This is a genomic window from Lentilactobacillus fungorum, assembly GCF_016860605.1.
GTDB lineage: Bacteria > Bacillota > Bacilli > Lactobacillales > Lactobacillaceae > Lentilactobacillus > Lentilactobacillus fungorum.
Genome location: NZ_BNJR01000014.1, coordinates 115344 through 173014 on the forward strand (window position 1 = coordinate 115344; position 57671 = coordinate 173014).

Below are 57671 nucleotides of genomic sequence, written 5' to 3' on the forward strand. Positions count from 1 at the left end.
CGGAAACTTTCATGTACGGCTTGGCAAAATCAATCACCTGTTTGCGTTGAGGGGTGACCGTAAAGTTTGCGAGAACCAAATCTACTTTATTAGAATTCAATGCGTCAACTCGATTATTGGCGTTAACTTGGACAAATTTAACCTTTACACCCAAGTCCTTAGCCACTTGATGAGCCAAGGTGACATCATATCCCACTCGTTTCCCATCCTGATTAACCCATCCATATGGTGGTAAATCGCCAAAGACGGCAATTCGAATGGTCCCTTTCTTTTTAATTTGTTGAACGGAGCTTGGATTGCTGCTTGAACTAGACTTTTTAGAACTATTACCGCAGCCGGTTAAAACCAGCAACAGAGCTGCAAATACACTAACAACTGTTAATAACTTTGTAAATGATCGCTTTTTCATGAATCATTCCTCCTCAATGTTTAAACTGCTGTGGTGAAGTCAAAAAGATAAACGTAAACTCAGGATTTTTAGTCAAGTAAATTTAGGTTCTGGCGGGTTTGAAAGGCCTAGTCTATTTGGTGAACCCTAAACGCCTGGCTCCGCTCACTTACCTTAGGACAGCTGCGCAAAGCAGGGATCTGCGCGTAAGCACCTCTAACAAAAATCCCAAGCCCGGGGATTTCCGTTAGAGGAGCCTTACACTCCGATCCCTAGGCGCTTTGTTCCGCTCACTGTTTTAGGACAGCTGCACAAAGCAGAAACTTCCGCATAAAACATCTTGACCAAAAATCCAAACCCGGGATTTCCGGCCAAGATGCCTTATGCTACAGTTTCTAAGCGCTTTGTTCCGCTCACTAAAAATCCATACTATCCAAAAACTGTTGGGCGCGATCGGTTTGCGGCTTATTGAAGAACGTCTTGGATGGTGTTTGTTCGAGGATCCGGCCGTTCTCCAAAAAAAGAACGCGATCGGCAATTTCTTGGGCAAAATTCATCTCATGAGTGACCACAATCATCGTCATATGGTCCTTATTCGCAAGATCCCCAATAATGTTTAACACCCCGCGAACCATTTCTGGATCCAGCGAAGCGGTCACCTCATCAAATAACATGAAGTCCGGGTGCAACGCCAAGGCGCGAACAATTGCAATCCGTTGCTTTTGGCCGCCTGATAATTGTCGGGGATAGGCATCCTGATAATCCTCTAATCCAACCCGCTGTAAAAGCTTAACCGCTTCTTGGCTAGCCGAATTACGATCCTTTTTCTGTACCTTCGTCGGCCCTAATAAGATATTGTCCATCACCGTTAAATTGGGAAATAGGTCGTAACTTTGAAATACCATCCCAATTTTTTGGCGAATCTGTTGCCACGTCTTTTCGTTTGGCTGAACTTTTTCCCCTTCAAACATAATTGTTCCCTGTTGATAGGCTTCCAGTCCATTCAAACAGCGAATTAGCGTGCTCTTACCCGAACCAGATGGCCCCAGCAAAGTCACAACTTCGCCTTTATCAACCGAAAAATTAATATCATGTAAGACGTGCCGTTTTTGATAATATTTTTCGAGATGTTCAACTTGTAAAATCTTATCAGCCATTTGCCCTCTCCAATCTCCTCTTTTCTAGTCGCTTAGCCCACCAAGATAGCGGGTAATCAATCAAAAAATAGAACAAAAAGATTAATCCGTACACCCAAAAAACACCCGTTGGATGGGTATGATTATTGGCTTCGATAATTTGTTGGCCAACGTTAATCACGTCCATTACCGAAATAAGCATCAATAAGGATGTTGTCTTGATAACCCGGGTAGCTAAGTTAATCGTGGCAGGAATCTCCAGAGTCATTGCTTGGGGAATCAAAACGTAGCGATACAATTGGTACCGATTCAAACCAATTGCCAAACCGGATTCTCGCTGATGCTTTGGCACTGAAATTAAAGCCCCCCTGACAATATCGCTCATCTCCGCAGCTACCCATAGCGCAAATACCAAGGTGGCCAGCTGATCTGCCGGCAAGTTGAAGTTCAATTGCCGCGGCAAAATGTAGTAAAACAAAAACAATAGCACTACCGTTGGCACAATTCGAAAGAATTCCAAGTAAAGTCGCAAAATGAGCCGGAGGAGCCGATTCTTAAATGTTCGCAATACCCCAAGAATCACTCCCAGTATTAGTCCTGTAATTAAAGCAACCGCCGCAATCTTAATCGTTACGAAAAGGCCACCAAGCAGACGGGTGAAGTTGGTACCTTCCAGTAATACACTAATTCCCGAATGAGCCATAGCGAACCCTCTTTTCTATTAACGTCAAAATAATGGACAACGGAATTAAAATAATGGCATATGCCACAACTAAAACAAAGAGATACTCATTTGACCGGTAATACATGCCAATCAAGTCAAGCGCCGTATTGGTTAGTTCCGGAATAGCAATAACGGTAAAGATTGACGTTTCCTTAATTAGGAAGATGACGTTAGCAGCCATTGCCGGCACACTGAGCGAAAAGCCTTGGGGAAAAACAACGTACCTGGCTAGCTGCCAGCGGCTTAATCCAATAGCTTTGCCAGATTCGACCTGCCCCTTGGCTACCCCATTAAAGCCGCCGGTAAACCCTTCAGCCATATAACTGCCACCCAAGAAAATCAAACCAATAATGCCACAAACTTGAGCGCTAAACTTGATTCCTAAAACTGGAAACGCGTAGTACAAGAAAAATAGCTGAATCAATAGTGGTGTGTTCCTCGAAATTTCAACATAGATCGTTGCAATTTGATGAAAGACTGGCACCTTAAAGTATTGGAGCAAGCTGCAAATTAGGCCCACAATGATTGAACCGATAATTCCAATCAGTGACAGCCACAATGTCAGCACAAACCCCTTTTCAAACATCGGTAAGCTTTGCTGGATAATCTCCCAGCTGCTCATTGAGCATCATCTCCTCTTCTTTAAGCATTTCAACTTGACAGCACAGCCAAACCAAAAAACACGTCCCCGTCAATCTAGCCAAAGCTAAACGACAGGGACGTGTTACCGTGGTTCCACCCTTATTTATATTCAAAGTCGCCTCTAAATACCTCATTAAATATTCATCTGATTATCATAAAATAAGTTCAGCTCCAAGCGCACTTTCAATCAAGCCAATCCATCCTCTCACCCCCGATGGTCGCTGATAATTAGGCGTTGATTTACTCTTCTCTTCGCTGTTGAAACGAGTTTTGACTGTCAATTGATTACTAACTAATGTAAGGTTTTCTAATGAAAATGTCAACTCCTTTTGCTAATAAAAGGATAGCTGCTTATGATTCATCAATTAGAAATCCTTGCTGCTTAATGGTTGCCAATAAATCCTGTCTCACCTCGTGGCTTCGACCCAATTCCGCCACAATGTGATGGCTAAATGATTCCTGCCGCTCATTTGAACTCCTGGTGCCGTAATACTCAGCAATCAATTGATCATAGTCAACTAATTGGCTATCAAAATCAGCTGGCAAGTGATAAGACCCATCAAAGTGCATCATCGTTTGTGGCATTCTAGGCTTTAATTCCGGCTGATCAGCTGGATAGCCGATCGCTAATCCCAACACTGGAAAGGTCAATTCTGGCAAATCAAGTAACTGAATCACTCGATCTGAATCATTTAAAATACTTCCCATGATGGTACCGCCTAAGCCCATCGCTTCTGCAGCTACCATTATATTTTGGGTTGCAATCGCTGCATCAAAGACACCGGCTAAAAACTTATCGGTCGTTTGCAAGACGTATGGATCCACCTGATGGGCCTTGGCAATTTGCAAGTTTCGATACTGATCGGCAATCATCACAAAATAATGGCCGCTGTTTGTCAGCCACGGATGGCCGGTAATGACCGCTAATTCATCTTTTACCTTTGGATCACGCACACTTATGATTGAGGATTGCTGCGAAAAGGTACTGGTTGAAGCATGTTGGGCTGCATCAATCAATGTAGTGACTTGCTTAACAGAAAGTGGCTGGTTCTTAAAATGGCGGATACTGGTATGGTTCATTAGCTGATTTAAAATTGAGTCGTTCAAGTGAAGCATCTCCTAAATTAGGTTTTCCGATTTACTTTTGCCGTTATTAGGTTTACAATAATCAGTATCAGATGATAATGATTACAAACTAGAGAGTAGGTGTTGAGATGGCTAAGAAAAGATCGCTTTCTCAAAAGATTAATGTGATGCGAGCGTCCGTCATGGGCGCCAACGATGGTATTGTGTCGGTTGCCGGCATTGTTTTGGGGGTTGCAGCGGCCACCAGTAATAACTTTGCTATTTTTATTTCAGGCATTTCTGGCATGTTAGCCGGGACCGTCTCCATGGCAATGGGTGAATTTGTATCGGTCAATACCCAAAAAGATTCTGAAAGAAACGCCATTAGCCTCCAAAAACAGGCGCTGGCTAACTCTTACGATACTGAGTTTAACACAGTTAAACAAAAATTGGTGACCGATGGTATTTCTGCTGACTTGGCTCATCAGGCTACCAAAGAGATGATGGATCGCGACCCAATTAAAACGACGGTCCGCCAAAAATACGGCTTTAACGTTGGAGAGTATACCAACCCCCTTTCGGCGGCACTGGCCTCAATGATTTCATTTCCAACCGGTTCAATCCTACCAATGCTGGCCATCACGCTATTTCCAAGACCCATTCGCATTGAAGCGACGTTTGTGGCCGTGTTAATTGCGTTGGCAATCACCGGCTACACGGCCGCTAAGCTTGGCAATTCGGACAAGTTCCACGGCGTCGTTCGGAACGTGATTTCTGGTACCTTAACGATGATTGTGACCTATGTCATTGGTACCCTAATTGGTAGTTAACAGAATTCAAAGAATCGGGGGAATGATTCATGATTAGTATTCATGCAAAAAAGAAAAAGGATACCCAGACAATGGACGAAAAGCTCAACACACTTCGAGCTGGCGTCTTGGGATCAAATGATGGCATCTTAACAGTTGTCGGCGTGCTATTTAGTGTCGCAGTTGCCACCACCAATCAATTTACAATTTTTATTGCCGGTCTTTCTGACTTACTCGCCTGTGCTTTTTCCATGGCTTCCGGCGAATACGCTTCGGTTAGTACCCAAAAAGACACTGAACAATCAGTTGTCGAAACTGAAAAAAAGCTCCTAAAGACTGATTACGAGCAGGAATTACGAGTCGTTTCCGATTACTACATTGACGAAGGGGTCACTAAGGCGACTGCCGAAAAAATTGCCAAAGACTTGATGAGCAAAAAGCCGCTTGAAACAATTGTTAACATCAAGTATGGTCTCCAACTCGGTCACTATATGAATCCTTGGAACGCTGCGTTTTCATCCCTGTTCTCTGCTGCTGCCGGTGGTATTTTTCCACTCGTCGCAATGACGCTATCACCCGTTGAATACCAGTGGCCGGCTACAATTCTGGCTGTTTGTTTGTCGGTTGCTCTTACCGGTTATTTAAGCGCCCGCCTTGGAAACGGGCTTGTTAAGACCGCCATTATTCGAAACGTGATCGTTGGGATTATCACGATGATTATTCACTACTCTGTCGGTATGTTGTTGCAAGCTTAGTCACTTTTTAGCCACACTGCGATACAATTGAGCCAAATGATCAGCGTCAACTTGCGGAATCTTCGTGTACAGAGTTGGCGCGGCCTCTTGCATAATGGAATGATTATTTTGACTATGGCCCAACCCTAAATCGTGGCCTAATTCATGCATGGCAACGCCGGCCTGCTGATTCGTGGTCGTATAATCCATCCGTTTCATCGCACTTGTGATTAAATAACTTTCATTTTGATCATCAAATATGGGCGCCCCACTGGCATTCCCAAACCGTTGAATGGTATAGCCCATGACCACTCCAGTTTCGCCTTCCCAGCTATCTGGTTGATTTTGATAATGGGCTTGCGTTCCTAAAATAATCTCGGCATTTCCTTGAACTTTAGTCGAAACCAATGTAACGACATTTACATCGTTCCAAGCTTGAACAGCTTTTCGCCACACGTTTACATAATGGCGAGAAGTTGTTTTTTTGATGTGATACGTAATCCGCTTGGTTGGCCAGTGATAATCTTTGTTGGGACTGTAGGTGGGCTTGGTATCAGCATCTGGCGTTTCGATTGGCGGTGTATTTTGACGAATGGTTGCTGGCGCTAAACGAATTTCAGCAGCCAGCATCACCAGTATTAGCGATAACAAGGTAATCAACCCCAGCCAGATTTGTTTTTTTGTGATCGTTTTACTTACTGATTTAATTAGTGTCATATTATTTTCCCTACCACTCAAGGCCCTCATAATTACCTTATTGTTTCAAGTTATCAGGTTGCTAAGGTCAAATTATCTGTTGTATAGTTATCCTATAATCAGTATATAAATTGGCACTACTTTCGGCCAGTGATTGACTAGGCCAAGTTACTAGAGAAGTGCAAAGCAGGGATCTGCGCGTAAGTACCTCGACCACAAATTTCAAGCCCGGGAATTTCTGTCTGAGGAGACTTACGATCCGCTTTCTAAGTGCTTTGCTCCGCTCACTAATATAGGACAGCTATGCAAAGCAGAAAGCTCCGTGTAAGCACCTCTGGGAAAAATTCCAAGCCCGGGAATTTCCCCCAGAGGAGCCTTACACTCCGCTTTCTAAGCGCTTTGCTCCGCTCACTGTTATTAGGACAGCTGCGCCAGGCAGAAAGCTGCGTATAAGCACCTCGGACAGAAATTCCAAGCCCGGGAATTCCTGTCCGAGGAGCCTTATACTCCGCTTTCTAAGCGCCTGGCTCCGCTCACTGAAGAAAAGGGGAATTATTCATGAAGAAAACCGTTCAATTAATAACAGCGATTCTAACGACTGTTATCCTCTCACTTAGTCTAGAGGTAATAGGGACAACGGTACATGCTGCCAAAACATTTTCAAAGGCAGAAGCCAGCAGGCCTGTTGGTTATTTTTCCAATTCAAAGATTGGGGTTGCCTTTCATTGGAAAAGCGTTCGAACTAAAAGTGGTGTGCAGTCAGCGCTGATCTTCGGCGACTTTAAGGCGCCTCGATTAACAGGTGGGTATTCGCTCGGCAATCAACTGAGTAAAAACAAGCGCACGCTGACCGTTTACTATAAAAAAATCAACACTAAAAGCCAATTATCCAAAACAACTTATCACTTCACATTATACAAACTCAGCAGCCGAAAGTATCAAGTAAAGGTTTCAAATCAACTGCCAAGTAATCACGGTCAAAAATATACCTTCTATAAAGCAAAAAAAAGCCCAGCGAAATCATTAGCTAACAAATTTTCTAAGCCAGTGATTCAAAAGAAGTATAAGAAGCTGCTCGATCAGCAACTGCAAAAAGCCTACCAACAAGCTAAAGCCGCGGGGCAATCCGTTCAAGACCCCGCTACTGACCCGCAAATCCAGCAACGAGAAAAGGCTACCATTAAAGTTGCCACCAATAGTTATTTGAAACAACTGGTTAAATCATTCGGCTAATCAGCAAAAAATGCCAGCATTTAGCACTCTTAACTTCAGAGTGCTAAATGCTGGCATTTTTTGTCTAGGTGATTAATATAGATAATGAAAGGTAAAGGAAAGGCAGTATGAAACCGCCGCTTCATTACCTAAAAAATTAACTTTGATAATCTAATAAATAAGGAGAATGATATTATGGCAAATGACTTGATGAATCGCTTTGACTTTGACCCATTCTTTGATCGCATGGCTCGCCGTCTCTTTAACTCAAGTGATTATGATAGGGATTTTGCAAATTTTGGTAATCTAAAAACTGATATCAAGGAAACCGATAAAGATTACTCACTGAAAGTTGACGTTCCAGGAATTGATAAGAACAATATTCATCTAGCTTATCAAGATGGCGTGCTTTCACTAAATATTAATCAAGAACGTTCAAACGAGCAAAAAGATGATCAGGGCAGAGTAATTGCCAGTGAACGCAGTCATGGTGTCATGTCAAGAAGTTATCAATTGCCTGGCGTTGATAAGAACAATATTTCAGCCCAAATTAATGACGGTGTTTTGAGTGTCACCTTACCAAAGCTCACTGAAAGCAACCAAGATAATGGCAACATTGAAATTCAATAATTATGACTCACTCATGATTCACATCTAAAGCGATGCCTTCATAAAATTGGGTCATCGGTTTTAAAACTTCTTCTAAAGCTTCCTTTTTGGGGGAACGGGCCGATAGCTCGTTTCACCAGTTTAGACGCTTATCAATCTTTTAATAGGGGAGATTGGTATTATGGCAAATGAATTAATGAATCGTTTCAATGTGGATCCATTCTTCGATCAATTGGCTCGTCGCTTCTTTAACCCAGAAGTTGACAATGATTACTTGACCCAAAGCGATCTGAGAACTGATATTACGGAGAACGATAAGGATTACACCATGAAAGTTGATGTCCCAGGCATTGATAAGAAGAACATTCATCTGGCATATCAAAACGGCGATTTAGCATTAAATATCGACCAAGCTCAAACAGCTGAAAAGAAAGACGAGCAAGGCCGGGTTGTTGCTAGTGAACGTAGCCACGGTGTGATGTCTCGGACTTATGAATTGCCTGGCGTTGATCGCGACCATATTTCAGCTCAGATTAACGACGGCGTCTTGACGATCACCTTGCCAAAAGCTGCGGAAAGCAACGACAATGGCAGCCAAATCGAGATTCAATAAATCTTTTACCATAATCTAATGCTACTAAAATCAGCCGCTTCGACTAGTCTCGAGGTGGCTGATTTTTTTATTGAGTCCAACGATTTGAGTACGGTTTATCTCTACTATTTGGCAACGTACATCCCCTTTAAGTTGAAGGATAAGCCCGCACTGTTATAGACAATGCCCTTGATTTTAGGATTTCTCATTTGGGGAATTGTTGCTTGGTAAAGTGGTGCCACTCCTTGGTCGGCCATAATCACCCTTGAGGCCGCCAGCATATCTTGCCAACGTTTTTGGGCATTATTGGCATCGGTTGAAGCCGATTTTTTGACTAATTGATCATAGCGATGATTGGTCCAACCCCCTTCATTAAAGGTATTGTTAGACTGCAGGATTTGTAAGAAAGTATACGGGTCGGAATAGTCAGCTCCCCAATTCGAAACAAAGAAGTCGAACTGATGATGGGTTTGCCGTTGAATTAACGTCTTCAATGGAACGGACGTAACGTCGATTGTTAAGTTGGGCAAAATTTTTTCAAGCTGGCCTTGGACATATGCAGCCGAATGTTTTGCCGCAGTACTGTCACCACAGAGCACCTCTAAATGAAGCGACTTTTTCTTCAGTTGCTTCAACGCTTGTCGATACTTGGTTCTAGCCTTTGATGGACTATACTCAAGTCCCGTTTGACCAAGCTTGGCCTCCTTGGTAAAATCCTCTCCTGTCTTTGGATTGCTGGCAAGTCCTTGCGTCACAAACCCTTGAGCCGGAACTGACCCATCGGCCAAGACATTTTTAGTAAAGGATTGGCGATCCATCGCATACGAGAATGCCTGTCTCAATGCCCGATTTTTAAATGCTGGTCGAGTCCGTTGATTGAACTCAAGGTAGAAAATGCGGGAATCCTTTAATACATGCATGTTCTGATTATTCAATTCATTTTTAACTTGTGTCCCAGACAAGGTGGCCACATCAAGTTGATTCCCCTGATACAAGTTATACATGGTTGATGGATCTTTAATCACTTGGTCATTAATCTTATCCAGATAAACGTGCTTTTTATCCCAATAAGTTTGATTAGCTACTAGCGTCCACTTTTCATTGGTTCCAATCCAACCGTTTAGTTCAAATGGCCCATTATAGACCGTTTTCGAAGCAGTTGTCCCGTAGGCTTTTCCATATTTTTCAACAGCTTTTTGATTCTGTGGGAAGAACAGTGGAAACGCCATTAAAAGTTTGAAATAAGGGATCGGCCGTTCCAGCGTCACTTGCAATTGATGGCTTCCAAGTGCCTTGATGCCCAACGTCGCCGGTTTGGCCTTATTAGCCTGAATTTTATTTGCGTTCTTAATGCCATCAAAAATGTAGCCATATTGGGAAGCCGTTTTGGGATTGATGGTCCGCTGCCAACTATACACAAAATCTTTGGCGACCACCGGATCACCATTACTCCACTTGGCATTTTTTCGGAGGTTAAATGTATAAACCTTGCCATTGGCCGATTTAGTCATCTTAGTCGCAATTCCGGGTTGAAGTTGATGATTCTTGCCGAGTCGATACAGTCCTTCGTCAGTGTTTCCAACCATCGTAATATCAATTGGCTGTGTTAATTTTGATGGGTCCAAAGTTGTTAAATCTTCCGTTTCAGACCAATTAACAACTTGTTTGGCCGCCATATTGGCTTTTAGATTACCTGTATTTTTTACAGACTGCTTCTTGCCACAACCAGCTAATAATAACGTCACGACAACTAAGCTGCCGATCGTACACCCAATTTTTCTCATTTCGAACCTCCAAGCGAACTCCCTCATTGTATAAAAATACATTTCATTTAGTGTTTCAAGTATAAAGGGCGGCTGAGGATGCGTCAACGTTAATTTTTAATAAACTAAGATAACGATGAGAATAATCCCGTGCCATTATTGATTCAAACTAATCAGCTGATTGTCGACAATTCAGGACACTAGTGAGTATCCAAACCGATCACTAGCCAATCATCAGCAAACGATGAAATTCATATCAGCCCCCAGACCACCAAGTTTTCACTGTCATCATTAAAAGCGCCTCACCAATCAATATCTTCAACCACTGATTGGTGAGGCGCTTAAACGTTGTCAAGGTTGCCCTCAAGTGACCCAATATTCGTTAGTCCAAATGTGCCGAATTTTGCAACCGAATCATATCATAGTAATAGCCCTGCTTAGCCATTAGTTCGTCATTAGTTCCCCGTTCAACAATCCGGCCAGCATCGAGGACGAGGATCAAATCGGCGTTTTGAATCGTTGACAGCCGGTGAGCAATCGCAATCGTCGTCCGTCCCTCTTGTAGCTTTGCCAGCCCGGTTTGAATCATCTGTTCGGTTTCGGTATCAATGTTTGCAGTTGCTTCATCTAAAATCAAAATCTTAGGGTCAGTGACAATCGTTCTGGCAAATGAAATCAATTGCCGTTGACCACTGGAGTAACTCGCCCCCCGTTCAATGACCCGGGCATCATACTTATCCGGCAAATTTTCAATAAACTGATCGGCTTGAACAAAGCGAGCCGCGGCCCGAACAGCGCTATCAGAGATTGACTGATTAAACATCCGAATGTTAGATGCCACTGTCCCATAGAACATGAACGGCTCTTGTAAAACGAGCCCCATTTTTTGTCGCAGTTCTTGAATTGAGTAATCACGAATATCGCGGTCATCGATCAAAATCTGACCCTGACCAAATTCATAAAATCGCATTAACACATTAATAATCGACGTCTTACCACTACCCGTTTCACCTACAAGGGCGACCGTTTGGCCCGGTTCGGCGACAAACGATACATCGTGTAAAACCGGATTCTCATTATCATAGGAGAAGGTCACGTGCCGGAATTCAACTTTACCGCGAGTAATCGTTGCGCCTTTAACAGGATGTTGTTGTGGTTCGATTGTTGTATCATCCATAATCCGAAAGACCCGTGAACCAGCAACCACGCCATCTTGAAAGTCACTTAACCGATCCATCATTTCAGACATCGGGTTGTAGAAATTATTCAGATACGTGATAAACGCGTAAATGACACCAGCGGCTACATATGCATGCAAACCGCGAACCCCAAACATTCCCAAGACCAACACTGTTCCCAATGCATAAAACAGATTAATCATTGGGTTCAGCAACAAAGAGTTGATTCTAATCATCGCCTTGCGGGTGTTGTAATACTGGTCGTTGGTATCATTAAATTCGTGATTGATCCGCTTTTCTTGACGGAACTGCTGAATCACACTAATGCCGGTAATTCCTTCGGCCAGCTTGGCGTTTAGGATACTTAAGCGTTCCCGCATCCGCCGGTACACTCGAGTACTGTAGCGTTGATAATACCAAACCATGACAAATAAAAACGGCATGAAAACCAACAGCCAAAGCGAAATCTTAACGTCAACCAAATACATGGCGACAAATGACGACACCATGGCCGAAACGGTGACCACCAAACTATTAAATAAGGCCCAAAAATTGGCGAACGCCATCGTATCATTCGTCAACCGCGATAAAATCGATCCACTCGGTGTTTGGTCAAAATAGCGCATCCCTAAAGTATGCAGCTTGGCGAATAAACGCCTACGAGTGTATTCCAGCATGTATTCAGCCCCCATTTCATACAGGTATGACTGAACGAATTGCATGACCGCTTTGGCAACCATTCCAAAAAAGTATAAGCCGGCAAAAAACCACATCATAGCAAAATCAGTCCGTCCAACCACTAAATGACTGTCCATATAGACCTGAATAATCCGTGGCAAATAAATGTTCACAACGGCAACCGCAATCGAAAACCCCACTGAGAAGTAAAAATACCACTTGTAGGGCGCAGCATAGTGGAATAGCCGACCAATAATGTGCAGCTGCTCTTTTAGCGGAATACTCTTCGACCATGCTGATTGGTGTTTTGAGTTGTCCATTAGTTTGCCCCTCCCTTAACTTTGGTTTCCAGTTCCTGGCGTTCAAACATTTCCTTGTACCAGCCACCTTTGACCATTAATTCATCATGGGTGCCCCGTTCGACAATTTGCCCATTATCAATCACCAAAATCTCATCGGCATTCATCACTGAACTCAATCGATGGGCGGCAATAATGGTTGTTTTATCTTTGCGTTCTTCATGCAAATTTTGTAAAATCTGCGTTTCCGTTTCGGCGTCTACTGCTGATAACGCGTCATCTAAGATTAATAATTCCGGGTTAATCAATAGTGCCCGCGCGATTGCCAGCCGTTGCCGCTGACCGCCAGAAAGCGAAATTCCTTCTTCGCCAACCGCTGTATCATACCCGGCTGGCAACCCCTTAATTTGATTGTATAGATCACTTTTTTGAGCTGCGACTTCGACCGCTTCTTGACTAGCTTCAGGACGAGCAAACCGGATATTCTCCCGGATTGTGTCGGAAAACAGGAACGTATCTTGTGGCACGTAACCAATCGCTGGAATCAGGGCATCTAATTTATAGTGTTTAATATCAACTCCGCCAAACTTGATTGCGCCGGTGTACTGATCGAACTGCCGCAAAATCAACCGCAAGATGGTACTCTTCCCAGAGCCGACTTTGCCAACCAACCCCACGGTATGCCCAGCTGGAACCTTAAAATTAATATTCTGTAACGCCAACCGGTTGTCATCCGGATAGGCAAACGATTGGACCTGATAATCAATCGGCCCCTTTGGTGATGCCGTCACACCATTGGGATCGTCAATGATGTCACTTTTTTGTTTGAGAAGATCCATCACCCGATCATAGCTGGCATTGCCTCGCTCCAAAATGTTAAACAACATTCCAACGGCGAACATTGGCCAAACCATCATTGCGAGATAAGAAACAAATGATACCAATGACCCAATTGTAATGGCGCCGCTGGTTACTAAATAACCACCGTAAACAATTGTGACAACATAGGATAACGCAATAATCATCGTTGTCATCGGGTCAAACAAAGAGTCCAATCGGTTAACCCGCCGATTAATGTTGATGGTGGTGGCAACTTGATCGTTAAAATCGTCAATATCTTCTTTTTGCTGGCCAAGGCCCTTGATTACTTTGATCCCAGTGATGCTTTCTTCAGCCTTGTTATTCAATCGGGAAAAAGCCGCTTGCGAATCTCGAAACGCAATGTGAATCTTAGTCCCTAAATACCGCGCCATAACGGCTAATAATGGGAATGGAATAATTGCAATCAACGTGAGCCGCCAATCAATCAAAGTAACCATGGCAATTAAAGTCGTGCCACCGGTAATCATTGAATCAGCGAACTGGAGAATTCCACCACCAGCCACTCGTTGAATCGCAGATAAATCATTAGTCGCGTGAGCCATTAAGTCGCCGGTTCGATACTTTTGGAAAAACGCCAAATCCATTTCAGTATAGTGGCGAAATAAACGATTTCTTAATACCCTTTCCAACTTAGCCGCTTCGCCCCAAATAGCTGTCCGCCACATAAACCGGGCGCCATATTGCGCAACCGCCGCTACTGTCAAGACCCCCAATAAAATTGCCAAAGATTTGCCAGAAAGCTTACCATTATGAATGGCGTCAACTAAGACACCAATAATCCGTGGTGGCACGATGCCCACCAACGCGGTTAATAGCAGACCAAATAACCCAACCAGGTAAATTTTCCATTCCTGCTTGAAATACCAGCCTAATTTGACAAAAATACTCATAAACGCCACCTCATATTAAAAACTAATGAAAATCGAAATGAATGAAATATAATAATTTTAGCACATATTTATTATGTTAACACGCTTGCCATTGCTATGGTGCCATTATAGTGTTAGTATTTTGACATCAATTATCATGAAATTCTCATAAAAAAATTAGGAGGTAATCTCTATGTTCAGCGAAATTGGACAACTTGTATTTGATAACGAAGCCGTCGCCAAAACCTCCGACTTTACCATGGGATTGGAAATCGAAATGCAGCGAGTGGATGAAACTGGTCAATTAAGCCAAGAACCCTATCCGTCGGCTGCCGGCGATGAAAAAACCAACCCGTGGATTACCAATGATTTTTTGGAAACGATGTCTGAGGTCGTCACGCCGCCAGCTGCCCATGCCTTAGATGCAATGCACTACTTATATAGTATCAACACCGCACTGCGGACGGCTTTATCACCGGGCGAACTTCTCTGGCCGCTTTCAATGCCGCCACGACTGCCAAAAGATAAAAGTCAAATTCCATTGGCTAAAATGGGGCCGAAAAAAGAAGCTTACCTAAAAGAGTGGCTAAAACGCCATGGCTTTTCAGAAGGAACTCCCTGCGGTGCCCACGTCAACTTAAGCATCGACCCGCACGTCTTTAATTTAGTGGCCGATAATATGTCCGACCGCTTCTCTTCACACATCGATTTGCAGAATTACCTTTATGCTAAAATTGCGCAAGGATTTCTCAGGTACCGTTGGGTCATCACCTACTTATTTGGCGCTAGTCCAATCGCTGAGGCCAACTACTTTGAAAAAGGCGAAGGGCCAAGCAGCCCGATTCGAAGCATTCGCCAAAGCTCCCATGGTTTTGGCAACAAATTCACCGGCGACTACACTAGCATTCAGCGCTACGTCGATCGAATCGAGAAGGGTGTTAAGGAAGGCAAGCTGATTTCTGATTATGAGTTCCATGGCGCCGTTCGCTTTAAGGGCAATACTAATCTGAGAGAATTGCCAAAAACTGGGGTTAGCTATCTCGAATTAAGAATGTTAGATCTTGATCCTAGCAGTTCAGTTGGCATCAGAACCAATACCTTACGATTCTTCCGGTTGTTAGCTAGTTACTTCATCATGTCTCCAGGCTTGCACCCTGAAGAGGTCAATCGCGTGATTGCCCGCGCTGACGAAATGAATGAAGAAGTCTCTGAAGAACACCCTAACGACGTTTCCAAGTACCAAGCCAGTGCCCGGGCATTCCTTAACAGCTTGGAAATGTACGCCAACAAGATCCAACTAGGCCCGGAATATCAAGAGGAATTAGATGACTTACTAGATAGGGTAGAAAATCCATTAACCACCCCAAGTGCCAAGTTAATCACCCATTTAAAGAACGGCTCATTGACGGACTATGCTTTACGTCGAGCTACACGATATCAAGAATCAGCGCTTCAGTCAATCAGACCGTTCAAAGGTTTTGAAAACCAGGCCCATCTATCCGCCGACGAACTCAAACACGAATTGTTTAAGGGAAGTTGGGAACCTGATCAGGACAAAAAGCAGGAATAGTTAGTGCCCAAGTAAGATGAAAGCAAAATTCACGTCATTTTCATTATATTGGCGTATACTCATGGAATAGTTTTGAGGAATTAGCTCAAATGATTAATATAAGTACTAGTGAGAATGGGCAAAGTAAGGGATTAATAAAGGCGTTTAGAGTTGGTTGGGTGCTGGTTTTTAGGCGTCTGGTTTTGCTCACATTTAGGACAGCTGCGCTAGGCAGAAATCTCCGTATAAGCACCTCGGACAGAAATTCCAAACCCGGGAATTCCTGTCCGAGGAGACTTATACTCCGATTTCTAACCGCCTAGCTCCGCTCACTTTTCTTAGGACAGCTGCGCAAAGCAGAAAGCTCCGTGTAAGCACCTCTGGGAAAAATTCCAAGCCCGGGAATTTCTCCCAGAGGAGCCTTACACTCCGCTTTCTAGGCGCTTTGCTCCGCTCACTTTTTAAATTAGGAGGGATTTATTTGCGTCCACGAATTGCACTACCTGCCGACACGCTTGCTGAGGCGACCAACGTTATTAACGAACGCAACGCCGCCTTTGCGCCTCGACCGGCAATTGAAGCTATCGTTAAATCCGGTGGCGTTCCAATTATCTTTCCGAGCGTCAACCCGGAAGACGTTCGCGATTACATGACTTTATTTGATGGTGTCTGTTTCTTAGGAGGGGCCGATGTCGACCCTACCTTTTACGGCGAAGAACCCTTTCAAAAGCTGGGGATGACCTATCTCAAGCGTGACCTGTTTGAAATTGAATTACTCAAGCAATCGGTCACTGCCGGCAAAGCGATCTTTGGCATTTGCCGCGGGATGCAGCTGATTAATGTTGGCCTTGGCGGGACCTTATATCAAGATCTATCCCAAGACCTTCACGCTACGTTGAAGCATTCCCAAGAAGCACCGGGGAATATGCCATCTCATCACATTACTGTCGACCCCGATAGCCGTTTGCATAAGATCATTGGTTCTAGGCCATACGTGAACTCACGTCATCATCAAGCCGTTAAAGATGTGGCGCCTTACCTAAAAGTCACCGCCAGGGCAGATGATCAAGTCATCGAAAGCGTCGAATCCATTAATAACGACCAAATTTTAGCCGTTCAATGGCACCCCGAAAATATCTATAAACACTACGAAGATTCCAAGAAATTATTTAGAGATTTCGTCCAAAGAAGCCAAAAAGTTGCTGATAAAACTAGAAAATAACAGCCATTTCCGTACCAATATTTTCCTAAAAGGCTAACCCGCTTATACTTGACCGGGCTAGCCTTTTAGCTTACACTAAAGCCACCTTTTAAGGTGTAGAGGAGTCTGCTACTATGAAAAAATTTTGCCTTGGCATTATTGCTGCGATTGGCTTATTGCTGACGCCAACCGTGATCAGTCATGCTGATAAAATCAATCTCAAGGCCGTTAACGCCAATGTTCATCGATATTACCGAACCAACCGAGCCGTTACCATCAAGGTTGGTGTGCGTGACAAAACCGGCAAGCACTATACAAGCCGCCGGTTAACCCTACCCAAAAACACCATTGTCAGTTCAACTAGTTCCGGGACAAATAATAAGGGCCAGCTCGACCAAATTAACATTAATGTTCAGTCCTTGAGTTATGCTGTCGAAAAACCCATTTTAAAGACCGGCAACTATCTTAGCAAACAAGATCCAACTACAAGCTATTCGGCCGCCAGATTTACTCGAGTTAAGCGGCCAGCTTATCGGCTCGCGTATAGTAGCGGCGACCTATATGCCGGCAAAGTCCCAAGCGCCCAGGATAACTTCTATCAAACTAATCAGGTGATGATTACAACCGATGGCTATCTTGAATATTATCGATACGACCCAAGCAGCCCAATTGCTGACCCAACAAGTGGCTTTAAAACCAAACCAACGGCTGCGGCTAAAATCACCGCTACTAAGCTAAAAGGCAACTCCCGCTGGCTTTACACAAAGACAAGCGTTAAGGGCGTTGGCCAGAAATACATTCATAAATCCGGCAATTATCGTTACCGCTTGCGAATCACTAACCTCCATGACCCTCAGACCAGAAACTTTGAAGATGGTCCCGGTTTTTACAGTTATTACACAATTGGTGGGAAACGATTTTATACGCTAATTGGTAATGATTCCGCCTAAATCCTTGGCAGCGCTGGTGTTCGCCCATCTATTTCCATTGTTTGTTCGGCTTGGTTTTGCTTAAAGTAGTCGGTATCAATATGATACCCAGCAAAAAAAGATTGTCTACCATTGCCCCTTATGATATATTCAACGAGTAATAATTTGATAACAATATCATATGTCATTTGACAATTTCTGGGGGTAACTATGATCAAGACAAAAGTCATCACAATCGCTTCAACCGCTTCTATGGCGTTTGCGTTATTGCCAATCACCAACACCCAAGCCAGCGCAACTGTGCCGGCTAAGATGCGCGGCGCTTGGTATCAAAATTTGTCGTCGGTTAAACGGAACGACCGCACCTACGTTAAATTTACAACTCATTCAATCAGCTACGGCTCAAACGCTTCTCATTCAGATTTTGCTGGCGCTAACTTACGAGTGGCCAAGCTAAAGAAGGGCTGGTATCGCATTGGTCCTAAAACGTTCTCGATTGGCGACTTTAAGTTAAAGAAAATTAAGATTAACGGCAAGTACCGGCAAGCACTACTGCAACGATATACGTCTAAGTCCCATTACGCGGAAGTCTTTGTTCGTGATCACGTGGCACTACCGTTGAATAGTGCGCAGTATTTTTTGAAGTAAGCTTAACCACTTGGAAAATCTAGTTTGACTTTCAATGTTATGTAAAGGTGAATTAGGCTTCAAAATAAAATGGAACTGAGAAATAATTTTTTCTTAGTTCCATTTTTTAAATTGAATTAAGTACAGTTAGCGTCTTGCAAGCTAACTGCATAGGCGAGTACCATCTCATTAACTTTGTCTAATTAATCTCCACATTCGTCCCCTGCCGCAGCTTCTCCAAAATCGCCTGCTGCTCAGTTGGCGTTAACTTCTCAAACCCAATCGTTGGATTATGAATCAAATCATCCTGATACCCCTTTGAAAAAGTCATCAGTAATTTGAAAAGCGTATCCATACTCCCATGCGACCAGCGTGCCAGCCGAGCGCTTGGCGTTAATGCCGGGTTATCAATTTGTTCTTTTAAGGCGAAGCACAGGCGCTGGGCAGAGAATGGCACGAGGATATCAGCACTAAATTGCTGCAAACGATCGATGAAATCCCATGCTTTGTCATGGTACTGCATCGTTGTCTGGGGCAACTCCAAAGCCGTCGTTTCATTCATCTTCTCCGCGGTCGCAATCGCTTTGTCTGCCGATCCCAAGTCAAAGGGCTGCTCAGCCACAAAGTATGCAAACATCAGCCGAATCAAATTAATGGCATCACTGGAAATGCCATAGGGTTCAAATGGGTTGAGGTCAAAAGTGCGGTATTCGATGTAATCAATTCCCTGACTTAACAGATCACGAATTTCCGGACTGCGTTTCAGGCGAACACTGCCATAGTATTCGCGTTCGGCAATCAATTGGCCGTTTTTTACGGCCGTGATAATTTGATCAACGTAGTCGGCAACACTTTGATAGCTCGCTAAAAAGCCATTGCCAAAGCCAAAATGGGAGTTGCGCAGTGACCTAACTGGCTGGCCAGGCGTGTCCGTGTCTTCAGCAAAGTAATGGCTAAAAGCTTGTGGCGTTGCGCCAAATAGGTAAGTTAACAGCCACCGGTATCGCATCAAACCAACTGCCGCCTGAAGGTACGCGGCGTCAATTGCTGCTTTGTCGTTAGCAATGCCCAAGTCAGCTAAGGCCGCATCGGTTAGGCCAACGTTGACGTGAACGCCAGTCTCAGCGGTCCGCGAAATTTTTCGCAGCTGGGCAACCCGTTTTCGGTACTGATAATTGTCACGGTCGGTTTTAGCGATCACAATGTCTGAATGATCAGCTAGTAACATCGGCGGCATGCTATAAGGCCAAAGGTACTCACTACTCGCTAGCGTCCCTCTTAGAGCCTGGTGGTAAGCGCCTAAGTATTTTAATGCCTGGGTTGTCGTGGTGGTTGGTGGGGTAATCAGTTCAGACTGCGTTTCCAAAAAATCATTCTTAATAAAGTGATGTTGTTTTTCATCTAAGAGGCCCTTGGGGTAATCGTTGCGGCTTAATTCGCCGTGCTCATTAATTCGATGGGTTTCGACCTCTAATCCTACCTTTGAATTAATTAAATCAGGAATTAAATGAGTTGCGTTTATTGATTTCATAAAATCACTATCCTTTGAAAGACACCAATTATGCTAACTACTCCGATTTCTTTTGATAATTATCCGGCTTGCCCATCACGCCAAATAGTCGCTGGCGTAATTCATCGGCATTCATATCCGGCTGTTCTTGAAAACCGGTAAATGGATGTGGATTTTCATGTGCCCGATTTTGATAGCGGTTTGCCATTGATAAACCATATGACATTAATGAGCCGTCAACTTCGTGATCCATCAAGGTAGCTGCTGGGGTCAACCTTGGATTATCCAAGCGATCCTGCATGGTATCCAAGATTTCTTGATATTCCGGCCCCCACTGAATAGTCGCGCCAAATAATTGCAATTGATCCAAGAAATTCTGGGCTTCATGGTGATAAATTGTCTGCTGAGTCGGATTTTCCAGCGCAACCACCTCGTTCATTGCCCGTCCCTGATCCAACTTTAAGTTGATTTTATCTGGCGTCGTCATCATTGGGGTCATCATAAAGTAGCTCAATAAGATTCTAAAGAAGCGCACTGCTGATGTTCGCACACCTAGTGCGGTGGTTGGGTCAAGATCCAGCATCCGCAGTTCAATGTAGTCAGTGCCGCCGTTAATCATGTGAGTAAGATTGCCAGTCATGGATTTTAACCGAACGCTGGTATGATACTCCGCTTCACTGAACAAGCGGCCGGCTTTAATGTTTTCTTCAACGTTATCGACGTATTCGCGCACTGATCGGTAATTATGAGGAACATCCGAAGTAAACCATAATGCGAGGATCGAATACTTCTGACCTCATGGCTAGGCTGGTCCTCATCCGGTTTAAAATAATTTCTTTCAGCAATTGGGCTGTTGCCAAAAAGGTATGTAATCAACCATCGATAGTAGGTAAAGCCCTGAGCGAGCTTAATGTAAATATCATTCACAAAATCAGCATAGGACTGATATTGCTCCCGCTGGGCTTCCCAGACCGTCCGCAACACGCCGTCATTGACACTGACATTGAGATGGACCCCAACCGGTAGTCCTTGAGTATCACTTCTGGTTTTGATCCACTTTTCATAATACGCCCGCTGCTTGGGTTCAACGTTAGCAATCGAGATGTTCGTTTTGTCTTGCGGCAAGATTGGCGGCATACTCAGCGGCCACAGCAGCTCATTGGGTTCCAAGGCATTTCGCAACGTATCATTGAGTGCCATCAAATAATGCATTGCATCAAACGATTTTCTAGCAGTCGGCGTAATAATTTCGCTTTGAACCTGATAGACGTCCGTTTTAATAAAATGATTCTTTCGCTGGTTACCAAGCGCTTTAGGGTAAGGTTGCTTAGTCAACCTCCCCGCTGAATCCACTCGAATTGTTTCTACTTCAATGCCCATATTAAAGTCACTGGCACTGGCAACAATCTCATTATCAAAAATAATTTGACCAATTTCATCAAACATTAGCATCCCTCCTCACACATTTCTGGCTGAAAAGTTATCTTACTCTAACGCATTTTGGCGCGTTATTCAAAAGTTTTAACCAACAAATGGTTATTTTGATTGTCACTTAATGGTCGCTCTGAAAATATTCAACTAACCACCCAGTTATCGGCTTTATACTAGCCTGATTTGTTATATAATTATTGCAATACCCTTTTGGAGGACATAACCGTGCACAATAATAAGATCAAGGGAATTGGCTTAGCGATTCTTGGCCCACTGCTGTGGGGGATTTCTGGAACGACTGCCCAATTCTTATTTACAAGCGAAAATGTCGGGGCCAACTGGCTGGTCTCGGTTCGAATGCTGGTTTCTGGCATTTTATTGGTGTTATTTGGCTTAGTGACTAATGCCAAAGCTAATTTGGTTATTTGGCATCACTTTAACGATGCCGTCAAGCTCATCTTCTTTAGCTTTGCTGGTATGGCCGCTTCCCAATATACATATTTTAAAGCGATTGAATATGGCAACGCCGCAACGGCGACGATTCTCCAGTTCCTATCGCCCGCCGTAATTATTCTTTATCTAGTCGTAAAGACGCATCGCCCGCCACGGCGAATCGACGTTTTTTCGCTCATCATGGCCTTAACCGGAACCATCTTGTTAGTTACTCATGGTCATTTAACCACGCTAGCGATTCCCATCCGTGGTCTTTTGTGGGGACTTGCCACGGCTATTACTGCAAGTATCTACACCTTATTGCCTGACAAACTATTGCGGACTTATGGCTCAATTCCGGTTGTTGGTTGGTCAATGCTCATTGGTGGTGCCTCGTTTAGCTGCTTTTATCGCATTTGGGATCGTATGCCGGCATTTTCTTGGCAGACCTATGGTGGCGTTAGCTTTGTCGTCATTTTTGGGACGATGTTTGCCTATTTATTCTACCTGCAAAGTTTGAGCTATATTCGACCGACCGTTGCCAGCGTTTTAGGTTCGTTTGAACCCCTTTCGGCCACCATTCTCTCCATTATTTTCTTAGGGATCAGCTTTGGCTTGCCGGAAACGATTGGTGGCGGGTTAATTCTAGGAACGGTTGGGTTGCAATCTTGGGCGGCCATGAAGCAACACTTGCCAGAACCATCACATCTTTGAACGCAAGATCATTGAATAAAAAGAGCTGACCCATCCGCTTTGAATGTTGGTCAGCCTTTTTCATTTCCCTAATCCACTTTTTTATAATGTTCAGCTTCTTTAGCGTCAAAGCCAGCCTCGCTTAGTCTAGAAGCGACTGAGAAGCCAACTTCCTTATCAACGTGAATTTCAACGACTTTCGTAGTTCCTTGATGCGTCACCATTAAGGTTTGAATATTTAGCTTATTTTCGGCCATCACCTTGCCAATATCAAAGATCACGCCCGGCCGATCATTTTTGATAAATACCTGAACGACCGTGCCCTCTTCGTTATAGTCAGTTACGTCCAAGAACGCGTCCAAGATATCATTATTGGTAATAATGCCAATAACCGCTCCTTTATTCATCACCGGCAAGACGCCAATTTGATATTTACGCATCTCATAAATTGCGTCTTCCAAGAAGTCATCGGCCTCAATCGTGTGAACCGTTGTTTCCATGACGTCTTTAACCGTCATTTTAGTTAATAAGTAGTTATATTCATATATTGATAAGCTCGTCGCCTTTGATGGTGAAGCGGCCTGAATCGTTCCTTGAGTCACCAAGCCAATTAATTGACCGTCGTCAATGACTGGCAAACGGTGAATGTGGTTTTCCCGCATCATGTTAACCGCGACGCTAACCTTAGTTTCGGGCGGGACGGTTAAGACGGTTGTGGACATGAAATCTCTTACACTCATTGATTACCCTCCCAAATATGCTTTTTGAACTTCCCGGTTTGCCAGCAATTCCTCACCAGTGCCGCTCATTTGAACACTGCCGGTTGCCAGAACATAACCGCGATCGGCAATCGATAATGCCTTTTTGGCGTTTTGTTCGATTAACAAGACAGTTGTTCCTTGTTGATTAATCTCTTTGATGATATCAAAGATTTCGTTAATAAAAATTGGTGCTAACCCCATTGACGGCTCATCCAGCAAAATCAGCTTCGGGTTGGCCATTAAGGCCCGCCCCATCGCGAGCATTTGCTGTTCACCACCAGAAAGCGTGGCGGCATCTTGATGCTTGCGTTGCTTCAGAATCGGAAACCGATCGAAAACTTCCGCAAACCGTTGCTTGATTTGGTTGCGATCACGTTCCAAGAAAGATCCCATTTGTAAGTTTTCCATGACGGATAAGCCTGAAAAAACGTGGCGGCCTTCTGGCACTTGCGAGATACCTTCAGCAACGACTTTCGGCGCTTTTTGCGATTGAATCTCCTTATTTTGATAAATAATTTTGCCACTTTGTGGTTTTAGCAAACCGGAAATGGTTTTCAAAATGGTTGTCTTGCCGGCGCCATTTGCCCCAATTAGGGAGACAATTTCACCCTGATTAATCTTAAAGCTAACGCCCTTAACGGCATTAATGACGCCATAATTGACAACCAGGTTATCGACTTGTAATAACACAATCATGCCTCCTCTCCTAGATATGCCTTAATAACAGCCGGATTAGTTTTAATCTCATCAGGCGTTCCTTGCGCTAACAGGGATCCGTGATCCAGGACATAGATCCGTTGGGCCAAGCTCATCACCAATGACATATCATGTTCAATCAAGAGAATGGTGATATGAAATTGGTGTTGAACTTTTAAAATGAGTTCGGTCAGATTAGCCGTTTCTTCAGGATTCATCCCAGCTGCTGGTTCATCTAAAAATAAGATTTGCGGCTTAGTCGCCAACGCCCGAACAATTTCCAGCCGCCGTTGCGTGCCGTATGGTAAGTTTTTGGCTAACACGTCAGTGTCTTTCTCTAATTCAAAAATGGCTAATAGCTTCTGAGCTTCTTCGACCAACTGCTGTTCAGTTTTGTAATAACTGGGAAACCGAAAAATCGTGGGGATAAAACCTTCCTTAAATTTACTCGTCATTGCAATCAAGACATTATCTAAAACGGATAAGTTCTTGAACAAGCGAATGTTTTGAAAAGTTCGTGAGAGTCCCATGTCGGCAATTTTATATGCCCGCTTACCATTTAATGGATAGGTTCCATGGTCACCGCTCAAAACAATCGACCCGGATGTTGCTGGAATCACGCCGGTTAACAGGTTGAATAAGGTCGTTTTCCCCGCACCGTTAGGACCAATTAAAGCAACTAACTCGTTATTATCCAAATGCATTGACACGTCGGCAACGGCATTCAAACCACCAAAGTTTTTAACCAAATGCGTCACCTGCAACAGTTTATTCATGATTCAACCCGCTCCTTTCGCTTTGGCCGCCGCCATAATTGCTTAATGGAGAGCTCCCACGTTCCTAATAGGCCAGATGGCTTGAAAATCATAATCAGAACCAAGGCAACCGCGTAGATGACCATTCGCAAGGTGCCGAAATTCTGCAGAACCGTATCCAAAACGCCAAGCACAACTGCGGCCACAAACGTTCCGGTAATACTGCCAACCCCACCAAGGACGACAATAATCAAAATAGAAATGGATTCCATAATGCCAAAGTCGTTGGGGGCAATGGTTTGTAAGTAAGACGCATGCAAAGAACCGGCAACCGCTGCTGTCGAAGCGCCAAGTACAAATGCGGCAAGTTTCCATTTAGTTACGTTAATGCCCATGGCTTCAGCGGCAATTTCATCTTCGCGAACCGAGGTAACTGCCCGGCCGGCGCGGCTATGAATGAAGTTCACGATGATAATCGTCGTCACACAAACCATGATGTACACCGTCGGCCAGTCTGCAAATTGAGGAATGTTAAACATCCCTGCCGCCCCGCCGGTAATTTTTAAATTATTAATGATAATCCGAATAATTTCTGCGGCTCCCATTGTCGCAATGGCCAAGTAATCCCCTCGTAGCCGCAACGTGGGAATCCCAACAATCAAGGCGGCAATAATTGCGACCACGATCCCAACTAAAATCGAGATATAAAAGCCGGCTGGCGTGCTGTTTGTCTGAGTCACAATCGCTGTCGCATAGGCACCAATTGCCATAAACCCAGCGTGGCCTAACGAAAACTGGCCCGCAAACCCAATGATCAAATTAAGGCCGGTTGCCAAAATAATATTAATCCCAATTGTGACCAACATGTTTTCAATAAAAGAATCGATAACGCCCACTAAAATCAAGGTGTTCATTAAATAAAAACCGGCAACCATTATCAAGAACCAAATCACGTTATATTTGAAATTAGCTTTCAACTTGATCACCTACACTTTCTCTTTGACGTTCTTGCCAAAGATGCCGGCTGGCAAAATCAGTAAAATAACAATCAAAACAAAGTACACCACAGCGTCTTTATATGCCGACAAGCCAATTGATTGAACGAACGTTTCCAAAATGCCGATGAGAAAGCCACCAACTGAAGCCCCTGGAACCGAACCGATCCCACCAAGGACTGCGGCCACAAATGCTTTGATTCCGGGCGTCATGCCCATAAGTGGATCAATTGAATTGTAGTAAAGCCCAATCAAGACCCCAGCAGCTCCAGCAAGTGCGGATCCCAGTGCAAAAGTAAACGAGATCGTCCAATTAATGTTAATCCCCACCAGTTCAGCGGCATCCGCGTCAACCGACACGGCTCGCATTGCCCGGCCCATTTTAGTTTTTTTGATGATCAATTGGAGTAGAACCATCAACGCACAGGCAGTGACCAAAATGAGAACTTGAATGTTAGAGATTAAGACACCGCCAATATGGTAGTTAACCTGTTTGATGATCTGGGGGAAATCGCGCGTATTGGAACTAAACAGGTAAGACATACCGTTTTCCAAGAAAAACGAGACGCCAATTGCGGTGATTAGCGCTGTAATCCGGGGAGAATGCCGCAACGGCCGGTAAGCAAAATACTCAATGATGACCCCGCTAGCTGCGCCAACAACCATTGCCGACAATAAGGCACTAATAAAATTGAAGTGCCAGGTATTGATGACGTAATATCCCCAAAAAGCCCCTAACATGTAAATATCGCCGTGAGCAAAATTAATCAGTTTGATGATGCCATAAACCATGGTGTACCCGAGAGCAAGTAACGCATAGATGCTTCCAAGTGAAAGGCCGTTGATGATTTGCTGAAATAGTGTGTCCAAAATGGTTATCCTCCTCTCGTGGTGCGAATGATACTTTAAATATAGTTAAGTTGAACTTTCTTTACTAAAGATTTAATAATTGAGAAGTTGGCTGGCGGGCCAATGGTGCCCGGATGGGCGTGAAATACCTAGTCTATTTGGCGCCAGTAAGCACCTCTACCAATAATCCCAAGCCCGAGGATTCTGGCGGCCGAACTGAATGATGCTCCGACGGCCGTGAAACGCCTAGCCTATTTGGCGCCAAGCAGAAACCTGCGTGTAAGCACCTCTACCAATAATCCCAAACCCGGGGATTTCGGCGACCGAGCTGAATGATGCTCCGCAACCCGGGGATTCTGGCGGCCGAGCCGAATGATGCTCCGCAACCCGGGGATTCTGGCGGCCGAGCCGAATGATGCTCCGCCAAGCAGAAACCTGCGTGTAAGCACCTCTACCAATAATCCCAAACCCGGGGATTATTGGTAGAGGAGACTTACACTCCGGTTTCTAACCGCTTGGCTCCGCATACTACTTAACGCATACTACTTGATATTAAACGAGTTACTTACCTTCCCATCCGTCAATTGTTCAATTGCAATTGGTTTTTCAGGGTCATGGTTCTTATTCATCGTAATCTTGCCAGTAACGCCATCGAAGTTTTTGATTTTTGCCAAACCCTTAGCGATCTTAACTGAATCCGCCGACTTTTCATTTTCGATTGCTTGTTTGATCATATAAACTGAATCGTAAGCCAGTGCTGAAAAAGTTGGGGCTTCTTGATGGTAACGGGCCTGATACTTGTTCATAAATTTAACTGCGGTTGGATTATCTTTGGCAACCCTTGTTGAAAATGGCGTTGTGTAATAAATCTTTGAAGCGTTCTGGTCACCCGCAATTTGAACCAGCTTAGGATCGGCCATCCCATCACTGCCGACGATCGGAACGTTAATACCAGCTTGACGCGCCTGTTTAATAATCAACCCAAGTTCGGTGTAATAACCCGGTGCGTAAATCGCATCAATTTTCTTAGACTTAAAGGAAGTCAAGACGGCATTGAAGTCTTTGTCGCCTGCCGTAAAGAACTGACTATCAACAATTTTACCGGTATATGCTTTCTTAAAGGCTTTAGCCAAACCCGTTCCGTAATCACTGGAATTGTCGGCATAAACTGCTACCCGCTTTGCTTTTAGCGTATTAGTCATAAATTTAGCCGCCGTGCTTCCTTGGAAATTGTTTTGGTAGCAAGCCCTAAAGACATACGGCTGAACCTTACCATTCTTCTGCAGCGTATAGTTGGGGTCAGTTGCCGATGGGCTGACGCTTGGAACCGCGGCTTTTGTGATATTTGGAATTTCAGCAGTCCCGGCATTGGTCGTTGCCGGTCCCACAATAGCGGCAACCTTATCATTGTTAACCAATTGGGCGGCAACTGAAGCCGACGTATTGGTAGAGGTTTTATTATCACGAATAATCAGCTTAATTTTTTTCTTCTTCCCATTCACATTAATGCCACCATTTTGGTTGATTTCGTCAGCGGCCATTTGAATGCCTTGCTTTTGTGAATTTCCATAGCCGGCAGCGGCTCCTGATAATTCCATGTTGACGCCAATTTTAATGGTGTTTCCGGTCGTTTGATTGCCCTTCGTTGCTGTTTTAGCAGTACTACAACCCGCAAAAATTCCGGCCGTCATTACAATTGCTGCCATGTTAAGAACTTTTTTAACCATACTTTTTTTCATAATCGTTACCCACTTTCAATTATTATGTACGCAATGCTATAACCCCAAGACTCCTCACAACACTACCCAATCAGGTTCTCATTTATCAACACCTCCAAAGGATATAAAAAAGACCCCATTCATAACGAATGAGGTCTTAGGATCCTAGTTCATCAAGCCCTCATCATTAAAGACGAAAATAAGGGCTCAACTTGTTGATGTCAGTGTCGCTTTCGCGCTACTAGACGATCAACGTCGGGTCCTTCTTCTTTAATAATAAGGCTAAATTTTGGTCAGCAGAGATTGTCACAATGATACGAACGGATGTGTTTAGACTTTTCATGATGACAACCTCCTTTACCAATAACTTAATGATTGATTAGAAGTATAGCGACCTTCTAATTATATGTCAACATTTTTAATAAAATTAGTTCAAATCAAAAGCATCAGTCGCTAACTTAATCACTAAAAACATAGCGTTCATGATCAACTAGCAAGCCGACACCCGTCATTAAAGCAACGACGACAATTAGAAAAATTATTACAATGTCCCAGCTACCTGCTACACCATGAACCCAGCCGCAAATCATCGGGCCAACGGCAGCTAACAAATAACCAAACGACTGGCCCATACCGGATACCGCAGCGGTTTCGTTAGGATTTCGCGTTTTTAAGTTAAACAATGTCATTGCTTCACTAAAGGCCATGTTGGTGGAAAGCCCCAGTAAAATGCAAGCCGCAACCGCAAACCAGAAACTCACCGGTGCCAGTAAAAGGCTGCCCAACCCGGCGAAAAAGATCACCGCAATCGTCAGGACCATTGTTGACTGGCGTTTGGCCTCACTAATAATGCGGGGAATAATAAATGAAAACGGCAACGCAGTAATTTGCAATAATCCAAGCAAATAGCCAGCCGTATTCTGTTGAATACCCGAAGCCATCAAAATGGGTGGCAGCCAAGTCAAAATTGAATAAAAGAGTAATGATTGCAATCCCATAAAACCACCCAGAGCCCAAGCCAGCGGCCGCTTCCACGGTGAGGTTTGTGCTTGGCCCTTTTGATAAGCATGCTTGGTTGACGTTGACGAAGATTGACTGATACTTAGCATCACGGCTACTATGATGGCGATAATTGGAATAATTGAAATAAATTGCATCATCACCTGCCATGAAATCCATTGACTGATCACCGAACTAAAGCCTGCCGACAAGGCGCTGGATAGCGACATTGCAAACACATACATACCAGTATAAGTCCCAATCCGCATCGGAAACAGATAAGAAACTAGGGTGGGCGCCAAAACATTTAACATTGCAATACCACAACCAATACAGATTGTGCCGATTAATAATCCGGTAAATGAATACACCCGCACGAAATTGCCGACAGCTAGTAACACTAAGTCGGCCATTGTCACCATTAAAATACCGAAATGGCGAATAAAAAAGGTGACAGTCGGTGATAAAAGGCCAAAACAAATTAATGGAATCGTCGTTAAGCTACCCAAAAACCACTCTGGTAGACTAAACGAATTTTGAATGTTCGCTAAAATTGGCGGTACGACGGTAATGGCGGTCCGCATGTTCGCCCCAACCAGAAAGATCAATAGTGCCCCCAGAAGAACCCGGTAGGACTTTGGCATTGTTTCTTCCTTCATCTAATTAATTCTCCTTTATAAAGTGAGCGGAGCCAGGCGCTTAGAAAGCGGAGCGTAAGTCTCCTCTAACAGAAATTCCCGGTTCTGGAATTTTTGTTAGAGGTGCTTACGGGTAGCTTTCTGCCTGGCGCAGCTGTCCTAAAATCAGTGATCGAAGCAAGGCGGTTAGCAAGCGCCAAGTAGGCTAGGCGTTTCACGGCCGTCGGAGTGTAAGTTGACTTGGCCGGAAATCCCAGGCTTGGATTTTTGAACCAAAATGCTTAGGAATCCACACGCTTGCCTTAACAATCCAGCCCAACTCTAATCAAGCTTTTTCTCCAATAGGCGCATTTTTCGCCCCATTTGGTCAATTGTCGTGGCAATTTGTCGATAGCCAACTTTTTCGTACAACCCAATGTGCCTGGTCACAATGTAAGCTTTATGAAAACCAATTTGGATTAACAACGTTTCGGCAGTTTTAACCAATTGCTGGCTCAGGTGGTGGCCACGATAGTCTTCACTCACAAATACATAACCAATAAATGGCGAATACCCCGATGCTTTGACGATGTCCTCTTTAACAATCGCACAAAAGCCGACTAGTTGATCGCCATCCATTAAAACGACCACCCGCTCCCACTCCAAAAAGCGATGAGCAAGCATCTCATTTGCTAAATATTTGCCAGCTGGCCACGAAACCGCGCCAATTTGTTTAGCAAAGTCGTCCCACTTTGGATCATGATCGGCCAAGATATATTTTTTCAATTTCGATCTCCTTTCCCCATATTGTCAGCTAAGTAATTCAAGTATAGACTTAATGGAACCAGAAATGTAAGTGGCAAATTAATTTTCATAATGGCACCATCGCAGATTACGACTTCCATGATATGATACAACTAACTGGTTTTTAAGTTGGCTACGCAAAACAAAAGCCTACCCTTATTTCCACGTTGTTTCGCGTATTTTTTATCGGAGGTCTTAAAATGAAAAGAATTGCAGTTTATTGCGGTGCTTCAACTGGCAATCACCCCATCTATACTCAAGCGGCGATTCAACTAGCCGATTGGTTTATTGAAAATCATTACGAACTCATTTACGGTGGCGGTGGTGTCGGCTTGATGGGGGTTATCTCGAATCGCATTCTAGCAAAGGGTGGCCAGGTTCACGGTGTCATGCCAAAGCAGTTGGTCGACCGCGGTGCCGAGTCTGCCCAACTCGCTGCCCTTTCGGCGTTAACTGTGGTGGCTGACATGTCTGAAAGAAAAGCTAAAATGATGCAATTATCAACGGGTTGTATTGCCATGCCCGGTGGTGTCGGGACTTTAGAAGAAATCATTCAGTCATTTTCATGGGCCAGGTTAGGTGATAACCCCAATCCCTGCGCCTTTTATAACGTTAATAACTACTACCAGCCCCTTATCACCATGTTTGATCAAATGGTGACTGCTGGTTTCTTATCGGCCGAAGATCGCCAAAAGATTATTTTTTCTGACTCACTTTCGACCATTCAACAATTTATGGCCACCTACGTGCCACCACGGGTGCGAACGTATCCTGAGAGCCAACCCAACAAATCAGCCAGCCGTTAGTCAGGCAAATGTGTTGCGCCAAATTGCCGCTGTTAAATAGGGCAGTTGCCGGAGTCGTTGCTGCACCTCTTTTAACCGATACGTTAGCATCCGGTTGAAGGAGCGCCGGAAGTCCTTGCCGTTGGTTGCATAATCGGTCCCATCAAAACGGGGAATCCCACTATTATCCCGATAATCAATTGACACATCTCTCATCAACCACTCGTGATTTTTCATGTACCGCATCACGGCAGTTGGCGTTGAAACCTTTAGCTCAATTCGTGTCAAAAAGCGCAGTTGATCCGTGTGATCGTGACTATATTCAGCTTCCCTCGCAGAAATATCGTTCGTGTCGGCAACCACTAATTGGTTATCCAGCAATGACTGGAACTTATCATAAACCGTCAACTGGCGCGTACTTTCTGGGTTGGTGTATTCAATTCGACTCAGTTCATAAGCCTGGCGGTCATTTAATTCTTGGCTGATCCTCTGTTTAGTACCGGGTGCACCACCCATTTGGACGCGAAAGTTATTCATAATTAAGGGCATGTCCAGCGTCAAATCAACTTCTGAAAGCTGTGGGGCAACCAGCATTGGTAAAATCCTTTCTATTAGCAGGCTTACCATTGGCTCATCAACCGAGTTTAAAAATCGGCTGGGGTTGATGTCAATCGAGACCTGAACGTCGTGGTTGGGTTGACCAATCGTTGGCATGCTGGTAATCGCAAGGTATTTACTAACTGTATAGCCAAAACCAAGTGGGCTGCGGACCACGTACTGCGTACTATCAAACAGTTTGTAATCGTGATAAAGAATGATACTTTGATAAGCGTCCTTGCCAACCACCGGTGAAGGACCGCTTTTTTGGGTTGTGGGGAACGCTTCGACAAAGCTTTGTAAGTCGAGATACTGTTGCTGGCTCAGCACACTTGTCAATTGAATCGTTTCAACTTCAAATCGCAATTGTTTCATCGGATAATTGATCTGCCGTCGATTAAAGTGATCGGTCATTTTTGCCTGATAAGCCTGGCTCAGGCTTCGATAATTTTCCGATTGATAGCCATTTGAATTAAACACGTCATCATACCTTGGCAACGGTTAAACCTCCTCGTCTTATCTTGATTTATTTAGTCTAATTCTAAGGCGAATCTGCCACTCAGTCAAACTGGAGTCTAATTTGCTGGCAACGTTGACAAACCAATATACTTGCAGTATAATAAAGATATATTAACAATTCGAGTTGAATAACGTTCTAAAGCCACTAGTTTTTAAATACTGGTGGTTATTTTTTATCCTTGATTCATGACTTCCAACTAAACTATCGAACAGCGCGTTTTCAAACAACAAATTAGGCCTCCAGTCACAATTTCAGTATTAAAAACGCCATTAGGCCTCAAAAAATCGAGCCCTCTCAATTTTCAGGATATCAAATTGGAGCGATTGTCTTCACGAATGGCGTGCCGTCTAGTGTGGGGAATGCTGAAATGATCATCCTTAGAAAATAGTCAGCACCAAAAAAGCCTGTAAGATCAGCAACTATACGAGCAATCATCTGAAAGCTAGAATTGAAATTCTAAATTTCAAATGATTCGCAAGTGCTGATTTTACAGGCTTTTTCTTTTAGCTCATCCTAAGCGTTGAGATGATCGTTCTGAACTGGTTACTTTGGTTTGTCATAACAACCAGTCAATCTAATCACGCCAGCCATTCAACCGCATCCAGCGTATAAGTCCCGCCAATAACCGTGAGCTCCACTTGGTGTTCACCGTTCGTCAATCCAGAAATCACCACGTTCTCGGTTCGATCAGCCGCCGTTTGCGGTTGGCGGTTCCAATCAAGCACTCGACCATCGACAGCGATTTGCAATTGGCTGGCTGCTTCTTGTTTGCCAATTAACGAGAACCCAACCCCGGCGAATTTAAATGCTAGCTTCGTTGTTTTGTCATCGCTCGCTGTCCCATACGAAAGGGTCCGATTCCATTTAGTATTACCCAAACCGCAAACATGGTTCCATTGACCACTATACGAAATCGCATCGTCTAAGTCATCAAGTCGTTTCGATACAACCGGACTCTTTTCTTCAGCCTTTTTGATCGTCAAATGTTCAATTTGAGTATGATAATAGCCGCATCCAAGTTTGACCCGACCACTGAATTTCGGATTATTCGTATCTACAAAATCAAAGACAGTTTGACTATCAACCACTGCCCGCAAGGTATTACCAACCGCCTTAAACACAATTTGATGCGGCTTGTTCAGATCCAAGTTATCAACATGAGTTAGTGAAACTACCTGATCATCCTTGATTAACTGGCAGAGACCGTCACTAAACAATTTAAACACATACGGTGCGCTTTCAAGGTGGCCCTTGACATCCGTCAATTCCCGCAAACCAATTCCAAAATAGTTTCCGGCTGGCGAATTTTGTTGGGTCTGGTTATCAAATTTTATCGTGGTCATCACCGAATAATCCGTCCACTTATCATCACCAATCGTCAAATTAGGCGCAAATGAATATTCCCAATCCAGCGCTCGCTCGTCTTCTGTAATCATCTGTTGCAAGACCTGATAACCCTCTTGGCTGACCACCTCAAAGGCACCCCCTTGATCAGTAGTGTAGCGGGGCGTATTACCGCGAGACGCTAAGTAATTGTTCGGATACTTTCCATACGAAAAGTCATCGTCATATAAAACGCCTGAGTGGTTATTAATTCCCAGCGTGTAATCATCATGGCGACTAACCAGCCGACGATAAGCGACTTCATCATCATTTTGCAGATCCAGCGTGGTTACCGTCACTATTGAATGGGGATTAACCACAATATCTGCTTGACCATCAACCGGCATAATCGTTTCTCTAAGTTGCTTCAAATGTTGATCATAATCTTCGTTAGGTTGATGAGGACCAACGCTTTGCCAAATAAACAGCTTTGGGTTTGCATCTGCCGCTAAGTGCGTGATTTCGATGTGATAAGTTCTCGCCTGCGCACTATCATTGACCATCACCGTTGAAAAGTCGTGCTTATCAGGTGCCATTAGCGTGAGATAGCTGGGGGCATCGCGGTGATGATCTAAATTTTCGGTTCCGCCGACACCACTATCGCAGGCCTTAGTCAAGTAGCGCCAAGCATTCTCATCTGCCCAACCGGCTTTGGCAAAGTCGCTAAAATGTTTCATACACTGTAACCCAACGTTATCAACCTCAAAATGACCAGACCACGGTCGACTGGCCGCAATCAATTCTTTATGGCTATAATTGACACCGGGATAATAAGCCGAAACGGCCGGTTGAAAAATATAAAAACTTCGCCTCGATTTTACGTAACTTTTGATGAGCCTGTTAGCCACATCCAGGCCGCTCTGAACGCCGCCAATGCCGTCACCGTTTGATGCCTTCACTCGATATTTGCCAAAGGTCATTGGCGCAATACCTTCGCTGTACCAGACTTCATGGTGATATTGATCAGCCAGCTGCGTGAAGGGTTGTTGAGCGCCGTCATTCGTATTGTAATGGAAGCCCACTGCGGCAACTTGTTTTCTCAGTTCTGGATCAGCCACCATCATGTCGCCGAAGTCAGTTTCATAGTTTTGATCAGCGGCAATCAGTTTAATTTGCTGATAAGCGCTCACCGGAAACCCTTCTGGAAACTCAGTTTGGTCATGACGCAATCGGTTTGCGAACCATTTAATCCACTTAACCATTGGATGTTTGGTTTCGTTTCGATCCGGGTCAACGTAGTCAATCAAGTAGCCATATTGCTGATAGGCCGCAATGATTGTCTGTTTATACCACTGATACATGGGTTCAAAAGCAGATTCTGGCACGTTCTGATCCGGATCGTCGGTTTTCACGTTGGCACATGCCTGTCGCAAAAAGCCAGGTTCGCCCCAACGAAGAAGCGCGGATTTAAGATTCGGTTGAACTTCTTTTGCATCGGCAACCAATTGAAACCCAGCACCACGCTGGACGTTAGCCGCTTCTCCTTGATGGCGAATTGTTGCCGGTTCGGTTCCCGATGATGTATTGCCATCATCACCCATTTCTAACTTAATCATCCGCATTAACGGGTGTTTGCCGCCAAATAAAATCTGGAGAATCTGACGATAGCTATCTTCGTGTTCCCATTTATAATCCAGTAACAAACGGGATGAATTATTACAACTAAGGTAGCCAAATCCCTTGAAAGTGTTGGCGTCCCCAGCACTCAAATCCAGCTGGTCACCATCAATGACAAAGCTTGTGTTATTCATCTGTGTTGCCTCCCTTTACACTTGATAAAAGCAGTGACCAATGCAAATTCACATGGTCACTCCTGCTTATTTTAATTTAGTTATATGATTAATTATAGATTGGTCCCATGTGCCCCTCAGCCGATTGATCGTTTCGAGGCACTTGGCTCCGCTCAGTTTGCCTTATAATCCAATGGTAAACTGTTCCAACGCTTTCGCAGATAGAAGGCCGCCGCTTTTGGTTGACGATCACGGGTGAAAATCCCCTTCTTATTACCATTAACCCGCATATTACCTTCAACCGTCTGAAAGTCAGCTAAATTCCAAGGCTGCTCGCCGCGAATAAAGTCGTAGTCGTCAAAGACCCGGTTGAACATTTCTAAGAGTTCGATCTGATACTCTTCGCTCCACATAATAGACGGTAATTTGTGCAACCCCGGTTCAGTGTCCGCACCATACTCAGAGAAGACGATCGGCTTATCAATGTCGGAATTCTGCCACTCATCCAACTCAGCCCGCAAGCCAGCTTCACCATCAGAGATTTCATACCCCCACTTGTGGTACCAGCCGGGATACCGATTCAGCAGATAAAAGTCTGGGAACTTCAAACACTTAGACGTTTCAAAGGTATCATCTTCATTCAGGGTGAACGTCCGGGGCCGTTTTTGCGGATCTAAGTCCGCACTGTCGTTGAACAGCTTAGTGAAGTATGGTACGGCCGATTCTGTCGACGTATCCGGCTCATTACACAAACTCCAAGCCAAGACACTTGGGTGATTCTTATCTCGCTTGATCATATCTTTAACTTGATCAATATGTTTCTTGTAAAGCTCATCGATCCAATCACCATCAAAGAACGACTGATCAAGCCCGCCCAAGAAGCTTGCGGCGGCCATCTTAAATCCAACTGCCGGTACTTCATCGGTAATTAAGATGCCTTCACGATCTGCCAACTTGTAGACTTGCTCGTCATATGGATAATGCGAACTTCTAAAGGAATTGGCGCCAATCCATTTGAGAAGGTTCACGTCTCGGCGTTCAACGTTCAAGTCAAAAGCCCGCCCAGCATAAATGCTATCTTCGTGACGGCCAAAGCCCTTCAAATAGATTGGTTTGTGGTTTACCAAAATCTGATGTCCCTTAATTTCAATGGTTCGCAAACCAATTTTATCGGCATACTCATCGAGAACTTTATCATTCTTAACAAGTTGAATCCGAATTGTATACAAATAGGCATCGCGAACTTGCCAAAGGGTGGGGTTCTTTACAACTAGTTCGCCTTTTTGACCGGTCGCAGCCGCAACGACAACGCCATCCTCGTCAGCTAAGCTAACTTTAATGTCAGCATCCGAATCAGCTGCCACTTGGTAATGAACGGTTGCTTGATCATCACTCACTTCATAGCTGGTTGAGTAGTCATAGATATTGCCTTGGGGAATCGCCAACAGATGCACGCTCCGGTTCAGGCCAGAATAATTATAAAAGTCAAAGAAGGGCTTAACCATCCGCTTGCCGTTTTTCAAAGTAACGGTATCACCAGCAGGTAGCGCATCGCGGTGTAATTCATTGTTGATTTTAACCGCAATGATATTTTCTTCACCCAAGTTTACCGCAGCCGTAACATCAGCAGTAAATGGCAGGAAGCCACCTTCGTGCGAGCGAATTTTTTGGCCATTCACATATACGACCGCGCGATGAGTTGCCGCCCCAAATCGCAATTCAACTTTTTTACCAGCAAAATGCTGAGGGATGAACACTTTCTTTAAGTACCAAAAGTCTCCCGTGTATTCGCGGGCATCCTTGTCCGTAAAGAAATCATTAAAGCTAGCTGGAACCGGCATCTCGATTGGATCAGCTAATCCCTTGGCCCAGCCGTTTTGCTCACCTTCAGACGCTGGATCAAACTTAAAATCCCATAAACCATCTAACTTTTGATCTTCCCGATACGCATTGGTAACTGGATATAATAGACCTTTCTCCATTATTAATCCTCCCATTTATTTATACTTGAGGTTGAAGTAACCGCTTTCTTTTAACATCTTAAGTTTACTATTTTACGATAAATAGTCAATGGATTTTAGTAAAATAAATGAGCGTTTTACGAATAAAAAGATTTGCGTGATCAAAAGTTAACTAATCAAATTTGCAGGCATTCAAGTTAATTAACTGATACAGTTAATGCCCTTCGTTATGTAGAAATTAATTGATATTTAGTAAAAGCTTCTTATTGATACTTAATTTTACCTTCATTTTATTACTATATAAAAAGCGGCCATTTCATCTCAACATGAAATAGTCGCCCCATTCAATTTTACTTGATTATTTTTCATTACTGGTAATGACCTGATTCCAGAATAGTCGATTCTTCAACTTACCCTTTGATGAACTCAAATCGAGTTCTCTTCTTTCATTAACTCTTGCCAAAATCCCCTTCAGTGTCTTCATAAACAGGGCCTCCTTATCAAATTCTGTGAAAGATTTAATTTTCCTCTCAGCATTAATTATAGTGCGATCCAACAAGTTTCGTTAAATAATTTGCCTAAAAATTTTGGTACTATCTTAAGAAACTAATCAGCTAAGTTGAATTTGAACCCTGCTCATTTGGTATTTTGTTTTTAAGACTGTTTTTGAAGGTTAAAAAGATCTTCTGGATAAGAATTAGTTGGCAATTGAAATTGGCAGCCGAGCTGAATGACGCTCCAATCGACCCACTTAGCATATGGCTGCTATAAACTACTCTCCCGCTCCATTAGCTCTGTGGCAATCACCGTCAATTCCGGAATTTTCTTAGGGTCTTTCATTCGCTGATCCAACAATTCAATGGCGCGCTCACCCATTAATTCCGTATGGACGTGAACAGTGGTCAAGGCCGGGCTCGTATACTTAGCAATCGCCACGTCGTTAAAACTAATCAGGCTCACTCTATCTGGGACATCGATTTTATTTTGCTGGAGAGCTCGCAAAACGCCAACCGCCATTGAATCACTCCCGATCATAAAGCCATGGGGTAATTGATCACCCAGCGTCTTGATCGCTTTGCTCATCAATTCATAGCCAGAATCTGGGCCAAAGGGACCTTGAAAAACAAACTGATCGTTATATAATCCTTTTTGCTTTAAGTAAGCGTTAAATGTTGCCACCCGTGGATCTCTGACCCCTAGTTTTTCGGTGGTCGTCCGTTCCTCGCCGGCAATCATGCCAATATCACGAATCCCCCGCTTAATAAACCGATCGATAATCTTCATAACTGGGGTTTCAAAATCGCTTCGAACACTATCACAGCCATAGCCTAGATAATTTTCACCGATAAAAATCAGCGGCAGCTTATATGATTGTAAAGTAGTTACCTCGGTCTTATCATATTTGCCGACAGCAATGATGCCACTATATTTTTTCATCTTATTCTTATCAATTGATTCATAAGTAATTCGCTCAATCGATGACCCTAAAGTTGCTGCCCGATTTTCAATTCCATACTGAATCTGCAAATAATACAGATCGTTTAATTCCTCTTTGTCAGAATGCCACTGAACAACGGCAATTTCTTTACCGGCTTTTGGGGCGCGCTTCGTGCGTTTTTTATACTGAAGCTTTTCAGCTACTTCTAACACTCGTCGTCTGGTATCATCGCCCACTGATAAGGTATCGTCAAAATTTAAGATTCTAGAAACTGTTGAAATGGAAACGCCAGCTTGCTTCGCTACGTCCTTAATCGTTGTCATATTATCACCCTAATAACTCAATATTGTATTTGGAAAAATTCCCCGCGTATTTGATTATAATCGTCTATGATACCGTTTTAGTTTACCACTTGTTCACTAGCGAATAAACAATCTACCCCAGCTTGAACCAAATTTTTGGTAAATAAAAAGGCCAGCCCCAGAATTGTCCTGACGATGGCCCTTTTATTTATTGCTGACTAAAATTCTGAGAACGTTGCTTTAACCTCATGGTCATTAAAGCTAATGGTCAACTGATTCCCATTTAATTTGACATCTGGGATTATTAAGTTGCCATTATCATCGAGGCTTTCCAGTTCACGATCACCCAAGTATAGCGAAACCAATGTATATTGACCTGGTTTTAGCACACCCGTCTGCATTGGAATCTTAGTCTTCGGGAAATACAGGCTGGTATTGGGCTCAGGGACTGACAATTCAGCCGTCAATTCTTTTGATAGGCCAACGATACCGGTAATCCCGACTTCAGTGCGATAAAAGATTGCATTAGCCGCGCTGCTTGGCATTTCTTTTTGATTCTCCAGGCCGTAGTCTGGTGCCGCGAAGCTCCCTTCGGCCAGATGTAGCGTCCGCTTGGTATTAATTTGGTGAACCCGAACATGCCAAGGCATTGCCGGGACAACGTAGTTCTTAATCTCAACGTCATCCCATGGCTTCCAATCGGAGTATACATAGTCATCATGAATGGCATAGTCTTCGTATTTAAAGGCCGTCCGCCAAAAGTTTTCGCTTTCAGAAACCGCCAAAGTATTGTCAAAAGCACCTTGTTTAAGCAGCGTTCTGGCTTTAGCGGTACTGAAGCCAAAAGTCGTCGAGTAAACATACTTTTCATACTTATCTTCACCGTGAGCATGTTCATGAGAATGCTGACCAGCTGTAAACGCTTGAACTTCTAAGCCGTTTTGACTATGCGCGATGAGCATTCTTGGCTCTGGTTGCTTCTTTAGGGCTTCAAACTTGAAGTCATCGTTTTCTTTAGTTGTCCAGAACGGATCATCATCTGGGAGGGCGAAGAAGATAAAGGTTTTAAGTGCCCAGTATGCCGAAGCCGGTCCGTTATAGCCTTCCGCAAAGTTCATGTTTGGATAAGAATAGCCAATTGGAATTAGCCCATCGCTTTGGAAAATGTTTTGCTTAAACCACCAACGTAAGTTATTCAACAGCAAATGCTTAATGTCGCCAATGGTATAGTCATCCGGCAGGTCAACGTGCGCATAGGCACAGGCCGCCCAAAAGGCAGCTTGGGCAAAGCGGTAGTCAAGACTTCGGCCATATGGCAAAGCAGCTCCATCGGCCGCAAACCAATTAGCATAGCTCGGGACAAAGGCTTTAGCACGTTCTTTCAATAACTTTGACTGTTCATTATCCGTGTGAGCAAGGCCAACTGTCAAAATGGTAAAGAACTGATAAGCAAATGGAATGTAATTATCAATCTGATTGACATAACCATCATAGGACCAGCCATGACCTAAGTATTGCTTATTGGTAATTGCGTAATCTTCATCAATTAATTCCGAGTTATCCATGTAACCAGAATCCGTGATGAATTGATTAACCATGGCTCTAAAAAACAGCCAGTTCGTCTTAGGAATGACTTTATGATTAACCTGGTCCATCCACTTAACGATGGTCTTTTGCTTTGGCACGGACAAGTTATCCCAGAAGGTTGCCTTGGTTTCATATAGAAAGGCGGTCAATGCCCCCATTTCAACGAAGACCTGATCATAATCGCCGAGATCACCACCCCAATAATCAGGGGACTGCGGATCGGTACCAGCTAGAATCCCTTGAGTCGTTAATTCGTACCACTGGGGTTGTTCATAGATGCGCTTCTTATCAGCGAAGAAGGGGCCTAACCCCCAAAGTAGGCGCATGAAGCCCTCTACTTCGGTTTTATCTTGGATATAAACCGCGCCGCTATCACTCATCCGAAAGCGGCCTTTGCGTTTTTGCTGGCTTAAGACGGCCATTGCTGGCGTTAATATATCAACTAAAGCGGCCTTAACGTCGGCTTTGCTACGTAAGGGATTATCTTTAATTTGTTCATTAAATAGTTTTCGTTTCAACTAAAGTTCACCTCATTCAATTCAATTTGTAAGCGCTTTAACGGTTTCAGAATAACGCTTACTTTAGTAAAATACAAGTTTGTTTTATTTAATTTTTCTAAAAGTTTTACAAAAAATAATCGAGCCAGAACAATTTCCAGCTCAATCATTTTTTGCGAATGGATTTTCGCAACGCATTATCTCAAAAATAACGCAAAACATTTTTATGAATAATTAGTGAAATGATGTTTTTTCTGGCCTCCTCACCTCCCTAAAATAGGAACCATTAGAACCTTGTCAGAGAAGTCAATTGTTTATTAGCTGTGATATAGTTACCATTCGTTAATTGGAAACGAGTGGTCGAACCGTGCTTCACAATTTTCTTGACGCGTAATGTTTGGCCCTTCTTCACATGCTTCACTTGGTTCTTCTTGGATAAGGTAGCACTCTTGTATTCATACAAGCCAGTCTTGTTAAGTGCATATACTTTACTGTGCTTGGTCTGCCAGTATAAGTTAGCCACGTACTGCTTATTAGCGGTGATGTAAGTGCCATCGCTTAGTTTGTAACGGGCAACACCATTAGCTGATTTAGCTTTACCGACAACCGTGAAAGTTGACGCAGTCGTGCGGCTTTTAACCACATACTTCTTTACGCGGTTGTTCTTAGTGAAGTTAGCGCTCTTGTAACGGTACAAAGTCTTCTTGGCATAAACCTTGAAGCTCTTAGTTGTTGCTTTAGAGCTGTTATTGGTTTCAGCCTTAGCGGGCTGTGTCGTTGTACTTGAACTTGAGGAAGTTGTCGTCGAACTTGAATTTGACGTCACAGTTGCTGAACTTGAGCTGGATGATGCATTTTGAGTTGTTCCAGTAATCTGTCCAGTTGCAGTATCAGTTGTTTGCGAGTTGTTATTATCTGTAGTTGGCGTTGTCGCAATCGGGGTTAATTGAATGTAATCCAATTGAACGTCCCCACTCTTATACATCAGCGTTACCGTATTGGTACCCTTCTTCAAGGTCACATTACTACCGTATTGAAGTGTTTTCCGCGTTCCCGTTACATTGGAAGTTGCACTGATACCGTCAGGAATTGCTTGATAAGTGACATCTTGTAAATCCGTTCCATTTACATTAAGTGATTCGGTAGCTGTTGTTGAGGCTTTATCACCCCGACCATAGCCAATCTCTAAACTATACTGACCATCTTTTGGTGCATTGACTGTGAACTTAACACCCTGACCGCTAGATTTAACATGGTTAACATACCCACGGGCAGATGCATAACTTCCGACTGTCGATTTAACACCACCTAATAACTGACTATCCTCAGCTTCGACTCGAATTGGATCACTGTCAGATGCTTTAATGTCGTTCAAATTATCAGAAGTTACCGGACTATCTGCAGGTTGGACAGTTAATTGATAACCCGAGGATGCTTTCATCCCCTTAACTGGAACCGAAATTGAGCCATTATTAACTTTAACGGTTCCAGTTAACATTGTTTTAGGACTAACAGCAGTATCAACGCCGTCCCAGTCCGTCGAATCTACTTCTATCTTGGCGCCATTAGCATACTTGGCAGTATCTAAGCCATTAACGTTAACAGTGGTGTCGCCATCTTTTCCACCAAATAGAACTGAAGTCTTACTCTTATCAGTAGTCGTACTTGCCACACTCGCTAATGTATCCGTCGGTGTTTTATCGGTGCTAGTTGCATCCATTTGACCACTCATATCGGCATACCATTTATAAAGCCAATAACCACCATTTGGTTTTTGTTGATCGGTTAATAAGTTATTCATCCGACCAGTGTTAAACCAGAGTGACATTGAAGCAGAATCCAAATTCTTAATATTTTCAAATGACTGCATGTAATGAACCATCGTTCCCGGAACGCCTAATTCATCACGAGCACCGTATTCATTAATGCTAATCTTTCGTGGGGTTATCCCTAACTGGCTTTCCAACGCTTCAAGTTGACTCGCTTCATTTTCAACTTTGCTGCCATAATCACCAATATGCCAAGAAATAACGTCAGGCATGACGCTAACCTGTTTACCATTAACTTCAACTGTTGTATTTTTGCAGTGAGTTAAGAAATTCTTCATCCATGTGTTGTCATATTTATAAAGACTTGGGCCGATAATCTTGGCATTCGGATCGATTGCCTTAATGTGTTGAACGGTTTTATCCCACAAGGTGTAAAAACTGCCCCATTTTGCTGGTGTCAACTTACCCGTAGAATCAGCTGGTTGATGATTATTTGACTGATCAAACGATTCATAACTACCGTTTGGTTCATTAAAGATCTCATAACCATAAATATCCTTATTATAACCACTATCAACGTTGGCTTTTACCATCGTATCAACTTTTGTCAACCAATCATTTAAGTTAGTGAAATTATATGGCCAAGCCCGAAAAATATCGGCCATTCGAATCGTCACTTTAGCCCCAAGCTTATCAGCTGTCGAGGCAATCTGTGGGAAACCACCGGCGGGAGTTGTCGCGCCATTAGGCAGCTGTTGAACACCTGAAGGTCCTTGCGTGAACATTCTCATCTTAAGCGGTTGTAAGATATCAGCACTTGGTGTACTACTATCCTTTAAAGCATATAAACCACCTGATGCAACATGGTCAGCACTACTTCTAATTGCCTGATCCGTGTTTACCGTAATCTCCTGATTTGTAGCGGCGGAGGCATCCCCACCAAAAGCTCCCAGCGTTAGCATACTAAGCGCGGCGGTTGCCACCAGCGAAGCAAACCATTTTTTCCTTAACATAAAGTTACCTCGTTTCGATTTTAGAATTTTGCTTGTCCATGAGCATAACCATTACCTCAATATAATGATTAACTCAATTGTTAAAGGTAAGCGGTCCCATTTTCACACAAAGGGGAATCACCAGAATTTTTATGATCTGGTGATTCCCCCTCGAACAATATTTGATTAACATTCAGCTTTACTTATTCAACCAAACCCTCATTTGACCATTCTCACGGTTAGCCCATGAATAGTACGGCACTAAGGTCAAATCAGCTGATTCAGTTTCAACTGGCTGAGTGGCATCCACGTAAAGCGGTGCGTTATCGTCGTCAATCTTTTGTCGTTGAGCAGCAACTTTTACAACCCCAACGCCGTCCAATAACTTTTCGTCAAAGTGATAGTCAACTTGGTCACTTGGCGTTACTTGGTATAAGGACAACGGTGCTTGGTTGTCGACTTCTTCGGCGGCGTAAACGACTGGGCCGCGTTGGATAGCAACCTTGTCGAAGTCATCGCTGACCCGGTTGCTTGCGCGCATAAACTTAACCCCCATGTCAAGCTTAAGGTCAATCGTTAATGACTTGTCGTCAACGTCGATGTAGATGAAGCCGTCTTCAACTGGCAGATCCTTAGCTTGGCCGTTAACTTCTAAGTCGAAGTTTGCCGACCAGCTTGGAATTCGAATGCCTAACTTGAAGGACTTATCGTTTGGATTTTCAATTTCGTAATGAATATCGCCGCTCCATGGGAAGTGGTTGGTTTGAACGATCTTCAAACCATCATCAAATTCAGCTTCGTTAGAAATGAATTGATGAGACAAGATGGTGTCGCCATTAACCGTGTAGAGATATTCATCAACCGAAGCGATCAGCCGTGCCAAGTTAGCAGGGCAGCAAGCACAACCGAACCAGTCAGCCCGGTGAGTCAAGACGTGTGACTTGCCAGGGTTGCCCTTTGAAGCTTTTGGATCGGCTTCTAGTGGATTCACGTAGAAGAAGTGCTTACCATCAAGGGCCATCCCACTTAAAGCACCGTTGAACAGTTCCTTTTCAAGCACGTCACCATATTCACCTTTAGCGTGAATATTTAACATTTGCCGAGCAAAGAATGACATGCCAACTGAAGCACAAGTTTCACCATAATCGGTATCGTTTGGCAAATCGTAGTCGTAGGTGAAAGCTTCACCAGTGGTGGTTTGACCAATGTTGCCAGTAATGTACATCTGGCGTTTAACGATGTCGTTCCAGAAGCGATCACAGGCTGCCAGCAAGTCTTTATCACCGGTGTAGCGAGCAACGTAAGCCATTCCTGTGCAAAGATAAACCACTCGAACAGCATGACCATGAGGAACCTTTTGATCCTTAATTGGTTCTGCGGCCAAATAATACTCACGTGGAAAGTCCCGCATTCCAGCAATCAAGTCACGATCAGCGCTATCACCATCGGCTTTGATTTGTTTTTCAAAGAAAGCCGGATCTTGGCCCCGTTGGTTTAAGAAGTAATGAGCTAAATCAAGGTAACGCTTCTCGCCAGTTTCTTCGTACAAACGAGAAAGGGCTAATTCAATTTCTGGGTGACCATCGTAACCATGAATCTTACCTTCTTCAAGGCCAAAGTTCTTGTCGATGCAATCAGCCATGCGTTTAGCAATCTCCAAGGCCTTTTCGTTACCGGTCTCATGGTGATAAGCAACGCCAGCTTCGATGTAGTGGCCCATCGTGTAGAGTTCATGGGATTGTTGCAGACGCTTGAATTTACGTTCTGGCGCGTCAATTTGGAAATACGTTGACAGGTAGCCATCGTCTTCTTGGGCGTCCGCAATCAAATCAATCAGATTATCCGTAATCTTCTTAAGGTCTGGGTTTGGATGGTAGCCAAACGAATAAGCTGCCGCCTCTAACCATTTGTAAACGTCGGTGTCTTGGAATGGAAAGCCATAGTGATGACCCTTCATCTGACCAGCCGCAATCTTTAAGTTGGCAATGGCATGACTATTCTTGTCTTGACCATTGTTTTGAGGATCTTCAGAAATTGAGATGTCGGCTTCGTCGTTCATCACTTTCCATTGATATGGAAGCACTTCTTTAACGACGAGTTCCCGGTATCGCTTCCAAAAATCTGAAGTAACCTTTACTTTGTTTAATTTTGGCGTTGTATAAACTTGCATAGTACTCTTTCCTCCTAAATCAGTGAGCGGAGCAAAGCGGTTAGAAAGCGGAGTGTAAGTCTCCTCAGACGGAAATTCCCGGGCTTGGAATTTTTGGCTGAGGTGCTTACACGTAGCTTTCTGCTTTGCGCAGCTGTCCTACGATAGTGAGCGGAGCAAAGCGGTTAGAAACTGGAGCATAAGTCTCCTTGGGCGAAAATCACCGGTTCTGGGATTTTTGGCCAAGGTGCTTATGTGAGAGTTTCTGCTTTGCGCAGCTGTCCTAAATTCCAATTAAGCTTGAGCTGCTTCAGCCTTGTTTGCTTCTTCAGCGTTGCGCTTTGCAAGGTCAGCCTTAACAACTGGTTCGTGATTTTCCCACTTACGGTAAACAATCATTAATACCAAACTGATTGCGTAAATGATAATTGGTACCCAAACGAATGTGAAACTAATTCCTGAAAGACTGCCGGCACTTTGAACTTTATCAGCAGCGTTGAAGCCGAAGCCCTTGAGAAGCATTGAAGCAATAAATGAACCGAATCCTGAACCCATTTGGATACAGAATGAAGCACCAATGGCTGTTAAGAAACCGTTAGCCCGAACACCGGTCTTCCATTCACCAAAGTCAACCGTGTCACCAACCATGGCGAAGAACATCGTGCAAGCAGAGCCTGATCCGATACATGCAACACACCAGCCGATTAATGCTGAAGTAACGTTAGAACCTGCAAAGCCAACCCAAGCTTGGCCAACCATTGTCATCAATAGGAAGAAGACGGTTGTGCCCCACTTGTGCATGAACTTAACGAAGAATGGAACTGAAGCCATCCCAATAACTTGGATAATAGTGAAACCGTTGAAGAATGAAATTAAAGCCTTGCTGCTCATGTTGTACTGGAAGTAATAAGGCATTGAGGAGTTACGAACAATAAAGGCAGTCCAGTAAGCCAAGTTAGCAACAACGATCAAGACCCAAGGCCAGTTACCTTTGGTTGCTTTTAAACTTTCTTTAATCGTAATAACTTTTTCGTTTTCGATATTCTTTTCACGCATGTCCAAGAAGGCAACGATTAAAAGAATGAAGGCAACGATTGAGTAAATCCCAACGGCTAATGACCAACCTTTTTGATCGTTACCGCCGCCAAGCAAGCCAGCGAATGGAATGATAAAGGTAACAGCGAAGAAGTTACCAACGTTACCTAAAACCAATCGAATCGAGTTAGCTTGCATCCGGCCGTCAGTATCTGAAGTCAAGTTAGGCAATACTGACGTAATTGGTGTTGACATTGCCGTATAGGATAAGTCGGCCAGGATGTACATAACACCGGCATATAGCACTTTTAACGTACCGCTTAAAGCTGGTGTCGTGAACAGTAACCAAACAAAGATCGCAAATGGTAATGACATCCAGAGGAACCATGGTCGACTCTTACCATATTTACTGTGAGTATGGTCAACCAAAATCCCCATGACAGGTGCGCCAATCGCATCAAAGATCCGACCGATTAAAAGTAAAACCCCGGCCGTTCCGACTGACAAACCAAAAACGTTCGTAAAGAAGTATAGCATGTAAGAACTGATGATACAGTAGAGCAAGTTACCAGACATATCGGTAAAACCATAAGTGATTTTACGATGCCATGGCAATGTATCGTTGGCAAGTAATGCTTGAGCACTTGCCGTATTTGAATCAACATTTGCATTTGAACTCATGATAAAAGCCTCCGTAGTATATAGAATTTATCTAACCGCTTACATTGACGATTAAAAATAAAAAATATAGCTGAATCATAAAACTGGGAGAATTCATCTCAAGAAGGCGAGCTTCTGGTTGGACTCATGATTGACATGATTTTCAACTTCCTTTCTATCAGCGGTTCCCCGTCCAAGGAACCATTTCCTATTTACAAATAAAATAGTAACCGTTTTCAAAAGAGAAAAAAAGGTCTATAATAGCAAAAGAGGTGATACAATCCGACCAGTTAGATTTTTAGAGCGTTAATTGGTTGCTTGTGAAACCCGATGGTTACCACTTTCTTGATATTTGGTAACCATTTCCGATATTTAGCCATTTTCTCAGTTTATGTATGTTTGGTGACTATTTCCGACTAGGTACTAGGAGGGTCTTTATGATGTTATTTTCAACATTTACACTGGAAAAAACGTTACTTTATTACAAAGGTGGTGAATTTATTGCGCATGGGCCTTGGAAGCACCGTAGAATGTATCATAAAGGTGATTATGAACTGATTCTCTGCATCAAAGGACCAATTTATCTACAAATTAATGATCAGCGATTTACGTTAAAAGCCCATGAAGTTTTGATTGTGCCGCCATTTACAACGTTCTATGGTTATCAAAACTCCGAAAACGATGTCGACTTCTATTGGCTGCACTTTTTCTCCCAACACAAGGAAGATGCTTTTAACTCGGATGAAGATGAAATGACCACCGAGGTGAAGGCCAACAAGAATAAGAAGCGAAAGATCTTTTTACCAATGTATTTCAAATTAAATGACTACGAAGAAGCAACGATTTTAATTCATCAAATTTTATCGATTCACAACGAACTGTCATTTATTGAAGAACGTGATTATTTAGTTTCTGCTCTTTTAATTCAGTTGTATAAGTCATATTTCAACCGGCCAGATGCCAACAGCGAAGACAGTACTCGAATTAATTATATGAAAGAATGGATTCGTGCCAACATGTCCAGCACGCTAACAGTCGCTGAAATTGCTGATCGGGTCCATCTCAACCCCGATTATTTAACCAGACTGTTCAAGCGCTGTACTGGTATGACCACCCTGCAATACCTAAATCATGTCAAAATTGAAGTCGCAACCTTACTGCTGGTCAGAACCGAAATGCCAATCAAGCAAGTTGCCGACAATTCTTATTTCAATGATCCCAAGGTCTTTATGCGTCGCTTCAAGAGCGAGATGGGACTATCGCCCAGAGAGTATCGCAAGTCCTATAACTTGATTCATTTGAACAATCCCCACGTTGATCCACAAATTCCAATTCCGAAACGAATTGCTGATTCAATTGACTATATCCCAGAAAATGGCGATATCCCTGAATAATGGAGGAAGTTACAATGAAATTTTTAAGAACAAGATTTGCCGGCCAGTCGATTCTCTCCTGGTTTTTCCAAATTATTTTGATCGTCATTGCTTGGCGGGTTAGTACCCACCAGATGCCAAATAATATTACAACGATTACAATTACGGCCGTTATTTTACTATTAATTTACTGGAGCTTTTCACTTGATCGAAAAAAGGATAAATCCAAATAGAAATCCTTTTGAACACTCTCTATTCATGTTAGTATCACAAGTGAAAGATATTTTAGGACAGCTGAGCAAAGTAGTAGTCGGTACGTAAACCTCGTCAACAAAAACGCCAAGCCTAAGAATTTTCGTTGACGGAGACTGATGTTTTGACTTCTAGTCGCTTTACCCAGCTCACTATTCTACTAATTGAGGGTGAACATTATGAATTTAAAGCGAAAATCCAGCATGGCTGTTTTAGGATTAGTTGCGGGGGGTATCTTACTCGGTAGTTCCATTACCGCAAATGCCGTGACTAATCCTTCCAGCACGCTGCCAAACACCGATATGGTTGATGTGTCCAGTTGGCAGGGGAATTTGTCTGCAGCTGATTATCAAACACTGGCACAAAATGGGGTTAAAGCTGTTACAATTAAAGCTTCTGAAGGTACCTATTACACCAATCCGTATCTCCAACAACAAGTTCAATATGCGCAGCAAGCGGGCTTAAGCATTAATTTTTATCACTTCGCTCACTTTACGTCAGCGGCTCAAGCGCAAGCCGAAGCTCAAACGTTCATTAACGCCGTCAAATCCGTTACCAGCTCAACCAACGTGGTTATGGTGACTGACTTTGAATCATCTGAATTAGCCAGCGTTTCTAGAGCAAACAACGATGCCAATGTCGCTACCTTTGACGCAGCATTAAATCAAGCAGGCTATAATAAAACTGATTTATACACCATGGCAAGTTGGTTAGGTGTCCACGTTGACACCAACGCATCAAATGCCGGTTGGATCGCAGATTATCCCAATCAGCCGGCCGGCTCCAAATATCCAAACGCCAACGCTTGGCAATGGGCGTCGGATTATCGGTTCCCAAATATTGCCCAAAACCTCGACGTGAGTCAGTTGAACAATGATTATTATTTGAATTCGGGCACGGTAACCACTTCGACAGCAACTAATTCGGCAATTTCATCGGCAGCTAGTTCATCGAGTAGCTCAAGTTCGTCAGCAACGTCTACGTCAACTAACTCATCAAAAAAGGCCCAAGTCGTCATGGTTCCTGGCCCATCTGCCGGTAAGCAATATTCAGCATCCCGCTCTAAGTCCGTCAAATTAATTTGGCGAAAGCCCATGGGCAGACATTATTACAAAACGACCAAAGGTGCTCGTTATTCTAAACATTTGGGTATCCGTTACGGCTATAACGCCGATTTGCCAAACGTTACTTGGCGAACTGATGCTCATGAGAAGTTATACAAGAAGAATACCGGTCATTATGCCATTTATTACCATGTCAAGAGTACAACCGGCAACCATGGTGGCTGGATTTGGCGAGGTTATTTGAAGTAGGGCGCAAAGCAAAACGGCTAGAAGCTGTCGCACCAGTTATTTAAAGCCTTAAAATACACTCACATATAATCTAAAAACAGCTGTGACCCAAATTAGTCGCAGCTGTTTTTATTTGGCTAATATTTAGTTAACGCCATGGCAAAAGTACCTTTGACACTTTCAACCGACCATTAATAATTGCGTCTTCACAAGCATTGGTTAACGTGTCAAGGGAATGCGATTAACGCAATACGACGCCAACAACAAATCATCTTTACAGCCAACTATCACAAAAGGTTCCCAAAACTGGGAATAATTGTGACCTTCTTGCTTTGTCTCAAAAAATGTTAGTATCTTCTCATTATCAATCACTTTCAAGAAATCCTTACCCAGCTTGATGATCAAGCATTTATTAGCCAAACTACTTCTTGTTTGTTAAGAAATACGGTGAAACTAACATTTTGACAATCTCATCCTTTGGAATCGGATGCTCATCATTTAACCACTGGTTGAAAACACCAATTGAGCCACTAATAAAAAAAGTGAAGTAGTACTCTAGGATTCGTTGGTCGGTTACACCAAACTGTTTCGAAAAATCGTTGAGAAATAACTCATGGGCCTCAGAAAATATGGCCATGGTGATTTTATCTTCTCGTTGCGCTTTGAGAATTACCCGCATAGCCACTTGATTATTTTCAACGACGGAAACTAATCGCCGACCCCAATCTTGCAAATTATCTTTTTGATGAACCCTTAGCAGCGGCATCACTTCCGCTGAAATATCGTTTTCAATTGCTTCAAACAAACTATCAGGATTATCAAAATGGAGATAAAAAGTTCCCCGATTCACATCCGCCTGCTTACAGATCTCCGTCACGGTAATTTTTGATAGCGGTTCGGATTCTAACAGTACCAGCATTGCTGCTTTGATGGCGTGAATCGTGTATTTGGTTCGCCGATTATTTTTGATTCCAACCATATTTTAGACACCTCAGTTAAAACTGTTGATTTGATAACATTTACCCATCCATTTACTTATTGTGCTTGCAATTCGTACACATTATACTAAAAAACGTGTTTTAAGCCAACACGCTGTTTATTTAATGTCAGCTTGTATTAATGGCACCATAAAGAAGGGATGATCAATTAAATGAAAAAACTATTTTCAGCAACTGGCCAGCTTATCTATAATCACTCAAAGCTGGCGTTAATCATCATCGGGATTATCACCGTAATCCTTGGATTAGGGTTACCTAGAATTCAAATGAATACTGGCAATAGCATGTTTGTGAGTCAAAGTTCTCAGATTGCTAAGGATTCTGCCACGTATCAAAAACAGTTTGGAAATGATGTATTTATCGTTGATATTCAAAATAGTGGCCAATCAACCGTCAGTCCTGCAACTTTTAAGAAAGTACACCGATTTGCCGAGCAAGCCCAGCAAATCGACGGCATCAAATCGGTTACGGACGTCGCCGGCGTTTTAAATGGTGAACTTAATTCATCCTCAGCCAATGCATTGGCCAGTGGAACCGGGACCAATTCGGCAAAGTTGCAAACATCAATGATGGCACAGTTATCGGCTGCCCAAAAGAAGCAGTTACAGCAATTCACTACCAAATCATTGTCAACAGCTCAGCAAAAGCAGCTCTCCGCCTACACCGTTTCAATCTTAACTAGCAGCCAAAAGGCAAAGATGGCTCAAGCTGCTAGCCAATCTAATCAGTCAGCGACAAGCACCAGCGCATTGACGAAACTGTTAAGCACTAAACAACAACTACGGGTTCAAGCATACACTCAAAAGATTCTTACTAAAACTCAAACTCAAGCCTTAGCCGCAAAAATGTTAAGTATGCTGCCAGCAGTTCAAAATATGAGTGCCGACCTTCTTAACCAACTCATTTACTCAGATAACGGCAAGGTTCCAAGCTCAATGTCACAATTATTGCCCAAAAATGGGCAACACTTGTTAGTCACGCTAACGACAACGGCTAACACCGACATGAATCAAAATAACACCCAATATAAACAAATTCAGCACTTAATTAAGCAAGCTGGTCTATCTTCAAATCACTACACAGCGGCCGTCGCTGGTTCCCCTGCAGTTGCCGGAACAGTTGGTAAACAAATGACCAAGAGTATGGCCATCATGCTAGCCGCAGCGGTGGTTATCATGTTTGTGATTTTGTTACTAGTCTTCCCCGTTCGTCGCCGATTATTGCCATTAGTCTTTGTTCTGATTGGGATGGTTTGGACATTTGGTTTAATGGGATGGTTAAAAATCGATTTGACAATGGCCACCATGGCCACTTTACCCATTCTCATTGGACTAGGAACCGATTTTGGCGTTCAGTTTTTGAATCGATATGAAGAAGAGTTCAAGAAGGATCCCAAGCAACCCGCCAATGCTGTTGCAACAACTGCAGGCCACTCTGGCATGGCCGTCGGAATTGCCGGTGTGGTCATGATTCTCAGCTTTTTGACCATGTTAATTTCAAAAGCGCCCATGTTGAAATTCTTTGGAATCACCTTAGCAATTGGTGTGTTAATGTGCTATATCGTAGAATTTTCTTTGACATTTGCAATCGTATCACTGTTAGATCAACGAACTAACTTTAAACAAATCGCCAAACTAAACACAAACAAATCATGGCTTAATCATATCTTAGCAAATTACGCTAAATGGGTTATGAAGCATGCTGGCGTCATTACAATTATTGGCGTATTAATTGGTGGCATTGGGTTCTTCTTTGAAAGCCACATTTCAATTGAGACTAACCTAATTAAAATGATCCCCCAAGACTTACCAGCCCTTAAAGCAAATAATAAGGTAATTAAGGAAATCGGCTCCACCACTAATTTCACGTATCTGGTAAGATCAGACGATGTCCGGCAGAAAGATAACCTCCAAGCAATTCATGATTTTGGTAATCAGGTCCAAGCTAAGTATGGTAAGAAAACAATTTTAGATAGCACCTCTTTAGCAACGTCGCTTGGAAAATCCAGTTTGATTCAAAATCAAAAACAAATTAATACGACAATTAGTGGGATGCCAGCGATTATTCGCCAGAACTTACTGAGTCATAATCATCAGTACGCAACAATCACATTCAAAATCAATCCAGACCTCAAATCAGATCAACAATTGAAGCTGATGAATAAAATTTCCAAAGATGCCAAAAATGTTTCTGGTGATTTAACCATTCGGCCTGCGGGCTCTACCAGTATGATGCTTCAGGGAATTAACAATATGACTGCTAATCATGAATTAATCATTATTGCAGGATTAATCACGATTTTTATCGTCCTTCTGTTGGTCTATCGGCACTTCCATTACGCAATTTACCCACTATTGCCAATTGTGATCGTCCTTGGCCTTTCGCCAATGACATTAAAATTACTCGGGATCAGTTATAACCCTGTTACAATTTCTTTAAGTTCACTCATTTTAGGTATTGGAACAGAATTTACGATCTTAGTACTGGAGAGATATATTGAAGAACGTCGTCGGGGAGAAAATAATGAGCAATCAATTGAGACTGCTCTCGGCTCTGTCGGCCAGGCAATCACTGTATCTGGCCTAACAGTTATCGCCGGCTTTACCACGTTAACCTTTGTTAATTTCCCAGTCCTGCGATCATTTGGCTTTATCACGGTTTTAGATACGGCCTACGCATTAATTAGCACGTTGACCATTCTACCAGCGATCATTTATTTACTGCGTCCAAAAAATAAAACGCAGGGCAATCCCAATCTAAGAAAAGATTCAAATGAATAGTAATTGACCCATACAAGCCAATATCAAAGTTAGCCAAAAAAGCTGACACTGTGTATCATCCCATTTTTACAAGTTTATAAGAACGGAGGTTATGAAATGAAACGTATTTTTTTAGCACTAACGATGCTGCTGACTGCAGGTCTACTAGTTGAACAATTCTTAAATAGGAAGCGGATAGCCGCTTTCCGGGAACAAACCATTCGAACTGATAAAAAATTTTTCAACCTGTGAAGGAGGTGCTAACAATGTATGTCACAAAAGAAATGATTCATCCCGAATTAAGAAAGTTTGTGCCGTTGCATATGAATCGAATCTTGCACTCTCAAAAAAGTGTCAAATTTCTAAACGCTGCTATTCATTTTGGCTCTCAGGGAATCAATCTCACAGACGATATCAACTTTGAGCAGCATTTTATTCCACGGTCAAACGGGACAAATTTGCGAATATGCGTTTATACCCCTCAAAGATTAAAAAAAGACGTTCCGGGGATCTTGTACATTCATGGTGGCGGCTACGCTATCGGGATACCAGAAATTGAGAGTCAAACCATCCGGGGCATCATTAAGCGAACCGGTGCAGTTGTTGTTGCTCCTGATTACCGTCTCTCACTTGAAGAACCATATCCAGCAGCTTTGAATGATTGCTACCTTGCCCTACGGTGGTTGAGCAATAATGGCAGTCAATACGGCATGCGTTCTGATCAAATTATGGTTGGTGGCGAAAGCGCAGGTGGAGGCTTAACGGCTGCCCTTTCGGTATATGCTCGCGATCAACATGAAATTGCAATCGCCTTTCAAATGCCACTTTACCCGATGTTGGATGACCGCAATAATTCTAAATCTGCTCAAAACAGTAATGCACCTGTCTGGGATCAAAAGGCAAATGAGCTTGGGTGGAAGCTTTATTTAGGAAACCTATATCAGCAAAACAATATCCCTGAATACGCTGTACCATCAAGAACAACGGATTATTCAAATTTGCCACCAACATGTACATTTGTGGGAGATATTGAAGTGTTTTATGATGAGACGGTAACCTATATTAATCAATTAAAAGCAAACGGTGTCCCGACTCACTTCAAAGTCTTTCCCGGTTGCTTTCACGCTTTTAATCTGCTTTCTCCAAATTCAACTCCAGGTAGGAAAGCTAATCAATATATTTTGGATATGGTTGACTTTGCGGCAAAAAATTATTTTGCAAAACAACCTTAATCCTCCAGCTATTGTCAAATTACAATAAAACCACTCAAGTTTTTTAGTTCCTAGCACGTCACTTTGACTAAAAGACTTGAGTGGTTTTTATGATTTAAAAAACTATATCTAGTATGAAGGGTAGCTAAGTATAGCCAGATTGATTGCCCTATAATATTAGAAAATAAACCATTAAAGCAGTCTACCTATCCTGATATGCCAGTAAATCTCCTGGTTGGCACATCAACGCTTCACACAACTTATCAAGCGTCGAAAACCGAATGGCTCTTGCTTTGCCGGTTTTTAAGATTGATAAATTTGCCATCGTAATCCCGACTTCTTTGGATAATTCCGTGACGGACATTTTTCGCTTCGCTAACATGACGTCTAAATTAACAACAATTGGCATTTGCTCACCTCACACGGTATATTGATTTTCAAGTTTTAATTCGGTAGCTTTTTGCAGAAGTTTCTCTAAAATCGCCGCAAATGTCGATACCGTCAGGGGAATCATTGCAATCAAGGCCATCATGATAATCATCCCCGGTGCATCTTCAACTTGAGCTACTTGATAAATCATCGGCAAAAACAGCAGGTAGCAAACGCCCATTCCGCCAGTAGCGCCTTTAATTCGCTTTATCGCCTTTAACGCTTGGCCAGAAAACACATTGTCCTGATCAACCAACCGCAAAATTTGATAAGCATAGCCTTCAGCAATAAAAAACAACCCCGCAGACAAATACAGGCAGCCAGCAAACACATCTCGAGATACTGTGATTTGCGTGTAAATTTGCTTTAAGCGCACTAACATAGTTGGGAAGACAAACAGGCACAGTAACAATATAATGACCCCAAAACCAACTAGCGCTAACTTTAGAAAACCCGTTTTGATTTTCACGATAATCCCTCCGTTATTTATCGACTTTCGATAAATAATAGCCGGCTTTCGGTAATGATTGAAGTAAATTGAATGAACTTTACATTTTGTTAACAAATGGTCCTAAAAAGCCTTCGAGTATTCAACCTCAAAGGGTTTTTAAAACCATTTATTTGAAAGCTAAATAACCGACACAACTGCCAGGAAAACACAGGTAACAGCAAACAATGCCACAATCAACTTAGCTGTCCACTTCCACCAAGTAGTCAAACTCACATTAGAGAGTGCCAAGGCTCCCATTAAAATGGCTGAAGTTGGCGTAATGGCAGTGATTAACCCAGAGGAAGCTTGAAACGCCGACACAACAACACTGCCTTCAACGTGCGAAAACGCCGCCAGCGACCCCATAATCCCCATCGCTGCAGCGGCAAGGCCTGAGCTGGACGGGATTAATAGCGATAAAATACAGAAGAAAACAAACGCTAGAATGGCAAAGACTGGTTTGGGCAGCCCACTCAAACCGCTTTCACCCCAGTGCAGGATGGTTCCAGTAATCATCCCGCTATTCATAATTGCTTGAATTCCCCGAGCAACAGCGACGATAATCGCAACATTTAACAAATCCGCCATACCACTCATAAAGGCGCTAATAAATTGAGCTT

General features: G+C 43.3%; 50 protein-coding genes (2 of these 50 cut by a window edge). 17 read left to right on the forward strand and 33 right to left on the reverse strand.

Annotated features, from left to right (window positions below; genetic code table 11):
- The 5 genes from YK48G_RS08055 to YK48G_RS08075 form a co-directional block, all read right to left on the reverse strand.
- Nucleotides 1-409 carry the beginning of a transporter substrate-binding domain-containing protein gene (locus tag YK48G_RS08055; RefSeq protein WP_203630212.1) on the reverse strand. 446 nt of this gene lie to the left of the window's left edge, so the window shows 409 of its 855 coding nt (coding positions 1-409); its start codon is at nt 407-409; its stop codon lies off the left edge, out of view.
- A 395-nt stretch (nt 410-804) separates the two neighbouring features.
- Nucleotides 805-1545 carry an amino acid ABC transporter ATP-binding protein gene (locus tag YK48G_RS08060; protein WP_203630213.1) on the reverse strand — a complete coding sequence of 247 codons (741 nt, stop codon included), beginning with the start codon at nt 1543-1545 and terminating at the stop codon, nt 805-807.
- Nucleotides 1538-2227 (reverse strand): amino acid ABC transporter permease, encoded by a 690-nt coding sequence (locus tag YK48G_RS08065; RefSeq protein ID WP_203630214.1) that lies wholly within the window; start codon nt 2225-2227, stop codon nt 1538-1540. Before YK48G_RS08065 ends, YK48G_RS08060 begins: the two co-directional genes overlap by 8 nt.
- Nucleotides 2208-2870, reverse strand: coding sequence for an amino acid ABC transporter permease (locus YK48G_RS08070; protein ID WP_203630215.1), 663 nt, complete (start codon nt 2868-2870; stop codon nt 2208-2210). The genes YK48G_RS08065 and YK48G_RS08070 overlap by 20 nt, the downstream gene beginning before the upstream one ends.
- A 371-nt stretch (nt 2871-3241) precedes the next feature.
- Nucleotides 3242-4006, reverse strand: coding sequence for a nitroreductase family protein (locus tag YK48G_RS08075; RefSeq protein ID WP_203630216.1), 765 nt, complete (start codon nt 4004-4006; stop codon nt 3242-3244).
- Between the two features lie 98 nt (nt 4007-4104).
- Here YK48G_RS08075 and YK48G_RS08080 point away from each other — a divergent pair, with 98 nt between their 5' ends.
- Nucleotides 4105-4785, forward strand: coding sequence for a VIT1/CCC1 transporter family protein (locus YK48G_RS08080; RefSeq protein WP_203630217.1), 681 nt, complete (start codon nt 4105-4107; stop codon nt 4783-4785).
- A 29-nt stretch (nt 4786-4814) separates the two neighbouring features.
- Nucleotides 4815-5519 carry a VIT1/CCC1 transporter family protein gene (locus YK48G_RS08085; RefSeq protein WP_203630218.1) on the forward strand — a complete coding sequence of 235 codons (705 nt, stop codon included), beginning with the start codon at nt 4815-4817 and terminating at the stop codon, nt 5517-5519.
- Here YK48G_RS08085 and YK48G_RS08090 read toward each other — a convergent pair whose 3' ends face one another.
- Nucleotides 5520-6215: a matrixin family metalloprotease gene (locus YK48G_RS08090; RefSeq protein ID WP_203630219.1), complete on the reverse strand. Its 696-nt coding sequence runs from the start codon at nt 6213-6215 to the stop codon at nt 5520-5522. It abuts the gene before it with no gap.
- A gap of 537 nt (nt 6216-6752) precedes the next feature.
- Between YK48G_RS08090 and YK48G_RS08095 the strand changes: the two genes are divergently transcribed.
- The 3 genes from YK48G_RS08095 (at nt 6753) to YK48G_RS08105 (ending at nt 8628) form a co-directional block, all read left to right on the forward strand.
- The gene (locus tag YK48G_RS08095) at nt 6753-7427 is read left to right on the forward strand and encodes a hypothetical protein (RefSeq protein ID WP_203630220.1); all 675 of its coding nucleotides are present in this window, start codon (nt 6753-6755) and stop codon (nt 7425-7427) included.
- Between the two features lie 174 nt (nt 7428-7601).
- The gene (locus YK48G_RS08100; protein ID WP_203630221.1) at nt 7602-8036 is read left to right on the forward strand and encodes an Hsp20/alpha crystallin family protein; all 435 of its coding nucleotides are present in this window, start codon (nt 7602-7604) and stop codon (nt 8034-8036) included.
- Between the two features lie 160 nt (nt 8037-8196).
- Nucleotides 8197-8628 (forward strand): Hsp20/alpha crystallin family protein, encoded by a 432-nt coding sequence (locus YK48G_RS08105; RefSeq protein WP_203630222.1) that lies wholly within the window; start codon nt 8197-8199, stop codon nt 8626-8628.
- A 104-nt stretch (nt 8629-8732) separates the two neighbouring features.
- Here the strand turns inward: YK48G_RS08105 and YK48G_RS08110 are convergent, their stop codons facing one another.
- The 3 genes from YK48G_RS08110 to YK48G_RS08120 form a co-directional block, all read right to left on the reverse strand.
- Entirely contained in the window at nt 8733-10391 is a 1659-nt protein-coding gene (locus tag YK48G_RS08110) for a peptide ABC transporter substrate-binding protein (protein WP_203630223.1), read from the reverse strand.
- A gap of 361 nt (nt 10392-10752) precedes the next feature.
- Nucleotides 10753-12546, reverse strand: coding sequence for an ABC transporter ATP-binding protein (locus YK48G_RS08115; RefSeq protein ID WP_203630224.1), 1794 nt, complete (start codon nt 12544-12546; stop codon nt 10753-10755).
- Nucleotides 12546-14297 (reverse strand): ABC transporter ATP-binding protein, encoded by a 1752-nt coding sequence (locus tag YK48G_RS08120; protein ID WP_203630225.1) that lies wholly within the window; start codon nt 14295-14297, stop codon nt 12546-12548. Before YK48G_RS08120 ends, YK48G_RS08115 begins: the two co-directional genes overlap by 1 nt.
- 172 nt (nt 14298-14469) lie before the next feature.
- Between YK48G_RS08120 and YK48G_RS08125 the strand changes: the two genes are divergently transcribed.
- The 4 genes from YK48G_RS08125 to YK48G_RS08140 all read left to right on the forward strand — a co-directional run bounded on the left by YK48G_RS08125 (nt 14470) and on the right by YK48G_RS08140 (nt 18603).
- Entirely contained in the window at nt 14470-15846 is a 1377-nt protein-coding gene (locus YK48G_RS08125; protein WP_203630226.1) for a glutamate--cysteine ligase, read from the forward strand.
- A 460-nt stretch (nt 15847-16306) separates the two neighbouring features.
- Complete coding sequence (locus YK48G_RS08130; RefSeq protein WP_203630227.1) at nt 16307-17047, forward strand: gamma-glutamyl-gamma-aminobutyrate hydrolase family protein; 741 nt, start codon at nt 16307-16309, stop codon at nt 17045-17047.
- Nucleotides 17048-17160: 113 nt separating this feature from the next.
- Nucleotides 17161-17976 (forward strand): hypothetical protein, encoded by an 816-nt coding sequence (locus YK48G_RS08135; RefSeq protein WP_203630228.1) that lies wholly within the window; start codon nt 17161-17163, stop codon nt 17974-17976.
- Between the two features lie 189 nt (nt 17977-18165).
- Complete coding sequence (locus YK48G_RS08140; protein ID WP_203630229.1) at nt 18166-18603, forward strand: hypothetical protein; 438 nt, start codon at nt 18166-18168, stop codon at nt 18601-18603.
- 178 nt (nt 18604-18781) lie between these two features.
- Here the strand turns inward: YK48G_RS08140 and YK48G_RS08145 are convergent, their stop codons facing one another.
- Genes YK48G_RS08145 through YK48G_RS13540 form a run of 3 tightly spaced genes read right to left on the reverse strand, consistent with a single transcriptional unit; the run spans nt 18782 to nt 21538 of the window.
- Nucleotides 18782-20113, reverse strand: a complete 1332-nt coding sequence (locus tag YK48G_RS08145; protein ID WP_203630230.1) for a glutamate--cysteine ligase — start codon at nt 20111-20113, stop codon at nt 18782-18784.
- Between the two features lie 37 nt (nt 20114-20150).
- Nucleotides 20151-20825: a hypothetical protein gene (locus tag YK48G_RS13535; protein ID WP_232365325.1), complete on the reverse strand. Its 675-nt coding sequence runs from the start codon at nt 20823-20825 to the stop codon at nt 20151-20153.
- Nucleotides 20738-21538, reverse strand: coding sequence for a hypothetical protein (locus YK48G_RS13540; RefSeq protein WP_232365326.1), 801 nt, complete (start codon nt 21536-21538; stop codon nt 20738-20740). The genes YK48G_RS13535 and YK48G_RS13540 overlap by 88 nt, the downstream gene beginning before the upstream one ends.
- 210 nt (nt 21539-21748) lie before the next feature.
- Here YK48G_RS13540 and YK48G_RS08155 point away from each other — a divergent pair, with 210 nt between their 5' ends.
- The gene (locus YK48G_RS08155; protein ID WP_203630231.1) at nt 21749-22669 is read left to right on the forward strand and encodes a DMT family transporter; all 921 of its coding nucleotides are present in this window, start codon (nt 21749-21751) and stop codon (nt 22667-22669) included.
- A 68-nt stretch (nt 22670-22737) separates the two neighbouring features.
- Here the strand turns inward: YK48G_RS08155 and YK48G_RS08160 are convergent, their stop codons facing one another.
- The 8 genes from YK48G_RS08160 to YK48G_RS08195 all read right to left on the reverse strand — a co-directional run bounded on the left by YK48G_RS08160 (nt 22738) and on the right by YK48G_RS08195 (nt 30824).
- Nucleotides 22738-23388 carry a CBS domain-containing protein gene (locus YK48G_RS08160; RefSeq protein WP_203630232.1) on the reverse strand — a complete coding sequence of 217 codons (651 nt, stop codon included), beginning with the start codon at nt 23386-23388 and terminating at the stop codon, nt 22738-22740.
- Nucleotides 23389-23391: 3 nt separating this feature from the next.
- Nucleotides 23392-24105, reverse strand: a complete 714-nt coding sequence (locus tag YK48G_RS08165) for an ABC transporter ATP-binding protein (RefSeq protein ID WP_373300194.1) — start codon at nt 24103-24105, stop codon at nt 23392-23394.
- Nucleotides 24102-24881, reverse strand: a complete 780-nt coding sequence (locus tag YK48G_RS08170; RefSeq protein WP_203630233.1) for an ABC transporter ATP-binding protein — start codon at nt 24879-24881, stop codon at nt 24102-24104. The genes YK48G_RS08165 and YK48G_RS08170 overlap by 4 nt, the downstream gene beginning before the upstream one ends.
- The gene (locus tag YK48G_RS08175) at nt 24878-25795 is read right to left on the reverse strand and encodes a branched-chain amino acid ABC transporter permease (RefSeq protein ID WP_203630279.1); all 918 of its coding nucleotides are present in this window, start codon (nt 25793-25795) and stop codon (nt 24878-24880) included. The genes YK48G_RS08170 and YK48G_RS08175 overlap by 4 nt, the downstream gene beginning before the upstream one ends.
- Before the next feature lie 51 nt (nt 25796-25846).
- Entirely contained in the window at nt 25847-26725 is an 879-nt protein-coding gene (locus tag YK48G_RS08180) for a branched-chain amino acid ABC transporter permease (RefSeq protein ID WP_203630234.1), read from the reverse strand.
- A gap of 521 nt (nt 26726-27246) precedes the next feature.
- A complete protein-coding gene (locus tag YK48G_RS08185; RefSeq protein WP_203630235.1) occupies nt 27247-28443 on the reverse strand; it encodes an ABC transporter substrate-binding protein in 1197 nt (398 codons plus the stop codon).
- A gap of 437 nt (nt 28444-28880) precedes the next feature.
- A complete protein-coding gene (locus YK48G_RS08190; protein ID WP_203630236.1) occupies nt 28881-30080 on the reverse strand; it encodes an MFS transporter in 1200 nt (399 codons plus the stop codon).
- A gap of 300 nt (nt 30081-30380) precedes the next feature.
- Nucleotides 30381-30824 (reverse strand): GNAT family N-acetyltransferase, encoded by a 444-nt coding sequence (locus tag YK48G_RS08195; RefSeq protein WP_203630237.1) that lies wholly within the window; start codon nt 30822-30824, stop codon nt 30381-30383.
- A 218-nt stretch (nt 30825-31042) separates the two neighbouring features.
- On the opposite strand from YK48G_RS08195, the gene YK48G_RS08200 reads away from it, so the two are divergent.
- Complete coding sequence (locus tag YK48G_RS08200) at nt 31043-31648, forward strand: LOG family protein (RefSeq protein WP_203630238.1); 606 nt, start codon at nt 31043-31045, stop codon at nt 31646-31648.
- On the opposite strand, the gene YK48G_RS08205 is transcribed toward YK48G_RS08200, so the two are convergent.
- The 9 genes from YK48G_RS08205 to YK48G_RS08240 form a co-directional block, all read right to left on the reverse strand.
- Nucleotides 31649-32722 carry a hypothetical protein gene (locus YK48G_RS08205; protein ID WP_203630239.1) on the reverse strand — a complete coding sequence of 358 codons (1074 nt, stop codon included), beginning with the start codon at nt 32720-32722 and terminating at the stop codon, nt 31649-31651.
- 600 nt (nt 32723-33322) lie between these two features.
- Nucleotides 33323-35878, reverse strand: coding sequence for a glycoside hydrolase family 30 protein (locus YK48G_RS08210; RefSeq protein WP_203630240.1), 2556 nt, complete (start codon nt 35876-35878; stop codon nt 33323-33325).
- 152 nt (nt 35879-36030) lie between these two features.
- Complete coding sequence (uidA, locus tag YK48G_RS08215; RefSeq protein ID WP_203630241.1) at nt 36031-37839, reverse strand: beta-glucuronidase; 1809 nt, start codon at nt 37837-37839, stop codon at nt 36031-36033.
- Nucleotides 37840-38176: 337 nt separating this feature from the next.
- The gene (locus YK48G_RS13610; RefSeq protein ID WP_284692027.1) at nt 38177-38302 is read right to left on the reverse strand and encodes a hypothetical protein; all 126 of its coding nucleotides are present in this window, start codon (nt 38300-38302) and stop codon (nt 38177-38179) included.
- Nucleotides 38303-38583: 281 nt separating this feature from the next.
- Nucleotides 38584-39579, reverse strand: a complete 996-nt coding sequence (locus YK48G_RS08220) for a LacI family DNA-binding transcriptional regulator (RefSeq protein WP_203630242.1) — start codon at nt 39577-39579, stop codon at nt 38584-38586.
- Between the two features lie 197 nt (nt 39580-39776).
- The gene (locus YK48G_RS08225; protein WP_203630243.1) at nt 39777-41663 is read right to left on the reverse strand and encodes a DUF2264 domain-containing protein; all 1887 of its coding nucleotides are present in this window, start codon (nt 41661-41663) and stop codon (nt 39777-39779) included.
- 265 nt (nt 41664-41928) lie between these two features.
- A complete protein-coding gene (locus tag YK48G_RS08230) occupies nt 41929-44424 on the reverse strand; it encodes a DUF5776 domain-containing protein (protein ID WP_203630244.1) in 2496 nt (831 codons plus the stop codon).
- A 178-nt stretch (nt 44425-44602) separates the two neighbouring features.
- A complete protein-coding gene (locus tag YK48G_RS08235) occupies nt 44603-46573 on the reverse strand; it encodes a glycoside hydrolase family 127 protein (protein WP_203630245.1) in 1971 nt (656 codons plus the stop codon).
- Between the two features lie 273 nt (nt 46574-46846).
- The gene (locus YK48G_RS08240) at nt 46847-48268 is read right to left on the reverse strand and encodes an MFS transporter (RefSeq protein ID WP_203630246.1); all 1422 of its coding nucleotides are present in this window, start codon (nt 48266-48268) and stop codon (nt 46847-46849) included.
- Nucleotides 48269-48684: 416 nt separating this feature from the next.
- Between YK48G_RS08240 and YK48G_RS08245 the strand changes: the two genes are divergently transcribed.
- The 3 genes from YK48G_RS08245 (at nt 48685) to YK48G_RS08255 (ending at nt 51185) form a co-directional block, all read left to right on the forward strand.
- On the forward strand, nt 48685-49641 hold the full coding sequence (locus YK48G_RS08245; protein WP_232365327.1) for an AraC family transcriptional regulator: 957 nt from the start codon (nt 48685-48687) through the stop codon (nt 49639-49641).
- 14 nt (nt 49642-49655) lie between these two features.
- Nucleotides 49656-49853, forward strand: a complete 198-nt coding sequence (locus tag YK48G_RS08250; protein WP_203630247.1) for a hypothetical protein — start codon at nt 49656-49658, stop codon at nt 49851-49853.
- Nucleotides 49854-50051: 198 nt separating this feature from the next.
- A complete protein-coding gene (locus YK48G_RS08255; RefSeq protein ID WP_203630248.1) occupies nt 50052-51185 on the forward strand; it encodes a GH25 family lysozyme in 1134 nt (377 codons plus the stop codon).
- 400 nt (nt 51186-51585) lie between these two features.
- Here YK48G_RS08255 and YK48G_RS08260 read toward each other — a convergent pair whose 3' ends face one another.
- Nucleotides 51586-52143, reverse strand: coding sequence for a TetR/AcrR family transcriptional regulator (locus YK48G_RS08260; protein ID WP_203630249.1), 558 nt, complete (start codon nt 52141-52143; stop codon nt 51586-51588).
- Between the two features lie 171 nt (nt 52144-52314).
- Here YK48G_RS08260 and YK48G_RS08265 point away from each other — a divergent pair, with 171 nt between their 5' ends.
- The 3 genes from YK48G_RS08265 (at nt 52315) to YK48G_RS08270 (ending at nt 56153) form a co-directional block, all read left to right on the forward strand.
- Nucleotides 52315-54942, forward strand: a complete 2628-nt coding sequence (locus YK48G_RS08265) for an efflux RND transporter permease subunit (RefSeq protein ID WP_203630250.1) — start codon at nt 52315-52317, stop codon at nt 54940-54942.
- A gap of 96 nt (nt 54943-55038) precedes the next feature.
- On the forward strand, nt 55039-55173 hold the full coding sequence (locus YK48G_RS13615) for a hypothetical protein (protein ID WP_284692028.1): 135 nt from the start codon (nt 55039-55041) through the stop codon (nt 55171-55173).
- A gap of 14 nt (nt 55174-55187) precedes the next feature.
- Nucleotides 55188-56153, forward strand: coding sequence for an alpha/beta hydrolase (locus YK48G_RS08270; protein ID WP_203630251.1), 966 nt, complete (start codon nt 55188-55190; stop codon nt 56151-56153).
- A 181-nt stretch (nt 56154-56334) separates the two neighbouring features.
- Here YK48G_RS08270 and YK48G_RS08275 read toward each other — a convergent pair whose 3' ends face one another.
- The 3 genes from YK48G_RS08275 to YK48G_RS08285 all read right to left on the reverse strand — a co-directional run.
- Nucleotides 56335-56541 carry a helix-turn-helix domain-containing protein gene (locus YK48G_RS08275; RefSeq protein WP_203630252.1) on the reverse strand — a complete coding sequence of 69 codons (207 nt, stop codon included), beginning with the start codon at nt 56539-56541 and terminating at the stop codon, nt 56335-56337.
- 9 nt (nt 56542-56550) lie between these two features.
- Entirely contained in the window at nt 56551-57030 is a 480-nt protein-coding gene (locus YK48G_RS08280) for a DUF2975 domain-containing protein (protein WP_232365328.1), read from the reverse strand.
- A 159-nt stretch (nt 57031-57189) separates the two neighbouring features.
- Nucleotides 57190-57671: the end of a YfcC family protein gene (locus tag YK48G_RS08285; RefSeq protein ID WP_203630253.1), read on the reverse strand. 1036 nt of this gene lie beyond the right edge of the window; the window shows 482 of its 1518 coding nt (coding positions 1037-1518); the start codon falls outside the window, past its right edge — the gene reads right to left on this strand; it ends in the stop codon at nt 57190-57192.

Coding starts and splice junctions, on each gene's coding strand:
- YK48G_RS08060 (WP_203630213.1), bottom strand. CDS start 1,545: ATGGCTGATAAGATTTTACAAGTTGAACATCTCGAAAAATATTATCAA.
- YK48G_RS08065 (WP_203630214.1), bottom strand. CDS start 2,227: ATGGCTCATTCGGGAATTAGTGTATTACTGGAAGGTACCAACTTCACC.
- YK48G_RS08070 (WP_203630215.1), bottom strand. CDS start 2,870: ATGAGCAGCTGGGAGATTATCCAGCAAAGCTTACCGATGTTTGAAAAG.
- YK48G_RS08075 (WP_203630216.1), bottom strand. CDS start 4,006: ATGCTTCACTTGAACGACTCAATTTTAAATCAGCTAATGAACCATACC.
- YK48G_RS08080 (WP_203630217.1), top strand. CDS start 4,105: ATGGCTAAGAAAAGATCGCTTTCTCAAAAGATTAATGTGATGCGAGCG.
- YK48G_RS08085 (WP_203630218.1), top strand. CDS start 4,815: ATGATTAGTATTCATGCAAAAAAGAAAAAGGATACCCAGACAATGGAC.
- YK48G_RS08090 (WP_203630219.1), bottom strand. CDS start 6,215: ATGACACTAATTAAATCAGTAAGTAAAACGATCACAAAAAAACAAATC.
- YK48G_RS08095 (WP_203630220.1), top strand. CDS start 6,753: ATGAAGAAAACCGTTCAATTAATAACAGCGATTCTAACGACTGTTATC.
- YK48G_RS08100 (WP_203630221.1), top strand. CDS start 7,602: ATGGCAAATGACTTGATGAATCGCTTTGACTTTGACCCATTCTTTGAT.
- YK48G_RS08105 (WP_203630222.1), top strand. CDS start 8,197: ATGGCAAATGAATTAATGAATCGTTTCAATGTGGATCCATTCTTCGAT.
- YK48G_RS08110 (WP_203630223.1), bottom strand. CDS start 10,391: ATGAGAAAAATTGGGTGTACGATCGGCAGCTTAGTTGTCGTGACGTTA.
- YK48G_RS08115 (WP_203630224.1), bottom strand. CDS start 12,546: ATGGACAACTCAAAACACCAATCAGCATGGTCGAAGAGTATTCCGCTA.
- YK48G_RS08120 (WP_203630225.1), bottom strand. CDS start 14,297: ATGAGTATTTTTGTCAAATTAGGCTGGTATTTCAAGCAGGAATGGAAA.
- YK48G_RS08125 (WP_203630226.1), top strand. CDS start 14,470: ATGTTCAGCGAAATTGGACAACTTGTATTTGATAACGAAGCCGTCGCC.
- YK48G_RS08135 (WP_203630228.1), top strand. CDS start 17,161: ATGAAAAAATTTTGCCTTGGCATTATTGCTGCGATTGGCTTATTGCTG.
- YK48G_RS08140 (WP_203630229.1), top strand. CDS start 18,166: ATGATCAAGACAAAAGTCATCACAATCGCTTCAACCGCTTCTATGGCG.
- YK48G_RS08145 (WP_203630230.1), bottom strand. CDS start 20,113: ATGAAATCAATAAACGCAACTCATTTAATTCCTGATTTAATTAATTCA.
- YK48G_RS13540 (WP_232365326.1), bottom strand. CDS start 21,538: ATGTTTGATGAAATTGGTCAAATTATTTTTGATAATGAGATTGTTGCC.
- YK48G_RS08160 (WP_203630232.1), bottom strand. CDS start 23,388: ATGAGTGTAAGAGATTTCATGTCCACAACCGTCTTAACCGTCCCGCCC.
- YK48G_RS08165 (WP_373300194.1), bottom strand. CDS start 24,105: ATGATTGTGTTATTACAAGTCGATAACCTGGTTGTCAATTATGGCGTC.
- YK48G_RS08170 (WP_203630233.1), bottom strand. CDS start 24,881: ATGAATAAACTGTTGCAGGTGACGCATTTGGTTAAAAACTTTGGTGGT.
- YK48G_RS08175 (WP_203630279.1), bottom strand. CDS start 25,795: ATGGTTGCCGGTTTTTATTTAATGAACACCTTGATTTTAGTGGGCGTT.
- YK48G_RS08185 (WP_203630235.1), bottom strand. CDS start 28,443: ATGAAAAAAAGTATGGTTAAAAAAGTTCTTAACATGGCAGCAATTGTA.
- YK48G_RS08190 (WP_203630236.1), bottom strand. CDS start 30,080: ATGAAGGAAGAAACAATGCCAAAGTCCTACCGGGTTCTTCTGGGGGCA.
- YK48G_RS08200 (WP_203630238.1), top strand. CDS start 31,043: ATGAAAAGAATTGCAGTTTATTGCGGTGCTTCAACTGGCAATCACCCC.
- YK48G_RS08210 (WP_203630240.1), bottom strand. CDS start 35,878: ATGAATAACACAAGCTTTGTCATTGATGGTGACCAGCTGGATTTGAGT.
- uidA (WP_203630241.1), bottom strand. CDS start 37,839: ATGGAGAAAGGTCTATTATATCCAGTTACCAATGCGTATCGGGAAGAT.
- YK48G_RS13610 (WP_284692027.1), bottom strand. CDS start 38,302: ATGAAGACACTGAAGGGGATTTTGGCAAGAGTTAATGAAAGAAGAGAA.
- YK48G_RS08220 (WP_203630242.1), bottom strand. CDS start 39,579: ATGACAACGATTAAGGACGTAGCGAAGCAAGCTGGCGTTTCCATTTCA.
- YK48G_RS08230 (WP_203630244.1), bottom strand. CDS start 44,424: ATGTTAAGGAAAAAATGGTTTGCTTCGCTGGTGGCAACCGCCGCGCTT.
- YK48G_RS08235 (WP_203630245.1), bottom strand. CDS start 46,573: ATGCAAGTTTATACAACGCCAAAATTAAACAAAGTAAAGGTTACTTCA.
- YK48G_RS08240 (WP_203630246.1), bottom strand. CDS start 48,268: ATGAGTTCAAATGCAAATGTTGATTCAAATACGGCAAGTGCTCAAGCA.
- YK48G_RS08245 (WP_232365327.1), top strand. CDS start 48,685: ATGATGTTATTTTCAACATTTACACTGGAAAAAACGTTACTTTATTAC.
- YK48G_RS08250 (WP_203630247.1), top strand. CDS start 49,656: ATGAAATTTTTAAGAACAAGATTTGCCGGCCAGTCGATTCTCTCCTGG.
- YK48G_RS08255 (WP_203630248.1), top strand. CDS start 50,052: ATGAATTTAAAGCGAAAATCCAGCATGGCTGTTTTAGGATTAGTTGCG.
- YK48G_RS08260 (WP_203630249.1), bottom strand. CDS start 52,143: ATGGTTGGAATCAAAAATAATCGGCGAACCAAATACACGATTCACGCC.
- YK48G_RS08265 (WP_203630250.1), top strand. CDS start 52,315: ATGAAAAAACTATTTTCAGCAACTGGCCAGCTTATCTATAATCACTCA.
- YK48G_RS13615 (WP_284692028.1), top strand. CDS start 55,039: ATGAAACGTATTTTTTTAGCACTAACGATGCTGCTGACTGCAGGTCTA.
- YK48G_RS08270 (WP_203630251.1), top strand. CDS start 55,188: ATGTATGTCACAAAAGAAATGATTCATCCCGAATTAAGAAAGTTTGTG.
- YK48G_RS08275 (WP_203630252.1), bottom strand. CDS start 56,541: ATGCCAATTGTTGTTAATTTAGACGTCATGTTAGCGAAGCGAAAAATG.